The organism is Yoonia sp. SS1-5 (genome assembly GCF_038443705.2).
In the GTDB taxonomy this organism is placed as follows: domain Bacteria; phylum Pseudomonadota; class Alphaproteobacteria; order Rhodobacterales; family Rhodobacteraceae; genus Yoonia; species Yoonia rhodophyticola.
Genome location: NZ_CP151764.2, coordinates 57,672 through 115,342 on the forward strand (window position 1 = coordinate 57,672; position 57,671 = coordinate 115,342).

The window sequence follows — 57,671 nt, forward strand, 5'->3', positions numbered from 1 at the left end:
CGCGGCGCTTAATTCATGTCTTGTTTCAAACGTGCGCAGGAGGCGTTTGCGTATCAGTCTCACGGAACCGGTGTTTCTGTCGAAAATCACCTCAAGTCGCTCGAAATAGTAGAGAAAAGCGGCAAGGGCGATAAATGGCATGACTACAAAAGGCCATGGAAAGTCCTGGCCTGGAATGTCCCCTCTCCATATGGCGTAGCTAAACAGAGCACAGAGCAAACCTAATGCGACGAGGACGATCCAAGGTTGGTCTCGCAAGCACAGACGCTCATCGCTTTCAAATATGATCTTCATGGCAACCAACGAATGGCAGTCAAATGTGGGTACAAAATGGCGTGCCTGTTGAGGACACAATGTAGGCCGCCTTTGGCTTTTGCTAGACGCTCATGAAAAAAGGGCGATCCCCCAAGGACCGCCCGTCTTCGCTTCATGCTTGTTGCGCTGGCTTGAGATCAAAGGCCGCAACCTTGATCCCGCGCTTCTCGGCTTTCTGCCCAAGGTTCAGAGCAGCGCCATTCCCACCGAAGAGTATGACGCCTACCGGATTTGCGGCCAGAAGATCGTCGTTGGCTTTGAAGGGCGCGGCGCGCCCGTGGCCTTTCCAGTTCGGACGGAACAGGACCTGCGGCACCTTGCGATTGCGGGCCCATGTGGCCGCGATCCGCTCGACCCCGTTGGTGTTGCCCTTGTGGCAAAGGACCATATCGGGATGTTTTGCGTGCGCACGATCCAGCTTCGCATAGATCGTCTCATGATCGGTGGCGGCAGTGTCGCCTGTCACGGCGATCTTCGGCCCCGTGATCGTGTTGCGCTCGGCCATCTCGCGATCTGCCTTGTCCAGAAGCTGCTTGGCTTCAAACACCGCCCCGGTATCCAGAGCATCTTTTGTGGACCGGCTCCCCGTGACGGGTGTGTAGGCGCGCCCAGTCTCAGTCTCGTAACTGGTGGCGGCTTTCTCGGCCATCAATGCCATTGCGATGGCTTTCTCCCAGACGATTTCATAAGCACGGCTGGCATTCTCAAGCTCAATTTCTGCAATTTCAGACCCATCCTGGGCTTGAATGAGCCCGTTGATCTTGCGCTTGAGCTTGTCAGCCTGCGTATCAAGTTGTGTGGCCCGGCGTTGCAACAGCGTGGCCAACCCATGGGCCAGCGGCTCGATTTCAGATGCAAGCCCGGTCTTCTGCAAGCCGCCAATCAGCGTCTCGAAGGTCTCACCCACGATTTGATCTTGCAGCTCATCATCAGATGGGATGGGCAGATCATCAGTGCCATTTTCTGTCAGGCCGAACAGTTCAATTGCGTCATATGTATCTAACATCTCGTTTCTCCTTGGGATGTCTTGGGGTTCACCTGCTCCACGGGTTGCGAAGCATGTTCCCCTCGCCTCGACCAAAAGCGTTCGGGTCAAGGACGCCGCAGGCGCCAGCTTGCTGGACGGAGAATTTTCAGGGCGCGGAGAGACCAACAGTGAGCCGCCTGAGATCACTGGTGCAGCCGGTCCACAGAACCCACGTTGCCGAAAATTCGGACGGTCCTTGAGGCGGGCGGTTTTGGAAGCCATCCGGAGGATATGCTTCCGCATCCAGTAGGAGGAGATAAACGGTAGGCGGGAGCGCACTGACCGCGACCCATCTGCCGATGCCGTGCTGCGCCAATGACGGAGCGGGCGGCGTGTTCATCGGGACATCGACCCAGAGCTAAACATCTGAGACAGAACCGTCCCTCGCCTGTAGAACAAAGAACACGCCATGAGCGCAGTCCTTGGCCAAGCGGCAAGAGGGAGTGGCCGCGGGCCGCGCTCCTGCCGGGCCAACAGGTGCTACCGCCGCGCGACTGCGCGAGATCGCAGGCAGCGATCTTCAATCGGCCGACACGCACAGCCGAGGCCTATTGGTTTGCAGGACATCTCGCTTCCCGGTGCAAAATGTTGTGATAGGATGAGGAAATGTGCGGTCGATTTACACAATTTGCGCCTTGGGAAGAGGTCCATAGCTGGTTCAATTTCATCCCGGGCACCCCTTCGCCCGAGATGACACCGCGCTACAATATTGCGCCCACGTCACCAGTCGCATGCGTCATAGACATTGAGGGCGAGCGCAGATTGATTTCGGCGCGATGGTGGTTGATTCCGCCATGGCTGCAAGGAACCTTCGAAGACTGCTATGAGAAGAGCAAGAAGTTCGCGACATTCAATGCGCGGATTGAAACGGCCCATGAAAAGCGGTCCTTCGCCAAAGCTTGGAAACATGGGCGTTGCGTCATACCGTCAACGGGTTGGTATGAATGGACCGGCAAAACGGGGCAGAAACGGCCAAATTTTCTGGATGTGGACCGCGGCAACGCGCCGGTGTTTTCCTTCGCAGGGCTCTATTCGCAACTGTCAGATGGTACGTATAGCTGCACGATTGTGACCCGACCGGCGGAAGATGAGATTGCGCATGTGCATGCGCGCATGCCCTGCGTTTTGGACGCTGAGCAGCAAGAGGGCTGGCTGTCTGGTGAAGATGACGATGCGCATATTCTGGCGAGCTATGGCCTGAGCTGGACCGGCAAATTCCTCGTGCGGGAAGTGCGGCCATTTGGGCGTGATGACGGTCCGGAATTGATTGAGCCGATCGAGAACTCTCAGCTCATATAGCCATGCTACCGGTCCAGAATGTGTAACGTCAGATATCTGGATCATCACCAACTTGAATCAATGAGCGCGGATTGATTCAAAGAAATCATTGGCCGCGCGATGTCCATGCTGCGAGAATACAGCATGGGCACCACTGTTCTCGACACCACGCTTTACCGGATCGATCCCGAGCAGAACATGGCAAGGTACTATTCGATCACCATCCATCCGAACCTCTTTGGGGGGCAGTCCTTGATGCGGACCTGGGGCCGGATCGGATCAGAAGGTCAAACCCTGATAGATTATTTTGAAGATGAGGTGGCTGCGGCTCAAGCGCAGGCACAATTGCTGCTGGCAAAGACCAAGCGCGGCTACAATCAACAAGCCCACTGCTGACAAGAAAAAAGCGCCACCCTTTTCGGGCAGCGCCTTATCTGATGAGCGTGTCGCGGGAGGAGGTGCAACAAACTCTCATGTAAGGCCGGTCACTCGGGAGGAGGATGAGATCGTGGCCTTGTTGTGAATAGATATGGGGGATATTCTGCGGTGCGGCAAGACCTTATGCTGCAATGCAGCTATGCAAGATTGGCAAAGCGAAGATTGCCCCTTAAAAAGGCGCGCTACTGGGTGCTCGGCTGAGAAACTGAACGCAATCTGAATGCCATTTACTGATCCTGCGGCAGCATGACCGTCAGCACGCGGCGGGTTTGGGACAGATCGGTGGGGGCCTCGCTGCCCCACCGGTAGTCCTGATCATAGAGATCAATGCGCCAGCAGATCTTCTGGGGCGGGGCACAGAGATCGATGTCAAAGCTTCCGTAGTCGTGATGCCCATAGGGGTCGTTGTCGGGTGTGAAGTCCGCGTGCGCGCTGACCCGTCTCATAATGGCCAATATACCGTATGCCCCGAACACGCTGAGCGAAGCCGTGCGGACAACCCGGCCGGGCACGCTCTTGTCGCTGCCCAGGCTCATACGAAAAATGTCGTTCTGCCGGGCGATGAGTGCTGCTTGCTGGACATCGATGCTCATTGCACCGCTCCGCACCGTTTCGTGCCAAAGGCAGGCCAGGCACGGATGTTGGGGTAGAGCGATGTATCGACAAACTCGACCGGGCGCTGCAGTCGCTTCTCCCAAATGGCAAGGAAGGTGCGGGCGTCGCAGTCTTCTTCAAGCGCGATCAACTCACCCTCGGGATGCCGGTAGCTGTAGGGGGTGATGTCGCGTTCCGTAAGACCTGCTGCCATCAACTCACCCAAGGAGACGATGAGCCAGCCGTGCGATGGATCGGAGGCAAATTCAAAACGTGCGCGGTCATTTGCAATATGTGTCATGGGATGCCCTTTCTGCGTTGGTTGAGAGACACCCAAGACAAAGGGCGCCACGCTCTCGCGTGACGCCCCTGCTCGATTAGGCTTGATGTGATGGCGCGATTTACGCGAAGGCGTCTTCGCTCTCGCGGCGGTCTGCCAGTGGGATCAGGTTGAACTTGGGATCATCACCCGCATCGTCGTTGCGCACGCCATTTGCGCGGTGCTGCGACCCACGCGGCGACCAGAAGGCAACGCTGTAGTATTTGTTGCCGCGATTGGACTCTGCTTCCCAAACCGAGCCGACACGGATGATCGTGCCATTGGGCGAGCGGGCTTCGAGATGGAAGTCAGGGTGGTTGTTATCCGACTTGGTCTCGCTCTGCACGGCAACCACATCGAATGCGAAGTCGAAGCTTTCGATAGTACCAACCATGTTGCCATCGTCGAGCAGCTCAAGGTGGCCTGCCACCATGATGGGTTCTGGCTCGCCACCAGCCAGAGGAACAACCGCCCATTCACCGTCACGCAGGCTATCATTGCGGACAGCGTTCATACGCCAGGTCTTGTTGTTCTTGTCGGTCAGCGTGATCGAGAAGTATTCGGCCTGGCTGCGCTCACTGATGGCGCGCCACATAGCACCCACACGCATCATCGTGCCACGCGGCGTGCGGAACTCGACATGGTAGTCGGGATGGTTGTCTTTTTGCTTGTAGGGATTGGGCACGACCTGCAGACCTGCGATGTCGAAGGTCAGGGTTGAGAGTGTCAGGTTGAAACCAGTTGCGTTTTCGATGAGTTTGCCATTCAGCATGAGTTCAGTCCTTTGTCTGAGGGTTTCTGCTGCGCGCATTGCGCCAGCTCTTTCTGATCCCGTCTGGGATCACTCACTCATCACCCTTGGGGCGAAGCCCCATTTCTCTTTCACGCTGTCGCAGGCTCCCCTGCGCTGCGGGCGAAGGCCGTTTCCAACCCGTCGATCTGCACCTCTGATCCTTTGATCCGGATCGCGATGTCTGACGTGGTCTTGAGGATCCACCACAATTCGCGCCGGATCACCCGCTCCACCTGATGCAGGTGGACCTCTTCCAGCGTGGAGAGATACCGGATCACCTCATCTTCGGCTTCATCGGTGAACCACTGGAGCTGGGCGTCATACGAACCCGCGTCCGCATCGTAACAGGGTGCAAAAAGGGCGTTGGTGAAGAAGGTGACGAGATCATTGTGCGTTGCGGGCGACGTGGGCGTCAGGCACAGGACGGCCTCATCGATGAGGGTTGCGTCTGCCTCGGCAAAGAGGATGAGATCGGTTTCCGCCTCCCAAGGGGCGATATCGCGACCACTTTGGAGTTTGCCCGTGACCAGCAGACGATCTGGGCGTTCGATGATGGGCGGCGCGCCACCAACCGAATATACGGTCTGTGTCTCGCCAATTGCGAGGGCATAGCCCGTGACCTCGAGAACGGGCAAAGCATCATACCAATCGTATCCAACGAAGGCCGGTTGCGGATCAAAGACCGATGCGCCCTGCCCGGTCGCCGCAAGGGCGCGGGCGAAGTTCTGTTCGTCCACCGCCGCCTCGGCTCCCGCGAATACCATGGCGTCGTCAGACAAGGGCATCAGCTCGGTGTAGATGTTAGAATCCGGGTCAGCATGTGCCGGCGAAAACTGACGCAGGCGGGCCATGGCGGGCAGTAGCTCGATGCCAAGCGCTTTGGCCTTTTGGTGATCTTCGAACCGCAAAGAATGCTGGCCTTGGTCCTTCAGCATCCGAAAGTAGATGCGCATGATCTCCTGCTGGAGATCGACCAGGAATGCGTTGCGCACAACGTCTTTGCGTGCCGGCAGAACAAGCTGCAGGGCAGCGCAGCTCTGCACATCGATCACGGCGTGGAAGCTCACGTGATTGACTTGCGAGAGATGCGGCAGGGGCACGGTCAACGTCACGCCGTGGAAATTGGCATTAGAATGGTGGTGGTGGTACTTAGGGTCGCGGTCTCGATAGACGCCGATCCGAATGCCTTTCCACTCTTCGATATGCGCAGCGCCATCGAGGTAATCCTCACGGTCGACGGGATGCCCGTCGAGCAAAACAGGGATGAGGGCGTAGCGGGCGGCGGTGCGCGCAGCTGCTGCGACATTCTCAGATGGCAACTGGGCGAAGATGACGGTCACGCCGGTCTCATCACGGGCGATCTCTTTGCAGGTGATGGGCACGTCGCCAGAAAGCGCTGTGGGAGCGATGTCCAACACATAGGCAGTCTGCGTGCCGCGCTTTTGGGCGATGACACGGGCGTGTCGGCCCGCAAGGGCGAAGAAGCCCATGCCGGCCGGATCTTCATTGGCCTGCATGTCATGGGTCCAATCACTTGCGCCGAGGGTTAGCAGCGATTGAGGGTCAGCCAAACCGGGCCCGTTGTCGCGAAACTGGATAGCCGCCCCAAGATCAGGATCATCAATCGTATCAATTGCGACCTCGGTTGCGCCGGATCGCCGGGCATTTTGCAAAAGCTCGGCAATGATATCGTCGATGCTGGCGTTGAAGAGACGGGTGACTTTTTGAAGGGCGGTGTCAGAAACACGCGCCATCAGGGTTTGGGCGTCGGACATGGGGTTTCACTCCAGGGTCAGGTTAGGAACCCCTTCCGGGCCGGAAGGCCTTTTCCGCTCCCGCAGGGGTTTCCCCCTGCCCCGCTGCCGACTGTCTCTTTTGGCCCGCCGGTTGCGCCAATCACAAAGGGCAAACACCCGCGCGGGCGACCGGGCGATGTCATCTAGCCGGGGGCGCAATCAAGACGCTGGTGTTGGAATAAGGCGAAGCCGATGACCCAGCCAGCGAGCTGGGCGAGGTCGCGGCTGCCGTTCACCACCGCATGATGGACTAGGGCGATCGTCAGGAGATCGCCATCAAAGATGAAGCACCCCGTCAGGTATGCGCGTGCCTGCCAAACCTGACGTTTCAGGTGCGCACGGACAGCGATGAACATCAAAAATACTGCGAGCCAGCCCATGGCTTCACTGTAATGCTGAAGGCCACCGTTTGTCATCCATCACGGAGACAGCAGATTGAAGAAAGCAATCTGGTGATTGGGCAAGGTTTCAAAGCACTCTCGAAGCCAACCGCAGTCGCGAAAATCAAAAGAAAAATCTGCAATTCACATCAGAGCATATTTGCTAAATCCAGAAACCAGATACCCTTGTGACTCTATCGTTTTTCACGTGCTCCGAGACTTTCCTGGATGAGCGAGATTTCTTTTTCCAAGTGCGAGCCGGAATAGGCAATAGACGTCTCGTGACGAGCATAAGGTCCGTCGCGGTCAGCACTGAGCCAATTGTAGGAACCGATGCAAAGTTGATCGGCACCAACAATGAATATCTTGCTGTGAAGCTGGCGCACCTCATGAAGTGTGACACCGACACGGGTCAGTGTGTCTCTTGCGGCCTCTAACTGGGTCTGTCCATTTCCAGCATCTTTCTGGTTCAGGAGCGGATCAACAAAGACGTCGATATGTGCGCCGTGTGAAACTGCGTTCTGGAAAGCATCCAGCAAACCAACACGCTTTAACGTGCGGGCAACAATCCACGGGCTCACAATGGTGTACTCACGTGCAGGCGACGCCAGAGCTTCAAGCATGAACTGGTCATGGTTTTTGGCGTCGCGCAGTGTCGTGAAACTCTGAACAGAGACCTGTAGATCAGCGCGAGCCTGGGGTGCGAATTTGAGTTCCCTGCCCTCTGACGAAAAGAGGAGGTCTCCCAGAACTGCGCGCGGCGTTCCAAGGGCGGCTGAAGAAAGAACATCCATATCCCCAAAGACGAGAAAGCTGTCTTTGGCACGGGAAACGGTGACGTTGAGCATACTTGGGCTCATATCAATGAAGCCGCCGTCGGCATGTTTGGAATAGACGGGTGAGAACATGATGATGGGTCGCTCCGCACCCTGGAGGGAATGAACAGTGCCAATCGTTATGCGTCGATCGATCCCACGGTCCGCACAAGCACGTTTTAATTCCTGCACTTGCCTCCCAAAAGGCGTAACCAAGCCGACAATATCTTCAAGTTTTTCGCCGTAATGACTTTCCAGCTTGTCTCGGTTGGCGAACAGCCAATCTGCAATGGTCGCCGCCTCTGTCGCGTTAGCGCAGCTTCCACCATATCGAACCGCAAGCCCGTCAATATGGATGTATCCCATCGGTGGAAGCACGCCATCTTTGGGTGCCGCACCACGAACAGGTTGCAGCGACCCTTGGTAGCAAAGCGTGTTGCTGAAATTGATGATTTCATCGTAGCAGCGACGATGCTCGAACAGATAGAGACCCCGTTCCAGGTCAGGGAAGGGCGCATAGGCGCAAGCTTGCTGGGCCATCCGCATGACATTCCCGTCAAGGCTTCGCATTCCAGCTTCCGACAACATGGTAAGATCAGTCTCGGAATGATCCTCATCCAAAATCTGGTTCCTCTGTAGGTTGCCAATGTCGACTGCCTCAGAGAGGTCAGCCACGGGTTCTAGCTGTTGGGTGTCCCCAATAACGAGAGCACGTTTGGCAAGTGCGAAGGATGGGAGTGCGACTTCGGGTGAGACCTGACCCGCTTCGTCCACGATCAGCAGATCGATAGATCCATAAAGGTAACTCGACGTCCAATTCCCACCGGTCTTGAAACCATATTTCAACTTGCTCGGCAGACTGGCGAAAGTAGAGACAGCGCAAGGTGTCAACATCATCCGTCGTCGCCACCGTGGCTCGAGCCTCTTGCGACCGGATTTTTTGTGCGAGGTTGTGATGTCCTTCAGGTCTTCAGCCATCGAAAGCAACCAACGCGCCTCCCAATAATGGGTGGCCAACCGGAATAGACGAAAACGCGCGTTGCAGTCAGCAAAGGCATCTACATTTTTGGGCGTTGGCAATTGGTCTGCTGGGAAGTCCAGGTTCTCAACCGCGCTTTGCCAATCTCGCTTTGCTTTTTCGAGATCGGCTGTCGCAGTCTTTGCGTCTTTGAACGCTTGTTCAGCGGCTTTCTCTGCCTTGCCGGCTGTGTCCACAGCTTTTTGAATTGCGGTGCCGATGTCGAAAATTGACCTCGCATCACCGAGAGCAAGCGAACATCCTATAGCGTCGAGCGCGACCCGTGCTCTCGCCATCCGTTTGCGGGCGACAGGTGGCAGAAAGCCAAAGAGACCCAGGAATAGGGATTCATCTGCTTGATGCTTATGCCAGCTGGTTTCCCAATTCTTGTACTGTTCAGATGTCGCTTGGGCGGCCTGCGCCTCTTGCTCAAGCTCTGACAGTGCCACGACCGGGTTGTCACCGAGCAAACGCGACACTTTTGCAGTTGTCTGCTCAACAAAAGCGCGCGCGCGTTCGGCACGCGTGAGGTTTGAAACCTCTTTGACAATTTCCTGGTGGAGGAGCCGAACGATCTCTTCCAGATCTGCTTCATCATGTCCCGGAAAAGCGTCGCGCCCGGCTGCTAGAAAAGCCTCCTGCGCTTTTGCGAAACCTTCCTCGGTCTCGAGGTCCCTAAAAAATCGGTCAGTCTGGTACCGATGCGCGACCTTGGCTTCTAGCGTTTTTGAGGGAAGATAGAGCCCGTAGCTTTTGAGTTGTGGGATCCAACGTCCCGCAAAGGGTCCCTCCCCCGTCGAGAAATTCTCACCGAAGGCGTCGATGATGTTGGTCACCGCCTGATTATTTGTCGATGCAGCGACAATAACGGGCGGTTCGGTTTGGTCGTGTGCGGCGCGCACCCAAGCGTCAGCGATGACCGACAGCAGCAACGTTGTTTTGCCTGTGCCGGGAGGTCCATTTACGGCGAGAACATCACCCGTTTTGCTTCTCGATACGTAAGACAGGCTCTGCCGCTGACGTGCCGCCAATGGGAATTCGTTACTGGAATGACCAAGGCGATTGATGAAGTTTGCTTCCGTCTCGGTGGAAAGTGGCAGGTCTTCACCTGTCGGGAAAGCCAACTGATCGAGCAGCGGCATCTCCGGCTCTTCGCGCAGAACGGCATCGTATAGCCCTATGACGTGGCCGATGCTCGATGAGGCCGTTCCAGCGCGCTTTAGGAAGCCGACACCGGTTGAGATATAGCTGTTGTCGTTTGCAGGCCATTCAGGGGCGACGGCATCGAGGATCGCGCGGCAGTGCTTGAGATACTGCGCCCACAAAGGGGAGTTTTCGTCTGGAGAGAATGGCGACGCTGCATAGAAAGCATCAAAGTCATCCATGCTGCCAAGGGCGTATTCAACACCGGGCAGCGGTGTCAGTAGGTCTCGCGCAATCACGTTATTTGATGGGCGTATTGTCCCATCTCGGTCGATGGTTGCAGCTGTTACGACGGGCGCAACAAGATCCGGAAACCCGTCCGAGATCGTCGCTCCATGAGATGTCTTTCTGGCTGTGACCATTGGCCAGAGCTGAACCGCCGTGACTTTGACATCAGCCTCTTCGCGTCTGAAAACCTCCGCAACTTGGTTCTTGGGTAAGATGCCCGTTGCCAGTGTCTCTTTTGAGAGCTCGATGAAGTCCTTGCGATCGCTATTTCTAAAGCGGCCATTGCCCAATGCACTGTCCGCGAGGGATGAGCGCCAATAGCTCAATGCATTTTGAAGATTTTGTTTCATCGTGCTCAATCATTTTCGCCCAGCACAGCAAAGATGCCGGCCAAACTAAGTTTTTTTCAATACAACCATAGGCATAAACTGGTTTGCATCGGACGGATATAGGTAGTTCACAGATCGCTTTGGTCGGTGTTAGGCTTTGATCAGTATTTTAGTATTGATTGGGGACCACTATGAGAATTGCGACTTGCCTTATTGCACTGCTGTCGATTTCAGCACCCGCGAGTGCCGATGTTCTAACCATTGTTTCGTTCAACGTCGAAAATCTCTTCGACACTGAAAATGATCCCGGTAATCCGCGTGATGATACATACCTTCCGCTTACGGTGAAGCAAGTCAACCAGGCCGCCCATGATGCGGAGTGCGAGGTACATAACGGCCCGAGCGGTTTCTACTCGGATCAGTGCAAAACCCTTGATTGGAGCGATGCAGTTTATTCACAAAAGCTGGATCGTCTTGGTGAAACCATTCTTGCAATGGGCGCACTTCCGGAAGTTATCATCGTCCCAGAGACAGAAAACGCACGGGTGCTTGAAGATCTCGTTTCACAGACTTTGCCGGGATCAGGATACCGTGTTGTCCAACTTGACACGAGTGACGAACCTGAGAGCCGCGGCATCGATGTTGGTCTCCTGACGACGTTGCCTGCTGCGGGCGCACCAACGGCCCATGTCATCGACTTTGACCGCGACGAAGAGACTTGCGGCAAGACGCGCGACATTCTTCAAGTGCCGCTTGAGCTTCCTGATGGTGAAACCCTGCATGTTTTTGGTGTGCATTTCCCATCAGGAGGCAACCCCTACCGATGCCGCATTCGTGCGATGAACAACCTCAACACGCTTGTTGCCGGATTACCTGTGGGCTCTCTGTCAATTGCGGCCGGAGATTTCAATGTGAATTGCAATGAAGGCCCCACCGACAGCTTCTCAAGGTTGCTACGCATCGGAAACTGGTATGCATCACCTTTGGTGCGTTCGGGTTGCGAGGCGCCTGGATCCAGCAAGTTTGTCGACCGGTTTGTGAACAACTGGAACACTTGGTCGTTCCTTGACATGATACTTGTCTCTTCAACCCTGAGCCCGTCTCAGCCAAGCGACAAGAACTGGTTTGCTGATCTTGGCAGCTTTAGCTCAATGGTCGTGACTTCCGAACAAATCATGGTCGATGAAGATAACAGAGGATTTATTGAACCGAGGCGCTTTGACCCCACCACCGGGCGCGGGGTGAGTGATCATTTCCCTGTTGTCATGCGACTGATTTCTCGGCGCGATTGAAGCTATCTGGCATCCAGTAGCGATGCCGGGGATGAGTATCGATCTCAATTGAAGATCGATAGGCTCAATCATGCAAATTACTAACATATGCTTGCACACTAACCATGTTAGTGTTAGCGTGCAAAACCATGTTAGATAGCAACAATGCGAAATCCAAAGATCTGAGCAATCGGCTGAGGAATTACCTTCAAGCTGTGCTTCATATTCGCACCGATCTCGAACCATGGAAGAGCAAAGACAAGCTCCCCATGTTTCTAGCGAAGGCGTTTAATTTCTACGAAGCAGACCTGCTTTCCACACCTTGTCTTTTTGTCGTTGTGCCCAAAGGCAGCGAACTTACCCCCTCCGAGCTTGAGAAGCGGCATGCCAACCTCCGCAAATATATCGATGACGTCATCGTCTTTGTCTTCGAAGCCATGTCATCGCATGTGCGCGCCAGACTCATCGAAAAAGCCCTTCCCTTTGTTGTGCCTGACAACCAACTCTACATTCCAGCTCTTGGGATGGATCTGCGTGAGTATTTCAGGTCCAAAATGCCCACTTCGTCAGAAAGCCTGTCCCCGGCAGCGCAGGTCGTGCTGTTCCGACATTTGCTGATACCGAACCAAGACACCTGGACACCGAGCAATCTCGCAAAGAAACTTCGCTATTCTGCCATGACCGTTGGCAGGGCCTTTGACGAGTTAAGTGCCAACAAGCTTGCATCCGTCGAACCGCTTGGTCGGAGCAAGCTCCTTGTGTTTAGCCTGCCGCCGGACGAGATTTTTGAAACGGCCCGACCGTTGCTCCGGTCTCCTGTCAAATCGATCCACTTCTTTCGTCCCAAAGATATGCCCGTGGGATATTACGGAACGACTTTGCCGCAGACTTTTGCCGCCGGTGGCGAAAGTGCTCTCGCTGAGCGCTCTATGCTGAACCCTCCCAGCCGACCGCATTTCGCTGTCGGACCCAAAGACTGGAAGTCCTTTCAAGCGGGTGAGTTTGGTGAAGAGGTCGACGACTTCGAAGAGGCCGGTTACGGCGTCGATGTTTGGCGATATGATCCAGATATTGTCACAGGGAACAACCAAGCTGATCCGCTGTCGCTCTTCATGCAGTTCCAAGCCCATGAAGACGAGCGCGTCGCAGAGGCGGCAGCCCAACTGATGGAGAATGTGCGTTGGTACCGGGGATAGAGAAGTTTCGGGAGCATTTTGCTGGACATGAAGACAGCTACGCCTTGATCGGCGGTGCTGCCTGCGCCCTGATCTTTGAGGAAGTTGGTTTGGAATTTCGCGCCACGCGCGATGTTGACATGGTACTGTGCGTTGAAGTTGTCGATCCGTCCTTCGGAACCGCACTCAAAGGGTTCCTGGATGCAGGCCAATATGAAGCTCGGGAACGCGGAGCAGAAAGGCGGGAGTTCTACCGGTTCCACAAGCCAAAAGACACAAGCTATCCCGAAATGTTGGAGCTCTTCTCGAGCCCTGAGGCGGGCGTTGACCTCGAAGTCGGAGATGAGCTAGCGACTGTCGCCGTATCGGATGACATGCTCAGCCTATCGGCAATTTTGCTCGACAAAGACTACTATGACGCGCTCATCACCTCACGCCGTGCGGTCGATGGGATACATGTGCTTGATGAACGCCTGCTGATCCCGTTCAAAGCCCGGGCGTTCGTCGATCTCACACGCAGGCGCGCTGAAGGAGACACCAAGATAAAGTGTAAAACTTCAGACTTGATCTGACGGACATCTCAGCTTGCGACGCTGAGAACGGGTTGCGCACTGTCCGATTGGTCGTGCGTTTTGATCGTCTTCTCGACAGCGATGTGTAGCGTTTCGCGGAAGGTCTGCATAGGTGTTTTGCCATAGCAGTGACGTCCCGAATGTGGCCGCTGTTCGTTGTACTTTGCCAGCCACGCATCCAGATCGGCCTGCAACTCTTCGACTGACCGATACAGTTTCTTGCGGAATGCGATGTCGTAGAACTCATCCTTGATGGTGCGATGGAACCGCTCGCAGATGCCGTTTGTTTGCGGAGAATTGGCCTTGGTTCGGGTGTGGTCCACGTCCTCGACGGCCAGATAAAGCTGGTAGGCGTGGTTCTCGACCTTGCCACAGTATTCCGTGCCCCGGTCTGTCAGGACGCGCAGCAGGCTGATCTCATGCTCTGCAAAGAACGGGATCACGCGGTCGTTCAGCAAGTCGGCCGCGGTGATTGCCGTCTTTTCAGTGTAGAGCTTGCAGATCGCCACGCGGGCATAGGTATCGACAAAGGTCTGTTGATAAATGCGTCCGACGCCCTTCATTGTGCCCACATAATAGGTGTCCTGGCTGCCCAGATAGCCAGGGTGGTGGCTCTCGATCTCGCCATGGGCTTCTTTCTTGGCCTTGGCTTTTTCCAGCGCGGCCAACTGATCCTCGGTGAGCAAGATACCCTCTTGGGCGGCACGGGCCTCCAGGGCCTTGAGGCGCTTTTTCATGGTTTCCAGATCATTACGCAGCCAGATCGACCGGACGCCCGACGATGACACCATGATGCCTTTCTGCTGCAGCTCCCACGACGCCCGTTTCTGACCCAGAGCCGGGTTGTCGATGGCCAGTTCGATGACCGCCTTCTCGACATGTTCTGGCACGCGGTTTTTCATCACCGGCTTGCGGCGGCTGAGATCCATCAGGGCTTCTTCGCCACCCTGATCGTAAAGTTCTCTGAACCGGTAAAAGCTGTCCCGCGAATAACCCATCACTTTGCAGGCCTGCGACACGCTTCCGAGCTGTTTGGCCAGTTCCAACAGCCCCAGCTTCGGCTTGATGATCTTCTCTTGAATACTTGTCATTGATCGACACTCCTTGATTGCGCTCCAGAAGAGCAGAAATGTCAGATCAAGTCGTGTGTTTTACAGATAAAGGGTAGTGATATCGCGAAGCATCGCCGTGATGTCTTTCGACTGCTACAGCTTCTCAATCGCGAGGAAACGGTTGTCGTCAACGAAGCCTTGAAAGATGATCTGCGCGCTTATCGTGACATCTTGATGGATGATGAGACCTTTCATCCGCCGGATTTCGGTGTCGCAATTGAGCGCAGTGAAGGCTTTGAGCTTCTGTCTGCACTTTACGTCTTGTGAGGGAGACCCGTTTTCCTGGCGAGAATTGGTTCAAACTCGGGATCGCAACCTACCATCTTCATTGGCTGACAAAATCGTTCGCCGTGCCTTGGACACCGCGAATGCGCTCATTACGATCAACTTCTGCCGGGCTGATGGGATCAGTTCCATCCCACTCGTCCAGCAACGTGCGCAGTTCGTCGGGAAATTCAAGATCATAGGTTTCACCCATGTAGAAGTAAACGCGCGCAATATCGCCTCGAACGTCCTCCCGTGGTTCGGTGATGCGAAGATCGCTGTCGGTTTCGAAGTCACACGATCCAAAGAGGCGCTCCTCTCCAGGTACAATCGCATATGTCAGATTGCTCCGGACATTGTTGAGTTCTCCAATGGCAGGCGTAAGATTCACAAGGTCGTTGTGTGCGCGCTTGAAACGGTCGTCGTTTTTGAGACAGCATTCTCGCGCACTTCCACACGCCTCGTCCTTTTCCCAGCATGAGGGCCCCGGATGGAAATGGGCGATCCAGAATGCTGGCAGAATGTGCTCCGCTTCGGTGCGTTTCGCACGATCATTGTCGTTGACAGGAACATAGTCACACGCCGCCCGGTCAAAGGTCCGTTGTTCGAGATCAACCGGGCAGCCGCAATAGAAGGTCTCTGTTGTCACTGTACCCTAATTAATCAGAATCTGCAGATTGGACGCATTTTCGACGGTTTCTGTACCCCTAATTACAATATATCCACAGGGCTCTGCGTCAGTGGCTGACACAGCTTTGGCTTTTCCAGATTGTATCGGCTCGTACCAGAAGCGCCTGACGATCTGCATCGGGCCCAAGCTCAGAGATCGCCTGTCGAGCAGCCTGCAAGGCACCTTCGGACGCAACTGGTCGGTACGCTGCTTTCGTTTCTTTCTTTGGCGCAGGCTCTGCTTTCTGTAGGCGTGGAAGACGCCTCTCGATATCCTCTGAAAGCGTGAGCACCCGCGCGATCACCCGTCTGTGCAAAGGAAAGGCACGGCGTAGTTCCCAGAATGCCTTGTCGTTTCCGCAAAGTAGGATTGCCGCGCCCAACAACGGACGGGTTGTACACACATCGATTGCTGCGAGTGCCTCTGATCTTTGCAACTGACACCGAGACGCGAACGAGGCGGGATATTCCAAACCTAGTATCTTCAGAACAGCCAACGTGCGGCTGATCCGGCGCATGCGCTTGAGATCGTTGGCATCGACCGCGGTCTTCAGCACTGCCGCGCCACGAGCAGCGCGGAGGCGCAGCCTGTCTGATAGGCCATCTGACGGATGCCTCGCCACAAGTGGTCGACCACAGTTTTCGCAAGTCAACGACCAGGCAAAGCGCCAGTGCCGTAAGATCACTCCCGGCGTCTGATCTCTGCAGCTTTCGCAAATCTGGAAGTCGTCAGACGATACGCATTGAATGGGTAAATGCGTCGTGTCCGGAAGAGTCATTGCCTCAATCTCATCCCGGGTCTGTTGAACTGCTGAGCAAAAGCGAGCCCAGTTCACCTGTCTGAGATCTTTCATACGCTCCGGCACCCTACTCTGCCCCAATCCGAGATAGCCGCAGAAGTCCTCGACAGAACAATGATTGGCTTGGGCCAATCGTCTGATCCAGCTCGGGAGCAGTTCGTCGCGCACCTGCACCGGACGACGCGGCAAAGGTTTGAGGATCACCCGAACTCCGCCATGGGCTGACGCGGAATGCTCCAGGCGTGCTTTGCCCATATTGGCTGCCAGGACTGAACCGCCTCGTCAGTGATCCGTTCGTCACCCTTCTCGATTGCTTCAATGGCCAAAGACTTGACCATGATAAACACGCGCGAGGTGACACCCCCGGTCACTTTCAGGATTGTCCGAAGTGAAGCGACCGTCAGACCCGACCTTTGCTCGAGCGCCATCGCCGCAATCAGCGTCTGGATCAGCCGAGAGAACTCCACGTCATCCTCCCACAGCGGTAAGTAGTGCTCGTCCAACCGACGGGCCAGTTGGTCGTCTCCTCGAACTGCCTCCAGGGCTTCGTTGACACCGAAGACGACAAGCGAGGCACAGAGATCGTTGGTCAAAAAGCGCAGCATGTTCAGGAACCGGCGTTGCTCCCGGTAGCTCCCGGCAAGCAGGTTGTGCACTTCGTCGATCATCAGCATCTTCAGGTCCATGTCGCGAAGATGACTGAGCGCACGAACTTCGAGCTCGGAGACGGTGTGACGCCCCCACATCGGCGCTCCGATCGTCGATAGGATATGCTGATAGAACCGGCGCTCGTCCGGGGCTGGTGGCGCCTGAACCAGCAGGATGGGGGTCTTCGTGATGCCCAGATCTGCGTTGTACTGCGTCGGATACTTGCTGGCCATGCGCTTGGCGATCATGGTCTTACCGATACCGGAGCTTCCATAGACCATAAGGCCGGGCATCCGGCTCTGCTGAGGCATTTCCATCAGGGACGCCAATCGGTTGAGGACAATCGTGGCACGGTCGAATGCGATCCAGTGATCGCTGCGGATGCGGTCAACTCTTTCTTCTGGGGTCATCAAACTCTTCAATCGGATAAGTGGGGAGATCTGGGTTGCCAGTGTCGATGGCGAACATTTCTCGGGACGGATCGCGGCGCGGCTGGTGCTTGGGAAGCCGCGTTTCGCGTTCGCTCTCGAGACGGGCGGTCCTCGTCTTCTGCCGTGCCGCCTCGGCCAGACGTCTTTGCGCGTCGATCACCTGGAATAAGGCTTTCTCATTGATCCGACCGCCATGCTTTTCCTGCCATTCTTTCCGCGCCCGCCGACTTTCCCAAAGCGATATCCGTGGGTGGCTCAGATCCCGATACCGCGCCGGGATCATGCGGCCATCATCGACTAGGACCCAGACCTGCGACAGGTCCCTCGGGTCATACTTGACATGTACCTTGCCGCTGGCCCGTCCGACCAACGACGCAAAGGTATCACTCCAATAGTGCACACCAAAGAGCGTGATGCCTGTGCGCCCGAGTTGGCGCTGCTCGGAGGGCAAGAAGCTTGTCCGGAAGGCTTCGGCGTCGACGACCTGCCGTCCCGCGGTGTCTCCACCCAAGTCAGCCCAGGCAGCAAGCGGGGTCCGCCCGAGTGCCTCGTGACGCGTATTGTGATAGCGGCAAATTTCCAGATGAAGCCAGTCTTGGAACTCGGCCAGGGTCAGCGCGGCATGTTTCTCGCTGTCGTAATCGCCCTTCTCGGCCGCCGAAGATTGTGTGGTTCCGGGCAGCACATGAACAGCCCCCATGGCCGTTCCGATCAAACGTTCAATGTGACCACCGAAGTGTGTTGCGCCAGGCGGGCGGTATTCGACGGCGATGCCCCAATCTTCGCAGGCTGAGGAGAAAGCCTCGCTATGGAACTCCTGGGCGTTGTCGACATGGATCGCCTTCGGGATACCGGACGTCGGCCAAGTCAGCTCTTCCAGCGTCCCGGGAACGTGGATTGATTTCTGACGCACGCAGTGATCGAGGCACAAGGCGATCGACAAGACAGATGGTGCATCGTAGCTGACAAAGACCCCAAGAACGATCCGGGTCGCGACATCGATCGCCACCGTCAGATAGGGACGCGCAAGTGGCCGCCGATCCATGTGATCGACCAAAATGATGTCGGCCAAGGTGTGATCGATCTGAACGACATCCAGCGGCGTTCCGACCGCAAGTCGGCCCGGACGTGCCGCAAAGGTCTTGTTCGCCTCCTTTGTGCCACGGCGCTTGCGCGTAACCTCTTTCTCATCCATGGCATCAAGCCGGGCCTTTACCGTTTTACGTGTTGGGGGCCGAAAACCTTTAGCCTCGCACTCTGATCGGATCTCTCGCCAAATGCGCAGAAAGCTGGAGCGCTCGCGCACTAGATAGTAACGCCGCAGGCGCTCATCGATGAGCTCTTCAACTTCTTGCGCGATCCGTCTTGATCCCGGCTTCGGCCCGCGACTACCAAGCTCCAATGCCGCGGCCCGCCCATCGTTCTCGCGCAAACGGCGGTAAAGCGACCAGGTGTGACTTTTCGCCAAACCCAGTTCCCACGCAGCATCTCCGATTGCGGCGCTGATCGGCTCACCCCTCTTTTCGAACTCCAGGATCGGACGGAGGACCGAAGCTCGATGTTTTGCAAGACGCTCACTGACCACGCCAATCCCCTGCCCCAACTGGTCAGCACTTATCCACAGAACTGACTGTATGCTAATTAAGGGTGCAGTATGGTAATTAAAGGTACAATATGAAAAATAAGGATACAACGCGCCGCTGAAAACAAACGATAATTTCAAGCGTGATTCTGATTAATTAGGGTACAGTGACACCAGTGGTTCGCACCGAAATCCGCGGTGCCGTCACAAACAGCAAATGGCTGTGCTGCTAGAATCGTTTTTCTAAGTATCAGCATCGCATTGGGATTATTTGGCAAAACTCTTGATCAAACGCACGCCGACAATTCAGATATTGCCGCGATGCATCTGGCCAACAACATCACCCAACACCGAAACAAATAACAAAAATCAAACAACTCTATGCAGAATTGCAAACTGGCCCATAAAAGCGACGTTCAGCAAGTCTCTTCATCCAGCAGGGAAATCGTAGGATGAAGTTTTTGGGTGGCGCTTGGAGTGCAAGCGATGGCATAATCACTGATGAAAGTGTCACTGTCAGTGATGATCGTACAATAGGCCGCTTCTTCTTTTATTGGCTTGCTCGGGACTACCCGATCGTGGTTTTGTCTGGGTTCAGTCGCATCAGCCTTGGAAAAGTTGCACAGGTTCGTGCACCCTTCCCAAGGCCGGCCTTTAGATATTTCAATCGACTTGGGCTCTAGACGCCAAAGCTCCCCGTAACAGGGAACGGCTCCGTCTGGCCCTTAACAAACTTCAAGCCCCGGACCAGCCATTCAACGCCTGGTCGCAGGAACGGCACATTTGCGATGTCGATCATTTTCACATGACCGGTTTCGTTCACAACAAACATACCCGGTTCCGCAAAAGGCCGCTCAACCGGCATCCGGTCATTGGGTGGCGTTATATATAGCCCCAGCGCCTGCATATCTGGGATGCTCAGATCGTAGCCCACGTCGAAATCCGGGGCGACCTCACCTATTTGTTCCGCCGCCAGATCGTGCGCATCCGCAGACACAGCCACCAGATCAATCCCAATTTCATTCAGTTCAGGCAGGATAGCATTGAGGTCTTTCAGATAACCGGTACAAACTGGGCAATGCTTGCCACGATACACAATAACCAATTGCCAATCATGACCGTTTCTTCCCTTGCCAAGCCTGAGCATACCACCCCCCAATTGGGGAACTTCAACATCAGGGAACTTCGCCCCGGGGTGCATTTTTGGTGACATTCGTATTGCTCCTTGCTTTTTTATATCGAACGATATAAAAATATGAAGTGATCAGTCAAGAGGTATGGTATGAGCGATACAAAAAGAATGGGTCGCCCCCGCAGTTTTGACACGGACGAAGCCTTGATGGCGGCGATGAATGTCTTTTGGACAAAGGGGTATGATGGTGCCTCGATGAAGGATCTGACGCGGGCCATGGGGATCAGCGGGCCAAGCCTGTATTCGGCCTTTGGCGACAAACGTGAATTATACCTCAAAACCATAGATCGCTACGCTGATGTGGATGCCTGTGAGCCCATCGTCGCGTTTGAGACTGAGCCCGACATTACAAAGGCTGTGCGTGGTTTTCTGACCAGCGTGATCACTTATTCAACGGACACCGAACATGGCGCACGGGGGTGTTTTCTGGCATCAAGTGTATCCACCAGCGTCGGAGAAGTTGAAGGGGTCGCCGAACGGATGGAGGATGCAATCAACGCAACGGATCTGCGCCTTGCATCCCGGTTTGACATAGAGAAAGAAAAAGGCGTCTTGCCGCACGAATTTCCATCAAAGATACGCGGAAGGTTGATGTATGACATGCGACAGGGGTTTGTGTTTCGGGGTCGTGCTGGATGGTCCAGCGAGATCATGATGCAAGACGTCGAAGACCGCGTTCGACTTATTCTGATGTTCTAAAGTCAAGGTCTCAATCCCTTCCAAGTACCCACCGATATTCTCAGCTCTAAGCGCCGCTGGCACGAAACAGTTAGTAGTGCCTGACCAAGTGGTGTGTTATTCGCTAAGCTGGTATAAGAAATCCTAGTGGTCACAAGGTATTGGAGGGCTTTATGCCATGAGAACTGTCGACAAGGCGTTCACTGTTCTTAATCAGTTTTCCCTTTCCAACAAGGAAATCGGGCTGAGCGAAATGGCACGCATGACCGGCTTGGACAAAGCGGCGACGCGCCGGATTTTTGTCGCATTGATGAAGCACGGCTTTATCGAACAAGCTCCGGAAACCAAACGTTACATGCTCGGACACGGCTTCCTGCGCCTTGCACGGATCAGAGAGGCGACCGTGCCTGTTAGCCAGATCGCAAAGAACGTGGTCACTTGGCTGGTAGGCCAGACGAATGAAACCGTCCACGTCAGCGTCCCCGGCCCGCAGGGCATGACGACCATAGCGCATGAACTGCCCAATCGCGGTCGCGTGGTGAATATCATCCCCGCACAGATATTGAACTATCACGCGACAGCGTCAGGGCTCGTTTTTCTCGCCTTCGCGACCGAAGAGACAGCAGAGCGCATCCTGTCATTGAAGCGGGAGAAAATCACGCCAGAAACCATAACATCAAAGACGGACCTAAAACGGCAGGCAGAACAGTTTCGGAGCCAAGGGTATTCGCAGACACGGAACACATTCGAAGGTGATGTCGCCAGCATCGCGATGCCGTTTTTTAGTGAACCGGGTGATCCGACAGGGTCTATCGCCATTGCATTGCCAACATCAGAAATGACCCCGGCGCGTTGCGAGATCCTCATTCCACAACTCAAAGAAGCGGTCAGGCAGATCGAACTGGCATTGACCGGCCTTTGATGGTTGAACGCGTTACAGTTTGATCCACGCCGTTTTAAGATCGACATATTTGTCAAAGGCATGAAGCGACTTGTCATGCCCGTTCCCTGATTGTTTGACACCGCCCATTGGCACGGTCACATCGGGCCCGCCGTATGTGTTGACGTGCACAACACCGGTGCGCATCTCACGCACCATACGGTGCGCACGCGACAGATCTGCGGTCCAGACGCCGCCAGCCAAACCGAAATCAGTGCAATTGGCCTGACGGATCGCCTCCGCTTCATCCGCAAAGGCAGTGACTGCAAGAACCGGGCCAAACACTTCTTTCTGCACAACTGCATGTTCTGGCTTTGCATCCGTGATGATGGTGGGTTCCATGTAGAACCCGCCAGTGTCTTCCAGAATACGCTTGCCGCCGTGAACGACGTTCCCGCCTTCTCCTTGTGCCGCTTCGACAAAGGCAAGGTTCTGCGCCAACTGCGTGGCGTTGTTAATCGCGCCCGCATGGGTGGAAAGATCAAGCGGATCACCCACGTTCATCGCTGCCGCCGCTTTCGCCAAGGCGCTGACGAATTCGTCGTGAATGCTCTGTTCGACCAGCAGCCGTGAGCCTGCGACACAGACCTGCCCTGAATTGCGGAATATCCCGGCGGCGCTGACAGCGGCTGCTTCCTCAAGGTTTTTGGCATCTGCGAAGACGATGTTGGCAGACTTGCCGCCCAGTTCGAGGTAGCAGCGTTTCATGTTTGAGGCGGCAGAGGCTTGCAACAGCCGCCGACCCGTGGTGCCTGATCCGGTGAAGGCGATCACATCGACATCCATAGAGGTGGACAGCGCCTCACCAACGATCTTGCCTTCGCCCGTCACCACATTCAAAACGCCGGGCGGGATGCCCGCCTCCAATCCCAGTTCTGCCATGCGGATCAGGGACAAGGATGCAGTCTCGGACGGTTTCAGGACAACTGAATTCCCGGCGGCCAGGGCGGGGCCCAGCTTCCATGCGCCGATCATCAACGGGAAATTCCACGGGATGATGGCCGCGACGACGCCAATGGCTTCGCGGTGAATCAGACCCAGCGTATCATCAGACGTTGGTGCGATCTCACCATAGATTTTGTCGATAGCTTCGGCATAATAGCGGATGGTTCCAATGGCAGAGCCGGGTTCAGCGCGTAGGGCCATGCTGATCTCTGTCCCGTTGTTGCGCACCCCCAGAACGGCAAGCGCCAAGGCCTCTGCTTCCATCAGATCGGCCCATTTCAGCATGATCTTTTTGCGCGCAGCGGGGGGCATCCCGCGCCAGCGCTTGTCTTCAAAGGCGCGGCGTGCGGCGGCAATGGCGCGCTCGGTGTCTTCGACAGTTCCCGCTGCCGTTGTTGTCAGGACAGTGCCATCAAGCGGCGAGATTACGTCATCTGTCTTGCCCGAAACACTTGGCACACTTTGCCCGTCGATCAACAGCCCACGCGGGGTCAGTGCCGTGTTGCGCAATGCGTCGATCTTTGCTTGGTCTGCCATTGGATTACCTTTGCTGCGTATCGTGAAGTTCGTGATCGATATCTGCCTCGGCCAGACGCACCTTGTGCTCTTTTCGCAAGGTTCTGAAATGCGCAAGGATCACCAGAACGATCAAGACGGCTAAGATTGCTGCAATGGGCCGTTCCACAAAATCAAGGGGCGTTTTGACCCGGATCATGGCCGAGCGCAGTTTGACCTCCATGATCCCGCCCAAAACCATGCCAAGGACAATTGGAACCACTGGCAAATTCAGGCGTTTTAGGATCAGGCCCAACACACCAAAGCCCGACGCAATGGCGCAATCCACTACAGAGTTGCGCAATGAATACACGCCCACAAAACCCAGCGTCAAAATGACCATGCCCAGAAAGCGGGTCGGGATCTGGATCACTTTGGTCAGCAGGTTGGTGGAAAAGATCAGGAAGACGATCACGATCACATTCAATAGCAGCATTGCGATATAGAGCGCATAAACAAAATCAAGCTGGTTCTGGAACAGCTGCGGACCGGGGATGACGTTGTGAACATAAAACACCGAAAGCATCATCGCAGTCAGTGCTTCGCCGGGAATACCCAATGCCAAGAGCGGGATCATCGCAGCCGCAGGAACCGCATTGTTCGCAGCCTCCGAAGCTACCAATCCTTCGGGCGACCCTTTGCCAAACAACTCCGGCGATTTGGATGTCTTACGCGCATAGGTGTAGGAAAGGAATTGCGCGGTGAATTCCCCCACACCCGGGATCATACCCATCAGAACACCAAAACCACCCGCGGCTGTCGCAATGCGTTTGAACAGCCAGATTTCCTTGAGCGCGCCAAAGATGCTACCCAGGACAGGCTGCGGTTTGGGCGCTGAATCTTTGTCCGTCAGCAGCAGGAAGGCTTGGCTTAGCGCGAAAAGCCCCAGCACCACCACGATCAGATCAAAGCCACCCGTCAGCCAAGTCTGCTCAAACGTCATTCGCTGGTTGTACTTTACATCCAATCCAACGGTGTTGAGCAACAACCCGAAGGCGGCCAGCATACCAGCGGCAAAAACCTGACCCCGGTGGGCCAGAACAACCAGAACAATGCCTAACAGCGCTGCCAAGAAAATCTCGCGGCTTCCGAAATGAGGCGCAATCAACGCCAGCAGCGGCGACAGCAGGATCAGACACAAAATACCGAAAACACCGCCCCAGAAGGACGCGGAGTAGGCCAATGCCAAGGCGCGCTGTGCCTTTCCTTCTTGGGTCATTGGATAGCCATCATAGGTCGTCAGGGCGTTGACCGCTGTGCCTGGCGTATTGATCAAAATCGCAGGCAGCGCGCCGCCATACATTGATGATCCGTAAATGCCCAAGAGCATCGTCAGGCCGACAATGGGATCAAGCGAAAACGTGGCGGGCAGCAAGATGGCAATCGCGACGGCAGCACCAACGCCGGGAATCGCGCCAATCACAACCCCCCCGATTGAGCCAATGAACAGGGCGACCAACACATCCCATCGCATCAAGAGTTCCGCACCGGCGAATACAGTTTCCATAACCTGTGATCCTAAAAGTAAGTCAGCATGAAAGAACGTAACGCCGTCGGCAGCAGCTCATAGGCGGCACCGCCAGGCACTTTCACCTGAAGAAATGTCTTGAAAATCAGAACAACGACGCATCCGAACATTGCCGCAGACAAGAGCATCTTGGCGCTGCGATAACCAAGTCGGAACGTCAGAATGACGGCAAACAGAACAGTTGACGGCAAATAGCCAAGTTGCGGCACCGTCAAAACGTAGACCATGAACCAGCCTGCGTACTCGACCGATCTCAACCAGAACCACATCTCCTTCCAGCGGCCCTCCAAGGCCGGGGAAACCAATGCAGAAATAAGGTGAAGAACGGCAAAAAATGCCATCGCAATCACCGCCGCATAGGGCCAAAAGGCGGGTTGCGCGAACAGCTTGGTGTTGCTGGCCCAAGTGTTCTGGTTTGGTAGACTAAGCAGCAACAGAAGACTGAATATCAAGAAAGCGATACTGAAATAGAGATCGCCTGGCCGCCGATACCTCTTAAAAAGGTCCTGTAGCGTTTTCGCTTTGATCATCTGCACCTTCCAATACGCGATGACTTGCAAAAGGCGGGACTTTTTGCCCGCCTTTTGCCGAACTTATTGGTTCAAATTTGCAGGTTATTCGAGCATCGCGTTGATCTTGCCCAACGCAATTCCGTCAGCTTCGATCTGCTTTACCGTATCTGCGGCATCCTGCCAGTAAACCAATGCGCCTGTCTCTGCCATGTACGTCTTGGCACGCTCAGATGTCATGGTTTCTTTTGCCACGGCGATGATCTTCTCACGCACATCAGCAGGCGTATCCTTGTGCACGAACAAACCATTCCACAAAGACAGCGCCAGTGAAGGATCGATTTCACCAACAGTAGGCGTATCCGGGGTCAGGCCAATGCGCTCCCCGCCGATGGATGCCAGTACCTTAACATCACCCAGGCACGGCAGAATGGATTGGATGGTCGTGTTCATTACGTCAACGTCACCAGATGCCAGCGTGTTGCAATCCAGAAGGTCAAAAGCCGCGTCAGCAGCGAATGCAAACCCCTTTTGCTTTGCCAGTGCGAATGTCACCTTTGTTGGAATCAAAGGCGCGCCGTAGTGACCCAGAGCGACGTCGTTGCTTTTGGCGTATTCCGCCAGCTCATCAACAGAATCATAGGGCGCATTACCGCCCGCGACGATCACAAACGGATACGTAAGGAACGCACCGAGTGGCTCAAAAGGGTTCGGGTTCAGCTCTGGGATGCCGATATTTGGGCCGATCACAGGAACCGCAAGAATGAATGAACCGACCGTGTAGCCATCAGCGGGCGCTTTGGCGACTTCAACCGCGCCGGGGAATGGGCCACCGCCGCCACCGGGCTTGTTCACCACGGCCGCTGGAACGCCGTACTTGGCCTGAAAATCGTCCGCAATCATGCGCGTCAGCACATCTTCGGAATCACCAGGAGGCCAGGGAACAACAAACTCAACTGGTTTTTCCGGATATTCAGCCGCGGCAACGCCCGGCAAGACAGCCATCAGCGAAGCCACGCCGGCCAATAGTACTTTCTTCATTTTTTTCTCCCCTGCATATCGGTGCGTTATTCACACCGTTGGTGAAATTTAGTTTGACGTAAAATCCAACATCTGTCAACATTCTTGAAATCAACCTGTAGATGACATTCCCGAGAAAGGACCGCCCCATGAAAGACGACAACTTTCTGAAGGAAAACAATGCACGGCACATGTGGCACCCGATGACCCACCCTGCCGACAGTTTGACCAACCCGCCAAAGATCATCACCGGCGGCTCCGGGGTGCGCATTGTGGATGTTGACGGGAACGAAACCATCGATGCTGTAGGTGGGCTGTGGAACGTCAATCTGGGCTATTCATGCGCGCCAGTGAAAGAAGCCATCGCTGGTCAGCTTGAGCAGCTTCCATACTACTCAACCTTCCGCGGCACCTCCAATGATGCGGTGATTGAACTCAGCTTTATGCTGCGAGAGTTCTTTGCCCCTGACGGGCTGAGCCGTGCGTTCTTTACCTCTGGCGGCTCGGACGGGATAGAGATCGCGTTGCGCCTTGCGCGCCAGTACCACAAAGTGCGGGGAGAAGCGGGTCGGACGAAATACCTAAGCCTGAAAAAGGGATATCACGGCACCCATACCGGAGGTGCCTCGGTAAACGGCAACCCGAACTTCAGAACGCAATATGAACCGCTGTTGCCGGGCTGCTTTCATATTCCCGCACCATATACATACCGCAATCCGTTTAATGAGACAGACCCCGAAAAGTTAGCGCAGCTTTGTCTGGCTGCCCTTGAAGACGAGATTAACTTCCAAGGGGCCAGTACAATTGCCGCTTTCATTATGGAGCCCGTGTTGGGCGCGGGCGGTGTGATCCCGCCGCATGCCAGCTTTATGCCCGGCGTGCGTGATATTTGTGATCGCAACGGTATTTTGCTGATTGCCGACGAAGTGATCACCGCCTACGGCAGAACGGGATCTTGGTCCGGTTCGCGCCACTGGGGTGTTCAGCCCGACTTTTCCGTCACAGCCAAGGCCATCACCAATGGCTACTTCCCTTTTGGTGCGGTGATGATCGCCGATCATGTTGCGGAGACATTTGAGAACGACGAAACGGGCAAGGCAAATGTCGCCTCTGGCTACACCTATTCAGGGCACCCGGTCGGCGCAGCGGCGGCAATCGCCTGTCTGAAAGAAACCCAGCGGCTAAAGGTAAACGACAACGCAGCCGCGCGTGGTGCTGAAATGATGGCCGGACTGGAGGCATTGAAAGCCAAACACGACATTGTCGGCGACGTGCGCGGTGGCGAAGGCCTGATGAACGCCCTCGAGCTGGTTTCAGACCGCGCCACCAAAAAGCCCCTAGATGCGGCGCGCACCAAGACGGTGTTCGACACGGCCCATGCAAATGGCGTGATGGTGCGCGTTTCTGGCCCCAACCTGATCCTGTCGCCTCCGCTTGTTGTGACCCAGCAGGACGTGGCCGATATCCTCTCAGCGCTGGACAAAGGATTGGCAGCAGCATGACCAAACAACTCCCTTCCTCGGCTCCAGTTGTTATCATCGGGGGTGGCATCATCGGCATGTCGACGCTCTACCACCTAGCGCACCGCGGGGTGTCTGCTGTTTTGGTCGAACGACGCAAGATTGCCAGTGGAACCACCTGGCATGCGGCAGGTATTGTCGGGCAATTGCGTGACAGCACGGCGCAAACGGAATTAGGCAAATACACCGCCCGTCTGTTCCGTGATCTGGAAGAAGAAACCGGGCAAGGCACGGGGTACAAGCAAAACGGCACGATCAATATCTCGCTTAGCAATGTGCGTCATGAACAGCTGTTGCGCACACATGATCACGCCGCGCGCATGGGTATCCCCAGCAAGATGCTGTCACCCGAAGAGGTCAAAGAACAATGGCCCGCGCTGGTCATCGACGATGTACAGTCTGGCTTCTTTGTGCCGTCCAATGGGCAGGTGAACCCACTGGATGTCACGATAGCATTGTCCAAAGGCGCCCGCCAAAAAGGCGCGCAGGTGTTTGAAGAAACGCGAGTTGAACGCTTGGAAATTCGCGATGGCAAAGTTGTGGGTGTTGTCACCGATCAAGGCACCATTGCCACCGAACAAGTGCTGATCGCTGGTGGCATGTGGTCACATCTGTTCGCCAAATCCCATGGGATCACGGTGCCCCTTCATGCGGCAGAGCATTTTTACGTTGTCACAGAACCTGTGGAAGGTCTGCCTTCTACGCAACCCATACTCAACATCATGGAAGAGCGGAACTATTGGAAAGAGGACGCAGGTAAAATCCTGATTGGCGGGTTTGAGGCGCAGGGCAAGGCCTGGGCACAGGACGGCATTCCCGAGGATTTCGAATTTGATGAACTGCCTTTTGACATGGACCATGTCGAGGAAGACCTGATGCGCATGTTCGCGCGCATGCCCTCGCTTGAAACCATGGGCATTCAGACGTTTTTCAACGGTCCCGAAAGTTTCACACCTGATGGCCGCCCATATTTGGGCCCCGCCGCCGAGGTGAAGGGCGTGTTTCTCGCCACCGGCATGAACTCCAACGGTATTCTAAATTCTGGCGGAACGGGCCTGACGATGGCCGAATGGCTCATAGAGGGTATGCCCTCACGTTCCATGGCCCCGCTGCTGGCTGTGCGCGCGCATCCATTTCAGGCCAACACGCGGTACAATCAGGACCGAGCTGCGGAAAGCGTGGGCTTTCACTACGGCATTTCATGGGCCGGGCGGCAGGTTCATTCCGGGCGCGGCGTGCGGCGCGTGCCCTTGCACCGCGCGTTCAAAGATGCAGGTGCCGTGATGGCAGAACGCATTGGCTGGGAAGTGCCAATGTACTTTGATGCAGACAATCCGCAGTGGTCCGATACGCCGTCATTACGCTGGAAACCCTGGTCCGAGCAGGTCAAGGCCGAGTGTCTGGCAGCACGGGATGCAGCTGTGTTGCTGGATCAATCCATGTATGCGAAAATCCTTGTGCAGGGGCCCGATGCCGCTCGTGCGCTGAACCATGTGTGCGGCGCACAGATGGATGTCGATGTGGGCATTTCTGTCTATTCGCAGTTCTTGAACGTGAACGGCGGGATTGAAGCGGATGTCACAGTGACCCGCATCGCACCGCAGTCCTTTATGGTGGTCACGGGCCATCCTAGCCAGATGCGCGACCAATTCTGGTTGAAATCCAACGCCGATCCGTCGTGGAACTTTGAGGTTTTCGATGCAACTTCGGCCTATTGCCTATTGACGTTGCACGGTCCCAAATCACGCGAAATTCTCCAATCTCTCAGCAATGACGACCTATCCAACGAGGCGTTTGCGTTCGGGGCCGCCCGCGAAATTGACGTCGCTCATGCGCGTGGTTGGGTGATCCGGCGCTCCTTTCTTGGAGAGTTGGGTTACGAGATGATGTTCCCGACGGAATTCACCGAAGGTGTATACGAGGCGCTGCTCGACGCAGGCGCGCCTCACGGCCTGCGCCACATGGGCATGTTCGCGATGAACGCCTGTCGCATCGAAAAGGGCTTTCGTCATTTCGGCCATGACATTGCCGAAGATGACACGCCGTATGAGACAGGTCTGGGCTTTGCGGTCAAGCTGGACAAAGACGACGACTTTCTTGGCAAAGCACGGCTGGCCCAGCAAAAAGCCGAGGAAGGTCCCGCGTACAAACACCGCATGGTGTCGATCAAAGTGCCGGGCCTGACTGCCGAAGAAGGCCCCTATCTGATCCACAACGAACCCATCTGGAAAGACGGGGAGATCGTGGGCCATGTGACGTCAGGCGATTGGGGTTTCCGTCTGGAAGCGATGGTCGGACTTGCAACAATCGAAAAACAGGGCGGCGCGGCTAAGGCCTGGATCGACGAAGGCGGGTTCGAGGTGCAGATCGCGGGCAAGATGTACGCAATCGAAGCACAGCTTGGCCCGTTCTATGACCCCAAAGGCCAGATTATGCGCAGCTAAAGCGCTTCGGGAGGAAAGACATGACTGACAAAACCATTTTGGTCGTTGGCACATACGACACCAAGAATGATGAGCTAGAATACATGGCCGACCGCATCCGCGCTATGGGCGGTGGTGTGATGAGCATGGACATCTCTGTGTTGGGTGACCCTGAACGGGCAACTGACATCTCCAAACATCAGGTGGCCGACGCAGGCGGGCAGACCATTCAGGCCTTGATTGATCAAGGCGAAGAAAGTGTCGCTATGCAAGCCATGGCTGATGGCGCAAGTGCGTTGGCCCGATCTTTGCAAGCAACAGGCAAATTCGACGGCGTGGTAATCCTTGGTGGGTCGATGGGCACGGATGCGGCGCTGGATATCTGTCAGGCCTTGCCCTTGGGCGTGCCGAAATACGTAGTCTCTACCGTGGCTTTTTCACCGATCATCCCGGCTGACCGCTTGTCGGCGGACATCCAGATGATCCTTTGGGCGGGCGGGCTTTATGGCTTGAACCCGGTGTGCAAAGCGTCCTTGTCCCAAGCCGCAGGTGCCGTGTTGGGTGCCGCGCGTGCGGTGGAAATACCAAGCAACGAACGCCCTTTGGTTGGCATGACTTCACTCGGCTCGTCCTGCCTAAAATACATGAAACTGTTGAAAGGCCCTTTGGAGGAACGCGGCTTTGATGTTGCTATCTTCCATGCAACCGGCATGGGCGGCATGGCTTATGAAAGCATCGCGCGCAGTGGTGGGTTCGCCTGTGTGATGGACTTTGCCTTGCCCGAGTTGGGCAACTTATTGGCTGGATCGGTGATCAACGGTGGCGAAGACCGCATGTTGAACGCAGGTGCCGCAGGCATCCCGCAAATCGTGGCTCCGGGCTGTCTCGACCTGATTGATTTTGCCGGATGGCAGGATATCCCCGACCGCTACAAAGACCGCCCGTTCCACCCCCACAACCGCCTGATCGTGTCGTCCGGTCTGAATGCCGAAGAACGCAGGGAAACCGCGCGCGAAGTGGCGAAACGTTTGAAAGCATCCGCCACGCCCGCCCATGTGATCCTGACGAACAAGGGCATTGAAGAATGGGACAAGGAAGGTGGTCCTGCCCATGACCCCGACGCCTTTGCCGAATTCTGCGACGAGATGCGCCGCGTCATGACTGACCCCATCACGTTCACTGAACTGGACTGCCACATCAACAATCAGGCCTTCGCCGACAAGGCGCTGGAGATTTTCGATGCGTGGATCGCGGATGGCACAATCAAGACGGAGACCTGAGACATGAGAGACCCGCGCTACGATATCCTGTTTGAACCGGTAAAAATCGGGCCAATCACGGCCCCGAACCGTTTTTTCTCAGTCCCCCATGCGACGGGTCATAACCCGCTGATGCCAAACGGCTCTATCGGGATGCGCGAGATGAAGGCCGAAGGTGGCTGGGGCGTTGTGTCGATGCAATTGGCCGAGATTGATCCGACCTCCGACATCTCGAACCTCCCGATTGAGAAATTCTGGGACGATACGGATGTGAAATCCCATGCGCTACTTGTAGAGCGGATCAAGAAACACGGGAGCCTGACTGCAATTGAGCTGGCCCATACCGGCATTCGCGCGCGCAACATGGATACGGGCACGCCCGTGCTTGGGCCTTCGTCCATGCGTATCTTAAAGCCGCAAAACCCGATCCAGTCCAAGGCGATGGACAAGCAAGACATCAAGGATTTCCGCGAAAGCCACAAACGTGCCGTGCACCGCGCCAAACAGGCGGGCTATGACATGGTCTATGTATATGCCGCCCATGATGCTGCACTTGTCTGGCACTTCCTCAACCCGATGTACAACCACCGCACAGATGAATACGGCGGATCGTTTGAGAACCGCCTGCGCCTGCTGCGCGAGGTTCTGCACGACACGATGGAAGCCGCCGCAGGGGATGTGGCCGTTGCCGTGCGCATCCCAGCACATGATTTTAAGGAAGGCAGCCCGCTGACCTATGACAACGAAGCACGCGCCGTGATCGAAAGCCTCGCCGACGTGCCGGACCTGTGGGACGTGAACGTCGCAGGCTGGCCCCGTGATAGTGGCACCTCGCGGTTTGACGACGAGGGACATCAGGAAAAATACACTGGCTACGTCAAGCAAATCACGTCAAAGCCCGTGGTGGGCGTGGGGCGCTATACCTCTGTCGATGCGATGGTCGGGCTGGTCAAGAAAGGTGTGTTCGATCTGATCGGGGCATCTCGTCCTTCGATTGCCGATCCGTTTCTACCAAACAAGGTCAAAGAAGGCCGCATCGACGATATCCGTGAATGCATCGGCTGCAATGTCTGCGTGTCCTCGGATGCTTACTCCGTGCCGTTGATGTGTACGCAAAACCCGACGATTTCGCAGGAATGGCGGCGCGGCTGGCACCCCGAGAATATCCCTGCAGCACCAAGGGCCGAAAACACATTGATCATCGGCTCCGGCCCTGCGGGTCTGGAATGTGCGTTGACGCTTGCGAAAGCAGGGCACACCGTCACCATTGCGGAAAAAGACGCAGAGTTTGGTGGACGGGTGCGCCATGAAAGCGCGCTGAAAGGGCTGGCGGCCTGGGGCCGTGTCAAAGACTACCGGCTCTATCAATTGCAGCAGATGGGCAATGTTTCTCTCTACGCCGAAAGTGAAATCGCGCCGGGCGATGTGGCGGATTTTGAGGCGGACAACATCATCGTCGCAACCGGGTCCAAGTGGTGCAACAGCGGTGCGGGTGCCACGACGTTCAGCGCGATTGATGGCTTTGCAGAGCATGCGATCACGCCAGACGACGTCATGGCAGGTGCAGAAATCAACGGGCCGGTCGTGATCTATGATGATGATCATTACTACATGGGCAATGTATTGGCCGCGCATCTGGCCTCACTTGGACATGAGGTGCATTTGGTTTGCCCCCTGCCCTCAATTGCGGAATGGATGGGGTATACGTTAGAAAGCCCGCGTGTTCTGGACCAGATGGTTGAGCTTGGCGTGCACATGCATCCCAACACCACCGTGAAGTCATGGACCGGATCAGCATTGAAAGTCACCCGCAGTGACAGCGGTACTGACATGTCGGATATTGCTGGCGGTACGTTGATCAGCGTCGGTGTCCGCAACCCCTCAGACGGACTGTTGACTGCGCTCAAGGATATGTCGGAACTGGCGGACAAAGTCAGCGGCATCGGTGATTGTCTGGCCCCCGGCATCATTCAGGCGGCAGTGTTCTCGGGTCATGCCGAAGCGCGCAAACGGATCGGTGACGAGCCGAAAAACGGCATCTACAAACGCGAAACGCCGGTGCTGTTTCCTCGGTAAGGCCGTCTCAGGCTTTCCGTCGCGCGATGGCATCCGCCAAAACACAAAGCAGCTCCCAAAGCATGGTTGATGCGACGAGGGCTGTATTTCCGGTCTGATCAAACGGCGGTGATACTTCAACCACGTCACCGCCAGCAAGGTTCAATCCTTGAAGGCCACGCAACAGCTTTTGAACATCGCGCGGTTGCAGCCCGCCGACTTCCGGCGTGCCTGTTCCCGGCGCAAACGCGGGATCGATGCTGTCGATGTCAAAAGACACATAAGTGGGGCCATCGCCGACGATCCTGCGCGCCTCAGCCAGAACCGCATCAAGGCCCATTTCATAGACTTCTTCGATGTGGATCACGCGCATCCCGCTGTCATAGGAAAAATCCCAATGCGGCTCTGCGCGGCCACGGATCCCAATCTGCACTGTACGCTCGGGGTCCAGCACCCCCGCAAGGGCTGCGTTGCGAAATGGGCCACCGTGATGAAAACGTGAGCCGTTGAAAGGACCGCCGGTGTCGGCATGGGCATCGATATGGATCATGCCAACCGGCGCGTCACGCCCCACCGCTTTCAAGATCGGATAGCTGATTGAATGATCGCCCCCTATAGAGAGCGGCATCACTCCGGCATCAATGACTGTGTGAAAGAAAGCCTCAATCTCTTGCGTGGCTTTGTCCAAATCATAGGTACTGGCGATGGGTACATCCCCGCAATCGGCAAAGCGTGCAATTGCAGCCGGGATGATACCACTGACATGGTGCTTGGGTCCGGCAGCCAAGACAGACAATTCGCGCACTTGCTGGGGACCAAAGCGCGTCCCCGGCCGGTTGGTCACGGCCAGATCGAAGGGCACGCCAATAAGCGCGATATCCAACCACTCAAACCCGGCCTGCAAGGGCGCGCGCAGGAAGGATGAAATGCCGGCATAGGGGGCAACGTGTTCGCGCTTGTCCCCACCATGCGCGCCGCCGCTGTCCAGAAATGCCTGCAAGGCCTTGTCGTTCAGATCGGTTTTTGCTGCCAACGCCCGCAGATGTTCAAGTTTGCTATTGGCCATTGTTCACCCTTGAGACGGAACCACCATCTTGGCGCAATCATGCCCAAAGTTCCGTCTTGGGTAAATTCAAATCAGCCCGCGCTGCTCAAGATACCATTTCCCGAACTCTGCGATCCACACCTCGCGGTCGGACAACACGCCGGGCCGATATCCTCGAGAGGCCACGCCAAGCTGATTGTTTTCTGTAATGGTTTTATCTTCCTTCAGCGTCGTATCCCAAAGATGCATCAAGGTTTGCGGATCATAATCCGTCCCTTCCTCCGCATCGGGGGCCACCAACCAGATCGCCTCGACCGTTGTTTCCTGCGTATCTTTGGGGATGAACAGGAAAATGACCGCATGGTCGTTGTTGACCAGGACAGTGGAAAGCGGAGAGAATACGCAGCCCGTTTGCCCGCCGTCGAATTCAGCTAAGTCGCCCATCAAAGGTGCAATCGGCTGGCCATCCATGCTTTCGGTAAGCGCGCCCTTGGCGATAGGCAACCTGTTGGCGGCCTGAAAATACGCCGATGTGGCATCATCATGGAACATCCCAGTCGGATAGCCTTTTGCCTCAGCTTCCGCCTCCCACTCAGCAAGCCACTTGCGATGATCCGCCATTTCAGGATCATCCGAGCGGTCGACCGCACCAAAGGCAAGCAGCTTCATTTTGTCATGTACCTGACAATAGCTGGGATGCGCGGTTGAACAGTGGTAGCATTCGAAAAAGTTATCAACGACCAGCTTCCAGTTTGCATTGGTCGGATAGGTTTTGCGGGCGGCAACCTTGGTCTGGGCAAGCCCCTGCCCGTGCATCAGAGGGGCAAATCGCTGCGTAAAGGTGGTGAAATCTGGCGCGTCCATCTCAGCCGCGAAGTTGACAAAAATCAGACCCTCAAAAACACCCACGTTGATTGGCAGCAGGCCATTTGCGCTTTTGTCAAAGCCTTCTGGCATGGAGGCGGCGGCGCGCAGCTGACCATCAAGATCATAGCTCCACGAATGGTAGGGACATGTGAACAGACGTTTGTAGCCCTCGTTTTCAAGACAAACCCGCGATCCACGATGACGACAGGCATTGTGAAACGCCTTGACCTCACCTTCTTTGTTTCGGGTCACAATGACGCTTTCGTTCCCGATCGCGTACAGAAAGAAGTCACCGGCATTGGGAATTTGTGAAATATGTCCGGTCAAAAACCATTGAGATTTGAGAAGCCAATCCAAATCGTCCCGAAAAACCTCTTCAGAGACATAAAGCTCTGCCGGAAGCGACGTGCCGTAGGCCCAGGTTGAAACTGTATCTTTCATCGCAAGCTCCTTCTCAATATGTTCATTCCGTGATACATACCGCGAGGTCGGTATGTCAATAGATACATACCACGTGGTATGTAGGGGCACATCATGGCGAAGCAAAAATACAACCGTGCCGACATGTTGCAAACGGCGCGTGACATTATTCGTGAAAAGGGTGCCGCAAAGTTGACCATACAGGAGGTCGCCACACGCATCGGCGCGACAAAGGGTGCGATCCTGCATTGGTATCCCAGCAAACTGGCGTTGATAGATGCGGTGGTAAGCTCACAAATTGATGACTGGGACGCCAGATATGATGAAAACGCGTCCCGGGACCCCTCACCAAACGCGGCGCTGTTGACGTACCTCAAGACCTGGGAAGAACATTATGAAGAGCAAGCATCATATGCTGAAGCGGTTCTTTTGTTACTGGCCGAGGAACCCGACAGATTGGCGTCAGTGCGCGAAGCCTACTCTCGTTATTCCCGGCCCTACCTTAAGCAAGCCGATCATAACTTTGACCCGCTTCTTCTTTGGTTGGCATGCGAGGGTCTGGAAGCCCTGAGGCTACTGAAACTCCTTGAGGTTTCTCCCAAATTGCGCACCAAGATCTACGCAGAGATCAGATCAAGGGCAACATCGCTCTGAAGGTCCGTCGCTATTTTCACCAACATGATCCTCCCCCACTGAATTGGTCCGAACCCAGAAACTCGTCGGCTGACGAGTCGGCGCTCACACCCGTCGAAGGCAGTATTATCAGGATTGGAGAACCCATTCGATCCAATGCGACTTCGTAGTTCGTTCCGCTACCTGCCGCACTTGTCTCCGAATAGATTTCAAAACCCAGTAACTCGTCTATATTCGCCGAATCTAGGAACTTCCGTGTCAATCCGTTTTGCAAAAATGAAATGGGGACAATGTTGCCAGGACGGTGGCAGGGGGCGGATTGAGCTATGGGTGTATTTCAATTTCGAACAAGCAGGAGAATCAATGCCATCCCCATAACCTATTCAACGTTGGATTCAGGCTTGGCCCGCTGGAACATGCCGAACAAGTCGCGCGGATCGTCCGGGTCGGCGATCATGTCGAGCCGGGTGAAAAAGGGCGTGCCCTTGATAGCCTTGGCAACATAGCGCAGGGCGCTGAAATCCTCGATCGCAAAGCCTACGCTGTCGAACAGGGTGATCTGCCGATCATCGCTGCGGCCCATGGCCTCGCCCGTGATGACCTGCCAGAGTTCGGTCACAGCATGATCCGGATCAAGCTGCTGAATCTCGCCTTCGATCCGCGTCTGGGGCGGGTATTCGACAAAGATCGACGACCGCAGCAGGATGTCGCGGTGCAGTTCCGTCTTACCTGGGCAATCCCCACCAATGGCGTTGATGTGCACGCCTGCGCCCACCATGTTGTCAGTCAGGATCGTGACGTTTTGCTTGTCTGCGGTGCAGGTGGTGACGATTTGCGCGCCCTCGATGGCTTCCTCGCTCGATCGGCATTGCACGACCGCCAGCCCGCTTTGTGTCAGGTTCGCGGCGCAGCGGGCGGTGGCCGAGGCGTCAATGTCGTAAAGCCGCACGGTATCGATGCCACACACCGCCTTGAAGGCAAGGCACTGGAATTCTGACTGCGCGCCATTGCCGATCATCGCCATGGTTCGCGCGACCTTTGGCATCAGGTGTTTCGCCGCCATGGCGCTTGTCGCTGCCGTGCGCAGCGCTGTCAGCAAAGTCATTTCACTCAGCAAATTCGGATAACCAGAATCCACATCCGCCAGCAGACCGAAGGCAGTGACCGTCTGCAGCCCCTCGGCGGTGTTTTTGGGGTGGCCGTTGACATATTTGAACCCATAGGTCTGCCCGTCCGACGTCGGCATAAGCTCGATCACACCTACATCAGAATGCGAGGCGACGCGGGGTGTCTTATCGAACAGCGGCCAGCGGCGGAAATCAGCTTCGATCTCGGCGGCGAGGTCGGTCAGCACCTTTTCGATGCCAATGTGATGGACAAGACCCATCATGTGTTCGACCGACACGAAGGGAACGTAGGCACGTTTTGACGGCAGGGGGGACATGACGAAATCCTCAGGCGGTTTGGGGTTAGCGGGCGCTCAGATGCAACCCGGCGATCATGCAGCGGACAGAGCCGCCGGCGTGTTCGATGGTGGGAATGTCCAGGGGCAGCAGCGTTACATGACGTTCCAGCGTAGCGCGTTGACCGACATCCAGGGACTGCAGCCCGCGCGACGACAGCGCAAGCAAGAGCCCATCGAGGCCCTGCAATTCGATGGCGTTGCCAGCGAAATCGGCGATTTGGTCGTGGCTCAGCTCAACAATGTCACGCTCGCCCTGGCGAAGGCGTTCGCCCACCTCATGGCGGCGCGATGCGTCTGGAATGCAGTCCAGCCCGATCAGTGCGAAATCAGTGCCGATGCACATCAGCACGTTGGTATGGTAGATGGGCGCACCGCGCATATCGACCGCGTCAAAGACCACCGGTTCATAGTTGAAATGCGTGCAGAAGCGTTCCAACAAGATTTCGCTGGTGCGTTTCGACCGCGCGGCGTATGCGACGCGTTCCAAATGGTCGATGACCATGGCGCCTGTGCCTTCGAGGTACAAGTTGTCCTGTTCCAATCCTGAATAGTCAATGATGTCCTGCACGCGGTAATCGCGTTTTAGCATCTCCAGCACATCGTGCCGCCGTTCGGCCCGACGGTTCAGGGAATGCATCGGGTAGACAGCGACATGCCCGCCGGAATGCGTGGAAAACCAGTTGTTTGGAAAAACGGAATCGGGCGTGGCGGTGCCTTCGTCCTCGAACATATGGACGCGGACACCGGCAGCTTGCAGCGAATTTGCGGCGCGGGTTACTTCGACATGGGCGGCACTGGCCATAGCTGCGGCATCGCCGTTGGCACTGGTCTGGAAATGGTTGTCCTGGGCGGTTTGCGCGTTTGGAGTGAAGTGATGTGGCCGGATCATGACCACCGAGGTTGGTGCCTGAAGCGAGGATCGGGGCATATGGCAAGGGCTTCCTGTGCGTAACTTTGCCCAAGGACTATGGCAACGCCCTGACGAACTGCAGTGCCAACTTGTACTATTTGTAATGTATAATTGCGCATACTGCTTAGTTCAATTATAAGATATGTCATGCTCGTTTATGATGATCTCGACCGGAAGCTGATTGCGCTGCTTCGCGAAGACGGGCGTGCGCCGGTCTCTAAGTTGGCAGCTATACTGGGCGTGTCTCGGGCGACCGTGCAAGCGCGGATCGACCGGCTGTTGGACAGCGGCGCGGTGCTGGGCTTCACGATCCGCGCGCGCGAAGACAGTGGGCCGGAGGCTGTCCGGGCGATCATGATGATTGAGGTCTCAGGCCAGTCGACCACGCAGGTGATCCGCAGCCTGCGCGGGATCCCTGCGCTGCGACAGTTGCATTCCACCAACGGCAACTGGGATCTAGTTGCTCAGCTTAGTGCCGAAAGCTTGACAGACTTTGACCGCGTCCTGCGCGAGGTGCGTGGCATTCCTGGCATCACTAATAGCGAAACCTCGATTCTGCTGAGCTCGGTCTAGGCGGCCCACGATGTGTTCGAGAGGCACAAGAGGCATACGAGCAAGATCAGACAGCAGCGGGGGCATTTGAATTTTCTCTGTGGTTCAAGGCCATCAGGATGCCGGAGGTCAGGATCACCGCGATCCCTGCCCAGGCAAGAGGATTGGTTGGCGTACCCCAGAGTAGAAACGCCCAGAGGCTTGCGAAGATCAGGAACGAATACTCAAAAACAGCGACTACAGCCGGGTTTCCGATCCTGTAGGCTTGGGCGATTAGCGTGACGGCAACAACAGCGCCGACAGCCTGAAACAGGGTCAGCCAAAGAAAGCGCGGGCTCGGTTGAGACCAGGGTGCCGTGATGAAGGTATCGCCAGGCCAAAACGTGACCACGATCAGCATGACCAGACCGGCCGCGCCGATGGTCGCGAAGATCCCGATCGCCAGCGCAATTGCGCTTTCGTCGCTGCACCAGTGACGGGTGAGCATCATGCCCAAGCCGTAGAAAAGCCCGGCTGCCAGCGGCATCAGGGACAATGCTGTCAGGTTGCCGAAGTCAGGCTGCAACAACATCAGCGCCCCTGCAAAGCCGATCACCACCGCAAAGGTCCCCATCCCGCCGATCTTTTGACGGAACAAGACAACCGATAGCAGCACTACCCATAGCGGCGCACTGAAGAGGCCAGCGCCCGCCTGTGATACGGGCAAGGCGCCAAGCGAGGCGAAATAGATCAACAACCCAACTGACACCGCGAGGCTGCGAACCGCCAGCCGAGGCACATTGACCGGGCGGATCACACGCCCCGACATCCGTGCGGCTATGAGCAGCAGCGGGATGGCAAACACGGTACGAAACACCTGAAATTGCCATAGTCCAGCCTCTTGGCTAACCACGCCGACGAAATTGTCGATGAAGCTGAGGATGGCGGAGGCTGCCAGCGCCAGCCCAACTGCCATCATTGTCTTGTCAGGCAGCATGGTTCGCAGCTTGGTTCTGCATCGCGTCCAGAACCTCATCGAGTGCGCGCACGGCGCCGTGTTGGAGATACTCTACCGCATTGAGCGAAGCCTGATGCGCCGCGAGACTGGATCCGGCGACGCAATCCTCTATCACCCGGCAGAAATAATCGCCTTGGTGGGCGTCGACGAAGGTGTAATGCACACAGACATCCGTCAACCCGCCAACCAGGATCAGGGTTTCAGCTTTCAGCCCCTTCAGCAGGATTTCCAGGTCGGTGCCGTAAAAAGCCGAATAGCGGCGTTTGGAAATGCGGTAGTCATCCGGACGCATGCCCAGCTCTTCTTCAGCGAAGTCCGTCAGCGGGTTGCTGTCGAGGCAATGCACATCCTCGTCGCCGTCGGTTTCGCGTCCCATGTCGATCAGGTTGGCGCGGTGGATTTCCTGTATGAAGATCACGGGTATGCCGACTTCGCGCGCCTTGTCGATGGCAACCTTTGAGCGCGCCATCCGCTCGGCATAGTCTGGCATGTGGGCGATGGCGCGTTTTTCATCGGGGATGGGCGCAAAGGTCGATTTCTGGATGTCGATGACGATCAAGGCTGCGCGACCTTCGATCAAATCGCGTTTTTTGGAGGTGGCCATGGGAATACCTTTCGATTTGTGTGAGTTCATGTGAATGTTTCGCTGTGCGCCAGGTCAGGCTGGCGCCGCGACTTTTGACGGCTTGGTCTCAATGCGCGGGCGCAAGTGGCCGAGAAATCGCTTTTCGGCCAGCTTGAACAGGATAGAGATCAGGAAGACGATGGCCATATAGAAGACCATCGCAGTCAGGAAGCCCTCGTATGCCAAGTAATAGCGCCCGTTCAACCATCGCCCGACACCCAAGAGATCCTGAAGGGTCACCGTACTTGCGATGACCGACCCGTGCAGGGTGAAGATGACCTCATTCGAATAGGCCGGGAGCGCACGGCGGAAGGCATTTGGCAGGACCACCAGCCGCATCCGCGTAAAGGACGACATGCCGCAGGCTTTGGCAGCCTCGATTTCGCCGCGGGGCGTGGTTTCGATGGCACCACGTAGAAATTCCGTCGTATAGGCGGCGGTATTGAGCGTGAAGGCGATCATCACGCACCACCAGGGGCTGGACAGGATCGGGTCCCATAGGAAACTGGTACGGACGGCCTCAAACTGACCTAGGCCGAAATAGAACAGGTAGACCTGCACCAGAAGAGGTGTTCCGCAAAATATGTAGGTGTAGATCCGGATCGCCGGGCTGAAGAATGGTTTACGATTGGCTCGCGCGATGGCCAGTGGCACAGCGATCAATCCGCCCACCAGAAGCGCCAGGAACGTCAGTTGCAGCGTCACCAGCGCACCTTCAAAAAACCGGCCGATATTGTCGTAGATCAGCAGGAAGTTGATCGGCGAGACGTTTTCGCTGATATGTGTTAGGTATTCGAGGAAGGTCCGTTCGGGCTCCATGGCTCAGGCCCTTCTCACGCCAGCGGAGTATCTGCGGTCTATCCAGCGCAGGATCAGGTCCGACACTCCGGTGATGATCAGATAGATCACCAGCACCGCAATCATGAAGGTGAAAAGCTGATGGGTGGACCGGCCCGCCGAAAACGCGTTCCACACCAGATCATGCAGTCCGATGACCGACACCAGCGCGGTGGATTTGACCAAAACCAGCCAGTTGTTTGTAAAACTTGGCAACGCAAAGCGCACCATCTGCGGCCAAGTCACGATACGGAAGATCTGCCCCGGCGACATGCCAATGGCTTTGCCTGCCTCGATCTGGCCGGTTGGAATGGCGAGGATCGCGCCGCGGAAGGTCTCGGTCATGTAGGCGCCGAAAATAAAGCCCAACGTCAGCGTCCCGGCAACGAACTGGTTGATCTCGACATAGCCCCAAAGTCCGGTCAAGCCACCGAGTTGGCTCACCAAGGTCTGACCGCCAAAGAAGATCAGCATCATCAACACCAGATCGGGCACGCTGCGCACAAAGGTCGTGTAGATATTGCCGGCACGCCGGATACCGCGCAGGTGGGACAGCTTTGCAAAGGCACCCATCAGCCCAAGGACGACCGAAAGAAGCAAAGACAGAACGGCCAGCGAAATTGTGACAATCGTGCCTTCGATCAAGATCTGTCGGTATTCGATTATCACGTCCATGGGTTCAGTCCGTCATCCGGCGAAAAGAGAGTGGCAGGGACCGGAACGGCCCCTGCCCTTATGCGATGTTATTTGCCGTAGATGTCGACGTCGAAATACTTGTCGTTGATCGCGGCGTAGGTGCCGTCGGCGCGGATCGCCTCGATGGCCGCGGTCAGCTCGCCTGCAAGTGGGTCGCCTTTGCGCACGGCAATACCGGTGCCTTCGCCAAGGCATTCAGGATCATCGACGTTCTCACCGAGGAAAGCAAAGCCCTCGCCCTGAGGCGTATTCAAAAAGCCATCAATGGCCTGCAGCGTATTGTTGAGCTGCATGTCCAAGCGACCTGCCACGAGATCAGCAAAAACGTCCTCTTGTGTGTTGTAAAGTCGCAGGTCAGCGTCCGGAAAAGCCTTCTCGACATGACATTGCAGGGTGGTGCCGCGCAGGACGCCGATCTTGACCCCATTGGTGCCTTCGACGGTCATATCAAATTCTGCGCCTTCACGGGCAATGAAGCGAGACGGCGTGTCATAATACTTCGCGGTGAAATCCACCTGCTTCTTACGGTCTTCGGTGATCGACATGGAGGCGACGATGGCATCATATTTGCGCGCCTGCAGGGCCGGGATCATCCCGTCCCATTCCTGTTCAACCAGTTCGCATTCACGCTCGAGCTGCGCGCAAAGCGCCAGCGCTATATCGATGTCGAATCCCGAAAGCGTACCATCGGCTTCCTTCATCGAAAATGGGGGATAGGCACCTTCGACACCGATGCGAAGCGTGTCTGCCGCCGCAGCGCCCCCGATGAATGTCATCGCGCAGGCGACTGTTGCGAGGAGTGTTTTCTTGAAGCTCATTTTTTGATTTCCCTTATTTGGACTGAGTTGAAAGGACCTCCCGGTTAGTGCCGGGTGTTCGAGAGGAACTCTTTGAAACGTGTCGATTTCGGGTCAGTGAACATCTGGTCCGGGTGACCCTGTTCTTCGATCAAACCCTGGTGAAGGAAGATCACCTCTGACGAGACATCTCGTGCAAAGGCCATCTCGTGCGTCACCACAACCATGGTGCGTCCCTCTTCGGCCAGCGACCGGATGACTTTCAGCACTTCACCCACCAGCTCCGGATCCAGCGCCGAGGTCGGTTCGTCAAACAGCATCACATCCGGTTCCATTGCCAGAGCGCGGGCAATTGCCGCGCGTTGCTGCTGACCGCCGGAAATATGTGCCGGGAAGTAATCGCGTCGCTCGTACATGCCGACGCGTTCGAGCACTTTGTGGGCTTTTTCAGTGGCCTCGGAGCGGGACTTTTTCAAGACATGCATTGGCCCGGCAATGACGTTTTCCAGCACTGTCATGTGTGACCAGAGATTGAACGACTGAAAAACCATCGCGAGCCGGGCGCGAATGCGCTCGACCTGGCGGGCATCTGACGGCTTGAACACGCCATGACGGTCCGTCGTCATCTTGATCTCTTCGCCATGCACTCTGATTACCCCGGAATTCGGCGTCTCAAGCAGGTTGATGCAGCGCAGAAACGTGCTTTTTCCTGATCCCGAAGATCCCAAGAGAGAGATCACATCTCCCTGACAAGCGCGGAGCGATACACCCTTAAGTACTTCCAACGCGCCAAAGGACTTGTGCAGATCGGTGACCACAAGCGAGGCATCGGCGGAAGAAGGAGTGGTGATATCAAGCATATGGCGTCCGTCTGGTGTTGGTGTTTTCTGAGGGATGGTAGCCGTCCGCCGAGGTTTCGAAAAACGCATATAACTTGCCCTCAGCGAAGCTTTTTGCTACGCTGAGGGAATGGGAAACACGCTCCGACATATGAATGCACTGCCTGTCTTCGAGGCAGCTGCACGGCATTCGAGCTTTGCCAAAGCCGGGGCCGAGCTGAACGTCAGCCACAGCGTCATCAGTCAGCACATCCGTAATCTTGAACACTGGCTCGGCACTGAGTTGTTCGTTCGCCGCGGCAATCGCGTGGAGTTGAGCGATGACGGGCGTGCCTTGCTGCCGCAGATTGCAAGCGGGCTGCAGATCCTCACTGACGCTTGCGAAACCGTGTTGCGAAAAACCCAAGCGGGCACGGTGGTTGTCAGCGCAGAGCCGGCGTTTGCCTCACTCTGGCTGCGGAAGCGGATCACGGAGTTCTGCGAACTTTTCCCGAGGGTTGAAATCGACCTGCGTCCGGCGTGGACACCCGCCCAGATCGGCGAAGGTCATGCAGATATGATCATTCACTTCGAAACCCGGATTCCCAAACGCGGAGTGGAACGGGACAACCTATTCCCGATTGACGGCTATCCCGCGGCAACACCGGACATACGCGATGCGCTGCCATTGGCGGGGTCCGCCATCGACTGGCAGCGCGCCGTGCTGGTGCACGACAATGGCAAGGAGACCTGGCACAAGTGGTATGCGGCGCACGAACCCGCAAGCGAGGGCTGGCGCAAGGGGCGCATTCATTCGGACCTGTCACTCGCAATCGATGCGGCGGTGGACGGCGAAGGCGTCATCCTTGCCGATGACATACTATGCCATCGCGAGATTTCTTCGGGTCAGTTGGTGCGTCTGGATGATCGCTCGGTTCGGTGCATCTGGTATCAGATCGCAATACCTAGAGGCACTTCAAAGTCTAGTGCGTCAGCGCTTTTTAGAGACTGGTTAGTAGACCAGACCCAGAACCTTCGCGATTGAAACTGTGACGCGGGTAGAATCGGTGCCGTTATCGCAAACTGAACGTCTACACGTCAAACGTGGCCTGAGTGATTTCCGGCTGAGCGAACGCGTCAGGGCAATTTTCCGGCTACGATAACATGAAATAGTCGTTGCCGCGAATTAGGATAAGAAAGGACATCCGTGATGCCAGCGGCCAAGGTCTCGAATGCGCACAACCTTGATCAATCGCGACGTTCCGTGTTTTGGTTGCTCGTCCGACAGAAAACAGAAGTCCAGAGTGCGGAGAGGCTGGGTGGAAATTGGCTGTGATTGCACATCAGCATGGGGTTTTGGTATTGGACGCGTGTTTTGCTGATTGATCATTTTTAATCGTTCAGATTTGGAACGAATGGCGTTCCTGACCAAATCTGCCGGCGTTGAGACGCTGTTATTTGGCCAAGCTACAGCCGTTCAGACCCTCATCGCGGCGATCTTTTCTGTTCGTGCATTTATCCTTGAGCCCGCAGCCGTTGCAGTTGCTCGACTGGTACGACCCGTTCGTTTTGCCGTCTTGCTGGTCCATGAACCGATAGATCAGCAGTTGGCCCCCCGAGAAGATGTAAGCCTCAGCCTCTGCATACTGTCCTCCTTCGACGATTCTGTCGGCACATTTCTTGTCTTTCGTTGATGTAGGTTCTTTTGACCTGTGTGGGCAAATGGTTGGCAATGATAACTGACCCTTATCGCAACTTCCAGTTTGCGAACTTTGCTGCCATTGACATAACCTACACGAACGACGGCTTTGGGCGCATTGCAACACCAGTGAAAGACAGCAATTGTGGGGAGCGCTCGTTCGCAGCGGGCGCAATTTGCGGACCTTGCGAATTGGGCCGCTGTATCATCTCTCTACCTTCGCTCAAGGAAGTACCCTGCAAGGTCGTCATTTAGGAGAGCTCTTTTGAGCGATGCTTTGCTGCGTCAAGGGCTTTGGTGACGAGCTGGTCGAGTGCTTGTTTGCGGCCAAACTCGGCTAAACCCGCAGCGGTGGTCCCGTTTGGGCTGGTGACCGCCTCTCGAAGACGGCCGGGATCGGCGCAGTCTTCCAGCAATCGGCCTGCTGCTGACACTGTACCAACCGCAAGAGTTTGGGCGGTTTCTGCTTCGATGCCTAACTCGACCCCCGCCGCTATCATCGCTTCACACATAGCAAAGATATAGGCGGGCCCACTTCCCGACAGGGCAGTCACCGCATGCATTTGATCTTCATCTGTCAGCCAGCAAAAACTGCCGATGGAGTTAAAGAGCTGTTCGACAAGAGTTTTGCCGGACTGTGGGGCATCCTCGTGTGCATAGCCCGCGCTGACGCAAAATCCGACTTGTGCGCCGATGTTTGGCATCACCCGCATCACCGATGCCGGACCGCTTAGGTGGCGTTCGATATCGACAATTTGGATGCCCGCAGCAACCGACACAACAACCGTATCGCTTGCACATCCGTCTGGCAGTGCTTCAAGCGCCGAAGGAATGATATGCGGTTTGGTTGCCAGGACGATCACGTCGGCTTCCAAGCCAGGTGGTAGGTCTTCGGCAGTTGTATATCGAGTAAGTTGGTTCTTGCCTGAGGATTGCTTCGAAATCGCTCCTGCGTCATGTGGGTCCACAACATGAAACTCGTGGCTTTCGCCCAAATTGCGCAGCCATCCGTTCAGCATCGCTTGCCCCATTCGGCCGGCGCCGACCAAGACGACTTTGGTTGTTTGATGAACCATCAAAGTACCCCTTTTGAGCTATCACGGAGCTTTTGCATCAACGTCGGATTTTGATACCGTTCCAGCGAGAAATCATCGCTGTACGCAGGCTTGCTGGCACCTGCGACCCAAGCAGCGGCCAGTTCTCCGCCCGCGCACGCTGCCATTGTTCCAAAGCCTGAATGCCCACAATTCATGAAGGCTCCCTCGATGCCCAACGGGCCGATGAGGGGCCAGTTCTCTTCAGTCATCGTGTACCAGCCGCCGTAGTGGCGCAAATTGCGCGGGAGTTGCCCGCAATAGGCCTTCAGCGACGGGTTCAGCTGTGCCGCGCCGCGCAATACGATCTCAGGGAAGTTATCGTCCAACGGTGGTTCCCACGTGGCCTCGGCTGGACTTTCGTTATACGCCCAACCCAGCTTGACCCAGGTCCCGTTATCACCTCCGTCCGGCCTGCAGTGAATTGCGCCGGGCATATCACCCGCCAACCAACGGAAGTCAGGATCTGCCTGAAGCAGATCACGTTCTTCCTGTGACCAGTCAATTCTCTGACCGTCAAGATCGATTGAAAATGGCAACGCGCGCGGGACGGCCTTCTCACGGTCTTCAAAAGCGATTTTCTGCTGGAAGGTATTATAGATCGGCAATGCAATCCCAAGCATGTTGGCAATACGTCCAGCGAACGGACCCGCCGCATTGACGATCTTGTCTGCTTGAAGGATTTGTGTGCCATCGCTCGTCGCAACCTCAAGGGTAAAACCATCTTTTTGGGTTATGTCTTCGACCGATCCTGTGACGCGCTTCATCCGCGCATTTTTGAGGTCTTCAAGCATGTGCATGCCAAGTTGCTGCCCACTGATGTCCCCGCCGCGCCTGATGTGAATGACTGTTTCGATGTCGCCACTATAAGACGGAAACATCGACTGAATGAGAGCCTGATTCTGCAAGATGTCCACGCCAATGGGGGCGGTTTCCCAATTCGGCACGTGGGGCGGCTGATAAAGGCTGTTACGGGCTGAATTGTGGTAGCGGATCAGTTGATCTGCGCTTTCGCCCAAACCGTCATGCAACTGTTGCACAAGGTCGCCAATCTCTTTGCGCCGCGTCGCCAGTGCATATCCGCGCCTGTTCATATTGATCCGATTGCCGCTTGAGCTGGCGATACCTTCCAGAAGGTCAATGCTACGGTTTGTAAAGGCAACCATTGATGGGTGCGGCCACCAGTTGCGGTAGTTCTCGCCCGATTGCGCTGACGTGAACGCCATCGGTTGACTGCTGTCGATCAGCACAATCTCGGAAAAATTGTGGTTCTTGGCCAGGTAGTAAGCAGTCGAAATGCCGATGATCCCTGCACCGATGACGGCAATTTTCGTCGCTTCATGTGATGTAGTTTTTGTCATGGCTTCAGCTTTTTGCATACTTGTTGTCGACAAAAGTAAATATTGCATGCAATATGTCGACAGTATCGAAAGGACGCAACTGCGAATGCCAACCAAATTCCAACGTGGTACTGCAACAGCCGAAATCTGCGAGGTCATTCGGCGCGAAATCCTGACGCTCGATATGGAGCCGGGTGCACCGCTCGACGAAACGACCCTATCCAATCGGTTCAACGTCTCGCGCTCTCCGATCCGCGAAGTTCTGAGCCGTCTGGCCGCTGAGGGACTTGTTGAAACCGTGCCAAACCGAGGCGCTATTGTTGCTCCGATTGACCTGCAAAACTTCTCAAGCTTCATCGAAGCCCTTGATTTGCAGCAGCGCTATGCCACCCGTTTGGCCGCGCGTTACAGAACAGCGGCTGACCTTGTTCGGCTCAATGAACTTGCGGACGTTTACAGTGCGGCAGTAAGAGATCTCGATCATTTTGCGATTTTGCAGTCAAACTATGATTTTCACAAAGCCATCGGGGAAATCGGGCGTAACCCATACGTGTCGCGTCACTATAGCCAGCTGTTGTCGGAAGCCCGCAGACTTTTGCATATCCACATTCGCTTTCTCGAAGCCACCCAACGAGAAGACAAGCTGGCCGACCAGCACGACGATTTCATCGACGCCATTGAGACACAGGATGTCGCTGCCGCCGACAAGGTCGCCCATGAACACACCTTCCAGTTTCATGATCGTTTCCTCAAAGCGATGCGTTACGAGGCTGATGACGCGTTCTCAATTGACGTAGCGGCGGGTCTGGCTTCCCGGAAATCCTTGAAAATCGTCGGATGAGCGTGATCACAGACATACGCATCCACACTCATTGCAACGATCTGAGCGGTAAATTCTGGAACCCGGCGATCCGTTGGACGTATAAATACGCGGTCTTTGTCGAGATCGAAGATGATCAGGGCCGTGTGGGGCTTGGTGAATGCTGGTGCTTTGATGCGGCCCCCGACACCTTGTGTGCTTTTCTGCGGACCGAAGTCATACCTGCCTTCTTGGGGCAGGAAGTTGCCGCAGTTGAAGAGATATCCGCCAGCCTGACCCGTCGCGCGACTTTGACTGCGCGGCATGGCATTTTGGCCTCTGCCTTGTCCGGGATCGATATCGCCGCCCATGACGTGCAGGCACAGGCGCAAAACCAGCCAATCTGGAAGATGCTTGATATTGCGGGGTCAGGCGTTGTTTCGCTTTACGCCAGCGGCGGGCTTTACGGCAGGAACAAGGGGATGGCTGATCTTGGATCAGAGCTCGCGGACATGGCGCGGTCCGGGTTTTCCATCGTCAAGATGAAGATCGGCGGCCTGACCGTCGAAGACGATCTTGCGCGGGTTCATCATGTGCTTGATGTCCTCCCCGTCGAAACGCGGCTGGTGATTGATGCCGTGTACAGCCTGACCCCGGACGACGCCCTCAGGGTCTACGACGCCCTTCCCCATGACCGGGTCGAAGCGTTTCAATCGCCGACGCCTGCAGACGACATCACCGGCATGGCGCGCTTGGTCCGCGCAGGCGTGCCTGTCATGGCGACCGAGGCAGAGTACCGACACGAACTGCACGCCAAGCTAATTGAAGACCGTGCCGTCACGTTGCTGCAAACCGCGCCTGTGGCCTGCGGCGGCTTTACCCGGCTTCATGAGATGGCCGACATGGTGCGCGGCACAGATGTTCGCCTGTCGCTTGAGGTGTCCTCAACAGCCGTCGCCTTGATGGCTGCATGCCAGTTTGCCGCCGCTTGTGACGTCGTGGCCCACGTCGAATACCACCACTTGCATCAGGTCTTTTTTGACCAATTGCCGTGGCTGAACTCAAAGTTCGCACCACAGATGCCGCTCCCGGTTACTCCGGGTCTTGGTATCACCCTCCCGGAAAATGAGGTCGAGCTCGTTTTCAACACCTCTAACCCACCCAAAGAAGGTGCGGTTGCCTAGCAAATCATCAAACCAACGGAGAAAGACATGACTTCAACACTCAAAACACTGATCGCATCCTCTGCGATTGCCCTCATGGGCGCGTCTGGCGCAATAGCGCAGGATGAAGGCGTGCTCGGCGCCATCAAAGAGCGCGACAGTCTGCTTTGCACAGGCCACAATGGTTCCTACCTCGGCTTTGCTGAAGTAGACGCGCAAGGCGCATGGCAGGGCTTTGACATCGAAATGTGCCGCGCACTGGCTACTGCCATCACCGGCAGCCCCGACAAGCTGCAAATCATCCCCGTCAGCTGGGCGCAGCGTTTCCCGTCCCTGCAATCAGGCGACATCGACGTGATCATCAAGGTCACAGGCTGGACCATGACCCGCGACACTGAACTGGGCCTGACCTATTCGCGGCCCTATTTCGTCGGTCCGTTCTACACGATGACGCGCAAGGATCTGGGTGCGACCTCCATCGAGGATCTGGCAGGCGGCGTGTTCTGCGCACAGGCCGGCACAACAGTTGAGCGTATTCTGGTCGACTATATGGACACACGCGGGCTGGAATATGAAATCCTCGCCTTCGAGAAGCCCGAAGAGCTGCGCGGCGCGATCTATAACGAGCGTTGCGATGCGGTGCCGGGCTTTGGCCCCTTCTTGTCTGCGACACGTGTCGAAGCGCCTGACCCGGATGCCTTCGTCATCCTTGAGGATGTGATGGCGCTTGAACCTGAAGGCATCGTCGTCCGCGAAGGCGAAGATGCCTTGATGGACGTGATCAACTGGATGGTCACAGTGCTGCTGCTGGCCGAGCAGGAAGGCATCACGATGGCCAACGTCGATGAGATGAAAGCCAACCCGCCATCCGCCACGGTTGAGCGGATGCTGGGTGCCACGCCCGGTGTCGGCGCGCGTCTGGGTCTGTCGGATGACTGGGCCTACAACGTGATCAAGACTGTTGGCAACTATGGCGAGATTTATGACCGCACCATCGGCAAGGACTCTCGCTATCAGCTGCCGCGCGGCTTGAACAACCTGTGGAGCAATGGCGGCGTGATGTACCCGCTCGTGCTTGACTAAATCATACCAAAGCAGGGCGCGCTTGAGTGCGCCCTGCAACTTTCACGGGGGACACGTCATGTCGGCACTTCTTCGGTCGCGCGCATTCAAGCGCGGTGCGATACAAATTGGTTTTCTGGTTTTACTTGTCGGCTTGATCATCGCAGCCGCTGTTGTGGGCCGGACGAACATACTCTCACAGGGCATGGCCACGGGGTTCGGGTTTCTGGAGCAGACAACCGGCTGGACGCTCAGCTTTTCCGTCATTGAGATTGGCCCCCGCTCGACCTACACGCGGATGCTGTTGGCAGGTATTCTCAACACGCTTGCGGTGGGGTTGCTGACACTGGTGTTGGCTAGCCTGCTCGGCCTGATCATCGCGCTGATGCGGGTGTCCACGAACACTCCCATGAAGATCGTCGGCGGCACCTATATCGAACTTTTCCGCAACGTGCCTGTCATCTTGCAGGTGCTGTTCTGGTACGCGCTACTTACCCACACACCCAGCCCACGCAATGCGATCAACTTTGGCGACATCGCCTTTTTCTCCAACCGGGGACTGACATTGCCCGTGCCCGCGCTCAGCGGCTGGGACGTCATTCTGCTCGCGCTTGGCGTCGTGGCTCTGAGCGTTGCCTTCCGCAAGCTGGCTTACCGATTTGATTTCCGCCAGCGCGTGTTTGGCTGCATCGCCGCCTTTGTGGCGCTCTTCTCTATCCTGATCCTGACGGGCCGCGCGCCGGATATGCCGCTGATCTCGGTGCCGGAACTCAAAGGCCTTCGCTTTGTCGGTGGCTTTACCCTCAAGCCGGAATTTACCGCGCTGCTGATCGGTCTGGTCCTGTTTGGCGCCTCCTACATCGGGGAAATCATCCGCGGCGGTTTGCTGTCAGTGGATAAAGGCAAGCTGGAGGCGGGTGCCGCCCTTGGCCTGTCCCATTCCCAGGTGAACCGCTTTATCCGCATCCCGCTTGCCTTCCGCGCGATGCTGCCTGCGCTGTCTAACCAGTACGTCTGGCTGATGAAGGGCACAACCGTGGGCATCGTGATCGGCTATCCCGATTACTTCGCCGTGGTGTCGACCTCGATTAACCAGAGCGGTCAGACGCTTGAGCTGCTTGCGTTGCTGATGATCGGCTTTGTCATCATCAACTATTCGCTTGGTTTTGCCATGAACGTGCTGAACGAGCGCCTGAAACTTAAGGGGAGGAACTGATCATGGCTATTGAGGCGTCTCTCCCGCCAGCCGCGCAGACTGGCATTGCCGCGTGGCTGCGCAAGCACTTCTTTTCCACATGGTACGATGCGATCCTGTCGCTGGTTTTTCTGGCCCTGATTTTCTGGGTGGTCAGCGGCATCTGGTCTTGGGGCCTGCGCGATGCGATCTGGTCTGTCGAAGATCGCGAGGCCTGTGGCCATGGCGCAGGTGCCTGCTGGGCCGTGATCCAGGACCGCCATCGGCTGATCCTGTTTGGCCTTTATCCTTACGAGGAACACTGGCGTTCCACTCTGGCGTGCCTGGCAGTCATCATGACAATGATCCTGTCCTGTGTGCCGCTGTTCTGGACCGTCTGGCGCTTACCGATCCTGTGGATCGTGGGCTTTGGCACTTTCGTTCTGCTGATGCGCGGCGGGTTCGCGGGGCTGCCGCTGGTCACAACCGAGCAATGGGGCGGGCTGTCGCTGACGATCTTCATTTTCTCGGCGGTCTTTGTTCTTGGCATGCCGCTGGCGGTGACTCTCGCCTTTGCGCGCCGCTCCTCCCTGCCGGTGATAGCCAAAGCGACAGGCATCTTCATTGATGTCTTCCGCTCCCTGCCATTGCTGACGATCCTGTTTGCTGCTGCCGTCGTGGTGCCGCTGGTGCTGCCCGACTGGTTGCAGGGTGACAAGCTGGGTCGCGTCATCATCGGCTTTGCACTTTTCTTTGCCGCCTATCAGGCAGAGATCATCCGCGCTGGACTGCAATCCATTCCTGATGGACAGGTGGAAGCGGCGGTATCGCTCAACATGCCGTTCTGGTCACAGGTCGTTGATATCCAACTGCCGCAGGCGTTTCGCAACACCCTGCCTTCCACGATCAACCAGGCGGTGATCACGTTCAAGGAAACCTCGATCGTGACCATCATCGGCTTTTTTGAGGTCATGGCATCGGGCAACGCGGTTGTCGGCACCGGCGAATGGGGCCAGCAATATGTCGAGGTATATCTGTTCCTCGCCTTCATCTATTTCATCTTTGTCTTTGGCCTGTCGCGCTACGGTGCTTGGCTTGAAACCCGCATGAGGCTTGGTCATGGCTGAACACGCAATCTCGTTTGGAAAGCTGAACAAATACTACGGGGACCACCACGCGTTACGCGATGTGTCGCTGGATGTTGAATACGGCGAAACGCTGGTAATCTGCGGCCCGTCTGGCAGCGGCAAATCCACCCTGATTCGCTGTGTAAACGGGTTGGAGACCTACGCAGACGGGTCGCTCTCAGTGCTTGGACACGCAGTTGGTGATGATGAGCGCGAGCTTGAAGCGGTACGCAAGCGCGTCGGCATGGTGTTTCAGAATTTCAATCTGTTCCCGCATCTGACGATCCTTGAAAACTGCGTCCTGCCGCAAATTCGCGGCATCGGGCGCGCCCGCGCCGAGGCAAGCGAGGTGGCGATGGCGCAGCTAAGCCGCATGCAAGTGGGCGAGCATGCCGAGAAGTTTCCTGATCAGATATCGGGCGGGCAGAAACAGCGTGTGGCGCTTGCGCGTTCGTTGTCGTTGAACCCGGACATCATGCTTTTTGACGAACCCACCTCGGCGCTTGATCCTGAAATGATCGCCGAAGTGCTGGACGTGATGCAGGAACTCACACGCGGCAACATGACCATCATCTGTGTCACCCATGAAATGGGGTTCGCGCGCGCGGTGGCGGACAAGGTGATCTTGATGGCGGACGGTGCGATTGTGGAACAAGGCGATCCCGAACAGATGTTCACCGCCCCCAAACACCCGATCACGCAAGACTTCATGAAAGCCGTCAAAGCGTGACACCCCCACCGTATCTGACGAAGGCTGACCTGCCCTCGGCACCGGACTGGCCCATGCTGGTTACCGCCCTTGAGGCGGGTCACAAGGCGCCGCGCGCCGAAGTCACGGACGTGTTTCTGGGCCCGCCCGAACGCACATTGCTAAGCCGCGCAGCGCGCATCCCCGGCATGGGGTCTGGCGTCAAATCTGTGACCGTCTTGCCCGAAAACGCGGACCGCAACCTGCCGACGATTCAAGGCGCGATGCTGGTCTTTGACGATGAAACCGGGCGTCATATGGCGACGCTCGACAGCGCGCTGGTGACAAACCTCAAGACGGTGGCGGACTCGCTGCTAGGGGCGAAACTGCTGGCACGTCCCGACAGCCGCCGCTTGCTGATCGTGGGTGCAGGCAGCGTGGCGAAAACACTGGCCGGGGCATATCCGATCCTGTTCCCTGGGCTTGAGCGCATCGAGGTATGGAACCGCTCGACGGACAAGGCCGAAGCACTTGCGCAAAAGCTATCGGGCAATCCCGTTCCCGTCACCGCCGTTTCTGATCTGCAAACCGCCGTGCAACATGCCGACATCATCTCCACAGCCACCTTGGCCCGCGCGCCTGTGGTGCTGGGCGATTGGCTACAACCGGGCGCGCATCTGGACCTGATCGGCGCCTTCAGCGCGGACATGCGCGAAGTGGACGACACCGCGCTCAAACGCGCCCGCCTGTTCGTAGACAGCCGCGACACAACGCTCCATCATATTGGAGAACTGAAAATCCCGCTCGCAGAAGGCGTGATCAAGTCCAAAGACATCCTTGCCGATCTCTACGATCTGGCGGGCGGCACACCGGGGCGCATCGCCCCTTCAGACATCACCTTATTCAAAAACGGTGGGGGCGCGCATCTGGATCTGATGACCGCCTTTGCCCTCGTGGAAAGCGCAGGAACACCATGACAACAGACAGCCACAGCACGCACACCGCAAGCGAAGATGCGCGCAACCGCGACATCAAGATCTACGTGAACGGCGACATCGTGCACCGGGACGATGCCAAAGTGTCGGTATATGACAGCGGCTTTATGCTGGGCGATGGCATGTGGGAGGGCATGCGGCTTTACAACGGGACATGGGCGTTCTTCGACGAACACATGGACCGGTTTTTCAACTCCTGCAAAGCGGTGGCGATTGATGTTGGCATGGACAAGGCAGGCATTGCCGAGGCGATGCGCAAAACAGCCCAAGCCAACGATATGACAACAGACGTCCATTGCCGGCTGATGCTGACACGCGGGGTCAAGATTAAGCCGTTCCAACACCCTGGCCTATCCCAAAGCGGCTCGACGCTGGTCATCATCATGGAACATTCCAAGCCCGCCCCCGCCCTGCAATCCAAAGGTATCCGACTGGCCACCGTGCCGCAAGTGCGCGGTCTGCCAATGACGCAGGACGCCAAGTACAACAGCCATTCGAAACTCAACTGCGTTATTGCCTGCCTTCAGGCCGAACAGGCTGGTGCCGATGAGGCGCTGATGCTCGACCCGCTTGGTTTCGTGAACACGACCAACGCCTGCAACTTTTTCATCGTGCGCCGGGGCGAGGTCTGGACCTCCACCGGGGACTACTGCATGAACGGTGTGACCCGTCAAAAGGTGATTGATTTGTGCCAGGCCAATGACATCCCGGTGTTTGAAAAGAACTATTCGCTTTACGAAGCCTATGGCGCAGATGAAGCGTTCTTGACCGGCACTTTCGGGGCACAAACACCGGTGGCCGAGATCGATGGCAAGGCCATCGGCACCGGTGAGCGCCCAATGACCGAACGTATTCGCGCACTCTACAAAGATCTCATTGATGAAGAGGTTTCGCGCTGAGATGACGCAGCCCAACATCCTGCTGTTCATGATCGATCAACGGACGCCCTGCGTCCTGAACGCAAAAAGCGGCACGGTTTGGACAGCGCCCAATATTGATGCCCTCGCGGCGGGCGCCTCGAACTTGCGGGCAATCCCCGCGAATTTGCGCTGTTCAACGTCGCAATTGATAGCAAGCTGCGACACTGTGGTCTGGTAAGACTTTTGGTGACCGATAACAGATCAATGGGCAGGTCGTCGACAAAGGGCGAATTCGCTGGGTTTACGCTTCTGCTTGTTTTGGCCTATTTTTTATAGAGGTGATGAATCAATGGTCTCTCAGGCATTTCCCTAAACTGCGACTCGACCCAATTGCTGAACATACATGCGCGGGCGTGATCGGGACGTTGGTACAAATAGTAATAATCTCGTTGTAGCGGGGTAATTGTCGCTAACGATTTCAACGATCCATCTGCAAGAAAGGTGTCGACCAAGGGGCGGCCAGCCAATGCGATGCCCTGTCCTTCGATCGCGGCCTGTAGCATGTTGATATAAGTATTCACTGACACGCCTGATCGTTCTTCCGGCGAGCTGAGTCCGCGCTGGGAAAACCAATACTCCCAACGGGCTTCGCGGCGATACCGGCCAGACAGAAACAGCAGCCTTTCTCGGCGCAGGTCTTGTGCGCTTTTTAATTGAGTACGTGCCGCATAGCGGGGACTGTAGACAGGAAAGATCGTCTCTAGAAAAAGGGGGCTCCATCCCGCCCCGGTTTGCGCAGCAGGGCTGTAGCGCACCGCAACATCGATGTTTTCGGCTTCAATATCAATGTAACGGTCCGAAACAACGAGATTGATCTCTATGTCAGGATGGAGTGCACCAAAATCGATCAAGCGCGGCATAAGCCAGTATGTCGCGAACGCGGAAGTGACTGTGACGGAAATCCTTGGGTCCGATACGTCGGCCCTCTGTCGCGCCAAGGCTGCGGCAACCGCAGCCAGAGCAGGGTTCACATTTTTGGCGAAGGCATCCCCCGTCTGAGTAAGCGTAACTGTACGGTGATTGCGCGCAAACAGCTTTTGGCCAAGAGCCTCTTCCAGCTCCGCGATCTGGCGGCTCACCGCAACGCGGGAAATGCCAAGTTCCAACGCGGCTTGCGTAAAGTTTGCCGTACGTGAAGCGGATTGAAAAGTCACAAGGTGCCGCAGTAAATGAACGTCTTTTCGTAGGTTTGCCATATAGCATTGGTTAACATAGGCGTACGATATCAGCAACTATACGCCACCTGTGAAACGGGTAGGGTTTGCTA

54 protein-coding genes (1 of these 54 only partly in view) are annotated in these 57,671 nt (G+C 56.2%); 23 read left to right on the top strand and 31 right to left on the bottom strand.

From position 1 onward, the window contains the following. Positions 1-294: the 5' portion of a hypothetical protein gene (locus AABB31_RS00310; protein ID WP_342075123.1), read on the bottom strand. Its footprint begins 174 nt before the window's first position; only the first 294 of its 468 coding nucleotides appear in the window; it begins with the start codon at positions 292-294; its stop codon lies off the left edge, out of view. Positions 295-427: 133 nt separating this feature from the next. Then, on the bottom strand, positions 428-1,321 hold the full coding sequence (locus tag AABB31_RS00315) for a DUF2493 domain-containing protein (RefSeq protein ID WP_342075122.1): 894 nt from the start codon (positions 1,319-1,321) through the stop codon (positions 428-430). 627 nt (positions 1,322-1,948) lie between these two features. Between AABB31_RS00315 and AABB31_RS00320 the strand changes: the two genes are divergently transcribed. Next, positions 1,949-2,641, top strand: coding sequence for an SOS response-associated peptidase (locus AABB31_RS00320; RefSeq protein WP_342075121.1), 693 nt, complete (start codon positions 1,949-1,951; stop codon positions 2,639-2,641). A gap of 123 nt (positions 2,642-2,764) precedes the next feature. Further along, positions 2,765-3,016 (top strand): WGR domain-containing protein, encoded by a 252-nt coding sequence (locus tag AABB31_RS00325; RefSeq protein WP_342075120.1) that lies wholly within the window; start codon positions 2,765-2,767, stop codon positions 3,014-3,016. Between the two features lie 269 nt (positions 3,017-3,285). Here AABB31_RS00325 and AABB31_RS00330 read toward each other — a convergent pair whose 3' ends face one another. The 6 genes from AABB31_RS00330 to AABB31_RS00355 all read right to left on the bottom strand — a co-directional run bounded on the left by AABB31_RS00330 (position 3,286) and on the right by AABB31_RS00355 (position 10,554). Continuing rightward, positions 3,286-3,651 carry a DUF3768 domain-containing protein gene (locus AABB31_RS00330; protein ID WP_342075119.1) on the bottom strand — a complete coding sequence of 122 codons (366 nt, stop codon included), beginning with the start codon at positions 3,649-3,651 and terminating at the stop codon, positions 3,286-3,288. Then, positions 3,648-3,953 carry a hypothetical protein gene (locus AABB31_RS00335; RefSeq protein WP_342075118.1) on the bottom strand — a complete coding sequence of 102 codons (306 nt, stop codon included), beginning with the start codon at positions 3,951-3,953 and terminating at the stop codon, positions 3,648-3,650. The genes AABB31_RS00330 and AABB31_RS00335 overlap by 4 nt, the downstream gene beginning before the upstream one ends. A 100-nt stretch (positions 3,954-4,053) precedes the next feature. Next, the gene (locus AABB31_RS00340; protein WP_342075117.1) at positions 4,054-4,743 is read right to left on the bottom strand and encodes a DUF736 family protein; all 690 of its coding nucleotides are present in this window, start codon (positions 4,741-4,743) and stop codon (positions 4,054-4,056) included. 110 nt (positions 4,744-4,853) lie between these two features. Next, entirely contained in the window at positions 4,854-6,539 is a 1,686-nt protein-coding gene (locus AABB31_RS00345; RefSeq protein WP_342075116.1) for a hypothetical protein, read from the bottom strand. Between the two features lie 164 nt (positions 6,540-6,703). Continuing rightward, entirely contained in the window at positions 6,704-6,940 is a 237-nt protein-coding gene (locus AABB31_RS00350) for a hypothetical protein (RefSeq protein ID WP_342075115.1), read from the bottom strand. Between the two features lie 194 nt (positions 6,941-7,134). After that, on the bottom strand, positions 7,135-10,554 hold the full coding sequence (locus AABB31_RS00355) for an AAA domain-containing protein (protein WP_342075178.1): 3,420 nt from the start codon (positions 10,552-10,554) through the stop codon (positions 7,135-7,137). A 170-nt stretch (positions 10,555-10,724) separates the two neighbouring features. Here AABB31_RS00355 and AABB31_RS00360 point away from each other — a divergent pair, with 170 nt between their 5' ends. The 3 genes from AABB31_RS00360 to AABB31_RS00370 all read left to right on the top strand — a co-directional run bounded on the left by AABB31_RS00360 (position 10,725) and on the right by AABB31_RS00370 (position 13,551). After that, positions 10,725-11,825, top strand: a complete 1,101-nt coding sequence (locus AABB31_RS00360) for an endonuclease/exonuclease/phosphatase family protein (RefSeq protein WP_342075114.1) — start codon at positions 10,725-10,727, stop codon at positions 11,823-11,825. A 128-nt stretch (positions 11,826-11,953) separates the two neighbouring features. Then, the gene (locus tag AABB31_RS00365) at positions 11,954-13,000 is read left to right on the top strand and encodes a hypothetical protein (RefSeq protein WP_342075113.1); all 1,047 of its coding nucleotides are present in this window, start codon (positions 11,954-11,956) and stop codon (positions 12,998-13,000) included. Continuing rightward, positions 12,985-13,551, top strand: a complete 567-nt coding sequence (locus tag AABB31_RS00370) for a hypothetical protein (RefSeq protein WP_342075112.1) — start codon at positions 12,985-12,987, stop codon at positions 13,549-13,551. Before AABB31_RS00365 ends, AABB31_RS00370 begins: the two co-directional genes overlap by 16 nt. Before the next feature lie 8 nt (positions 13,552-13,559). Here the strand turns inward: AABB31_RS00370 and AABB31_RS00375 are convergent, their stop codons facing one another. The 6 genes from AABB31_RS00375 to AABB31_RS00400 all read right to left on the bottom strand — a co-directional run bounded on the left by AABB31_RS00375 (position 13,560) and on the right by AABB31_RS00400 (position 20,270). After that, complete coding sequence (locus AABB31_RS00375; RefSeq protein ID WP_342074941.1) at positions 13,560-14,642, bottom strand: IS481 family transposase; 1,083 nt, start codon at positions 14,640-14,642, stop codon at positions 13,560-13,562. Between the two features lie 346 nt (positions 14,643-14,988). Then, positions 14,989-15,576, bottom strand: coding sequence for an endonuclease (locus AABB31_RS00380; RefSeq protein WP_342075110.1), 588 nt, complete (start codon positions 15,574-15,576; stop codon positions 14,989-14,991). An 88-nt stretch (positions 15,577-15,664) separates the two neighbouring features. Next, positions 15,665-16,651, bottom strand: coding sequence for a TniQ family protein (locus AABB31_RS00385; RefSeq protein WP_342075109.1), 987 nt, complete (start codon positions 16,649-16,651; stop codon positions 15,665-15,667). After that, positions 16,597-17,454 (bottom strand): TniB family NTP-binding protein, encoded by an 858-nt coding sequence (locus AABB31_RS00390; RefSeq protein WP_373634749.1) that lies wholly within the window; start codon positions 17,452-17,454, stop codon positions 16,597-16,599. The genes AABB31_RS00385 and AABB31_RS00390 overlap by 55 nt, the downstream gene beginning before the upstream one ends. Then, positions 17,432-19,198: a Mu transposase C-terminal domain-containing protein gene (locus AABB31_RS00395; RefSeq protein WP_342075107.1), complete on the bottom strand. Its 1,767-nt coding sequence runs from the start codon at positions 19,196-19,198 to the stop codon at positions 17,432-17,434. Before AABB31_RS00395 ends, AABB31_RS00390 begins: the two co-directional genes overlap by 23 nt. A 538-nt stretch (positions 19,199-19,736) precedes the next feature. Next, entirely contained in the window at positions 19,737-20,270 is a 534-nt protein-coding gene (locus tag AABB31_RS00400) for a redoxin domain-containing protein (protein WP_342075106.1), read from the bottom strand. 69 nt (positions 20,271-20,339) lie between these two features. Between AABB31_RS00400 and AABB31_RS00405 the strand changes: the two genes are divergently transcribed. Further along, the gene (locus AABB31_RS00405; protein ID WP_342075105.1) at positions 20,340-20,948 is read left to right on the top strand and encodes a TetR/AcrR family transcriptional regulator; all 609 of its coding nucleotides are present in this window, start codon (positions 20,340-20,342) and stop codon (positions 20,946-20,948) included. Positions 20,949-21,105: 157 nt separating this feature from the next. Beyond that, a complete protein-coding gene (locus AABB31_RS00410; RefSeq protein ID WP_342075104.1) occupies positions 21,106-21,849 on the top strand; it encodes an IclR family transcriptional regulator in 744 nt (247 codons plus the stop codon). A 12-nt stretch (positions 21,850-21,861) separates the two neighbouring features. On the opposite strand, the gene AABB31_RS00415 is transcribed toward AABB31_RS00410, so the two are convergent. The 4 genes from AABB31_RS00415 to AABB31_RS00430 all read right to left on the bottom strand — a co-directional run bounded on the left by AABB31_RS00415 (position 21,862) and on the right by AABB31_RS00430 (position 26,445). Next, positions 21,862-23,349, bottom strand: coding sequence for an aldehyde dehydrogenase family protein (locus AABB31_RS00415; RefSeq protein ID WP_373634750.1), 1,488 nt, complete (start codon positions 23,347-23,349; stop codon positions 21,862-21,864). A 4-nt stretch (positions 23,350-23,353) separates the two neighbouring features. Continuing rightward, positions 23,354-24,874, bottom strand: coding sequence for a tripartite tricarboxylate transporter permease (locus AABB31_RS00420; RefSeq protein WP_342075103.1), 1,521 nt, complete (start codon positions 24,872-24,874; stop codon positions 23,354-23,356). An 11-nt stretch (positions 24,875-24,885) separates the two neighbouring features. After that, positions 24,886-25,425: a tripartite tricarboxylate transporter TctB family protein gene (locus AABB31_RS00425; RefSeq protein WP_342075102.1), complete on the bottom strand. Its 540-nt coding sequence runs from the start codon at positions 25,423-25,425 to the stop codon at positions 24,886-24,888. An 84-nt stretch (positions 25,426-25,509) separates the two neighbouring features. Then, positions 25,510-26,445: a tripartite tricarboxylate transporter substrate-binding protein gene (locus AABB31_RS00430; RefSeq protein WP_373634751.1), complete on the bottom strand. Its 936-nt coding sequence runs from the start codon at positions 26,443-26,445 to the stop codon at positions 25,510-25,512. 128 nt (positions 26,446-26,573) lie between these two features. Here AABB31_RS00430 and AABB31_RS00435 point away from each other — a divergent pair, with 128 nt between their 5' ends. Genes AABB31_RS00435 through AABB31_RS00450 form a run of 4 tightly spaced genes read left to right on the top strand, consistent with a single transcriptional unit; the run spans position 26,574 to position 33,702 of the window. Beyond that, positions 26,574-27,926 (top strand): aspartate aminotransferase family protein, encoded by a 1,353-nt coding sequence (locus tag AABB31_RS00435; RefSeq protein ID WP_342075101.1) that lies wholly within the window; start codon positions 26,574-26,576, stop codon positions 27,924-27,926. Continuing rightward, positions 27,923-30,388, top strand: a complete 2,466-nt coding sequence (locus AABB31_RS00440) for an FAD-dependent oxidoreductase (protein WP_342075100.1) — start codon at positions 27,923-27,925, stop codon at positions 30,386-30,388. The genes AABB31_RS00435 and AABB31_RS00440 overlap by 4 nt, the downstream gene beginning before the upstream one ends. 20 nt (positions 30,389-30,408) lie before the next feature. Next, positions 30,409-31,647 carry a Tm-1-like ATP-binding domain-containing protein gene (locus AABB31_RS00445; RefSeq protein WP_342075099.1) on the top strand — a complete coding sequence of 413 codons (1,239 nt, stop codon included), beginning with the start codon at positions 30,409-30,411 and terminating at the stop codon, positions 31,645-31,647. Positions 31,648-31,650: 3 nt separating this feature from the next. Continuing rightward, entirely contained in the window at positions 31,651-33,702 is a 2,052-nt protein-coding gene (locus AABB31_RS00450) for an FAD-dependent oxidoreductase (RefSeq protein ID WP_342075098.1), read from the top strand. Between the two features lie 7 nt (positions 33,703-33,709). Here the strand turns inward: AABB31_RS00450 and speB are convergent, their stop codons facing one another. Both speB and AABB31_RS00460 read right to left on the bottom strand, forming a co-directional pair. Further along, on the bottom strand, positions 33,710-34,747 hold the full coding sequence (speB, locus tag AABB31_RS00455) for an agmatinase (RefSeq protein ID WP_342075097.1): 1,038 nt from the start codon (positions 34,745-34,747) through the stop codon (positions 33,710-33,712). Positions 34,748-34,813: 66 nt separating this feature from the next. Further along, the gene (locus AABB31_RS00460; RefSeq protein ID WP_373634752.1) at positions 34,814-36,034 is read right to left on the bottom strand and encodes an aromatic ring-hydroxylating dioxygenase subunit alpha; all 1,221 of its coding nucleotides are present in this window, start codon (positions 36,032-36,034) and stop codon (positions 34,814-34,816) included. Positions 36,035-36,127: 93 nt separating this feature from the next. On the opposite strand from AABB31_RS00460, the gene AABB31_RS00465 reads away from it, so the two are divergent. Further along, entirely contained in the window at positions 36,128-36,667 is a 540-nt protein-coding gene (locus AABB31_RS00465) for a TetR/AcrR family transcriptional regulator (protein WP_342075095.1), read from the top strand. A 358-nt stretch (positions 36,668-37,025) separates the two neighbouring features. Here AABB31_RS00465 and AABB31_RS00470 read toward each other — a convergent pair whose 3' ends face one another. Beyond that, complete coding sequence (locus AABB31_RS00470; RefSeq protein ID WP_373634753.1) at positions 37,026-38,090, bottom strand: ornithine cyclodeaminase; 1,065 nt, start codon at positions 38,088-38,090, stop codon at positions 37,026-37,028. A 25-nt stretch (positions 38,091-38,115) separates the two neighbouring features. Next, entirely contained in the window at positions 38,116-39,039 is a 924-nt protein-coding gene (gene ctlX, locus AABB31_RS00475; protein WP_342075093.1) for a citrulline utilization hydrolase CtlX, read from the bottom strand. A 129-nt stretch (positions 39,040-39,168) separates the two neighbouring features. Between ctlX and AABB31_RS00480 the strand changes: the two genes are divergently transcribed. Then, positions 39,169-39,594 carry an Lrp/AsnC family transcriptional regulator gene (locus AABB31_RS00480; RefSeq protein WP_342075092.1) on the top strand — a complete coding sequence of 142 codons (426 nt, stop codon included), beginning with the start codon at positions 39,169-39,171 and terminating at the stop codon, positions 39,592-39,594. Positions 39,595-39,640: 46 nt separating this feature from the next. Here AABB31_RS00480 and AABB31_RS00485 read toward each other — a convergent pair whose 3' ends face one another. From AABB31_RS00485 to AABB31_RS00510, 6 genes are all read right to left on the bottom strand, one after another. Beyond that, a complete protein-coding gene (locus tag AABB31_RS00485; protein WP_373634754.1) occupies positions 39,641-40,531 on the bottom strand; it encodes a DMT family transporter in 891 nt (296 codons plus the stop codon). A 7-nt stretch (positions 40,532-40,538) separates the two neighbouring features. Continuing rightward, a complete protein-coding gene (locus AABB31_RS00490; protein WP_342075090.1) occupies positions 40,539-41,174 on the bottom strand; it encodes a cysteine hydrolase in 636 nt (211 codons plus the stop codon). A gap of 54 nt (positions 41,175-41,228) precedes the next feature. Next, the gene (locus AABB31_RS00495) at positions 41,229-42,014 is read right to left on the bottom strand and encodes an ABC transporter permease (RefSeq protein WP_342075089.1); all 786 of its coding nucleotides are present in this window, start codon (positions 42,012-42,014) and stop codon (positions 41,229-41,231) included. 3 nt (positions 42,015-42,017) lie between these two features. Continuing rightward, the gene (locus AABB31_RS00500) at positions 42,018-42,701 is read right to left on the bottom strand and encodes an ABC transporter permease (protein ID WP_373634764.1); all 684 of its coding nucleotides are present in this window, start codon (positions 42,699-42,701) and stop codon (positions 42,018-42,020) included. 74 nt (positions 42,702-42,775) lie between these two features. Further along, positions 42,776-43,546: a transporter substrate-binding domain-containing protein gene (locus AABB31_RS00505; protein ID WP_373634755.1), complete on the bottom strand. Its 771-nt coding sequence runs from the start codon at positions 43,544-43,546 to the stop codon at positions 42,776-42,778. 44 nt (positions 43,547-43,590) lie between these two features. Beyond that, positions 43,591-44,385: an ABC transporter ATP-binding protein gene (locus tag AABB31_RS00510; RefSeq protein WP_342075087.1), complete on the bottom strand. Its 795-nt coding sequence runs from the start codon at positions 44,383-44,385 to the stop codon at positions 43,591-43,593. A 130-nt stretch (positions 44,386-44,515) separates the two neighbouring features. Here AABB31_RS00510 and AABB31_RS00515 point away from each other — a divergent pair, with 130 nt between their 5' ends. After that, the gene (locus AABB31_RS00515) at positions 44,516-45,388 is read left to right on the top strand and encodes a LysR family transcriptional regulator (RefSeq protein ID WP_342075086.1); all 873 of its coding nucleotides are present in this window, start codon (positions 44,516-44,518) and stop codon (positions 45,386-45,388) included. 337 nt (positions 45,389-45,725) lie between these two features. Further along, positions 45,726-46,037 carry a hypothetical protein gene (locus AABB31_RS00520; RefSeq protein ID WP_342075085.1) on the top strand — a complete coding sequence of 104 codons (312 nt, stop codon included), beginning with the start codon at positions 45,726-45,728 and terminating at the stop codon, positions 46,035-46,037. 256 nt (positions 46,038-46,293) lie between these two features. Here AABB31_RS00520 and proC read toward each other — a convergent pair whose 3' ends face one another. Then, positions 46,294-47,118, bottom strand: coding sequence for a pyrroline-5-carboxylate reductase (gene proC, locus AABB31_RS00525; protein ID WP_342075084.1), 825 nt, complete (start codon positions 47,116-47,118; stop codon positions 46,294-46,296). Beyond that, complete coding sequence (locus AABB31_RS00530; RefSeq protein ID WP_342075083.1) at positions 47,118-48,515, bottom strand: FAD-binding oxidoreductase; 1,398 nt, start codon at positions 48,513-48,515, stop codon at positions 47,118-47,120. The genes proC and AABB31_RS00530 overlap by 1 nt, the downstream gene beginning before the upstream one ends. Before the next feature lie 28 nt (positions 48,516-48,543). Between AABB31_RS00530 and AABB31_RS00535 the strand changes: the two genes are divergently transcribed. The 8 genes from AABB31_RS00535 to AABB31_RS00570 are packed head-to-tail and all read left to right on the top strand — an operon-like array spanning position 48,544 to position 56,383. Next, a complete protein-coding gene (locus AABB31_RS00535) occupies positions 48,544-49,317 on the top strand; it encodes a GntR family transcriptional regulator (protein ID WP_342075082.1) in 774 nt (257 codons plus the stop codon). Beyond that, a complete protein-coding gene (locus tag AABB31_RS00540; RefSeq protein WP_342075081.1) occupies positions 49,314-50,459 on the top strand; it encodes a mandelate racemase/muconate lactonizing enzyme family protein in 1,146 nt (381 codons plus the stop codon). The genes AABB31_RS00535 and AABB31_RS00540 overlap by 4 nt, the downstream gene beginning before the upstream one ends. A gap of 27 nt (positions 50,460-50,486) precedes the next feature. After that, positions 50,487-51,521 (top strand): transporter substrate-binding domain-containing protein, encoded by a 1,035-nt coding sequence (locus AABB31_RS00545; RefSeq protein ID WP_342075080.1) that lies wholly within the window; start codon positions 50,487-50,489, stop codon positions 51,519-51,521. Positions 51,522-51,579: 58 nt separating this feature from the next. Then, positions 51,580-52,716 carry an ABC transporter permease subunit gene (locus tag AABB31_RS00550; protein WP_373634756.1) on the top strand — a complete coding sequence of 379 codons (1,137 nt, stop codon included), beginning with the start codon at positions 51,580-51,582 and terminating at the stop codon, positions 52,714-52,716. 2 nt (positions 52,717-52,718) lie between these two features. Then, positions 52,719-53,801, top strand: coding sequence for an amino acid ABC transporter permease (locus AABB31_RS00555; RefSeq protein WP_342075078.1), 1,083 nt, complete (start codon positions 52,719-52,721; stop codon positions 53,799-53,801). Next, the gene (locus AABB31_RS00560; protein ID WP_342075077.1) at positions 53,794-54,531 is read left to right on the top strand and encodes an amino acid ABC transporter ATP-binding protein; all 738 of its coding nucleotides are present in this window, start codon (positions 53,794-53,796) and stop codon (positions 54,529-54,531) included. Before AABB31_RS00555 ends, AABB31_RS00560 begins: the two co-directional genes overlap by 8 nt. Next, positions 54,528-55,466, top strand: coding sequence for an ornithine cyclodeaminase family protein (locus AABB31_RS00565; protein ID WP_373634757.1), 939 nt, complete (start codon positions 54,528-54,530; stop codon positions 55,464-55,466). The genes AABB31_RS00560 and AABB31_RS00565 overlap by 4 nt, the downstream gene beginning before the upstream one ends. Then, entirely contained in the window at positions 55,463-56,383 is a 921-nt protein-coding gene (locus AABB31_RS00570; protein ID WP_342075075.1) for an aminotransferase class IV, read from the top strand. The genes AABB31_RS00565 and AABB31_RS00570 overlap by 4 nt, the downstream gene beginning before the upstream one ends. 284 nt (positions 56,384-56,667) lie before the next feature. Here AABB31_RS00570 and AABB31_RS00575 read toward each other — a convergent pair whose 3' ends face one another. Beyond that, on the bottom strand, positions 56,668-57,600 hold the full coding sequence (locus AABB31_RS00575; protein ID WP_373634758.1) for a LysR substrate-binding domain-containing protein: 933 nt from the start codon (positions 57,598-57,600) through the stop codon (positions 56,668-56,670). Positions 57,601-57,671 lie beyond the last annotated feature (71 nt).

Coding starts and splice junctions, on each gene's coding strand:
- AABB31_RS00340 (WP_342075117.1), bottom strand. CDS start 4,743: ATGCTGAATGGCAAACTCATCGAAAACGCAACTGGTTTCAACCTGACA.
- speB (WP_342075097.1), bottom strand. CDS start 34,747: ATGGCCAATAGCAAACTTGAACATCTGCGGGCGTTGGCAGCAAAAACC.
- AABB31_RS00555 (WP_342075078.1), top strand. CDS start 52,719: ATGGCTATTGAGGCGTCTCTCCCGCCAGCCGCGCAGACTGGCATTGCC.
- AABB31_RS00330 (WP_342075119.1), bottom strand. CDS start 3,651: ATGAGCATCGATGTCCAGCAAGCAGCACTCATCGCCCGGCAGAACGAC.
- AABB31_RS00510 (WP_342075087.1), bottom strand. CDS start 44,385: ATGCTTGATATCACCACTCCTTCTTCCGCCGATGCCTCGCTTGTGGTC.
- AABB31_RS00345 (WP_342075116.1), bottom strand. CDS start 6,539: ATGTCCGACGCCCAAACCCTGATGGCGCGTGTTTCTGACACCGCCCTT.
- AABB31_RS00355 (WP_342075178.1), bottom strand. CDS start 10,554: ATGAAACAAAATCTTCAAAATGCATTGAGCTATTGGCGCTCATCCCTC.
- AABB31_RS00495 (WP_342075089.1), bottom strand. CDS start 42,014: ATGGAGCCCGAACGGACCTTCCTCGAATACCTAACACATATCAGCGAA.
- AABB31_RS00335 (WP_342075118.1), bottom strand. CDS start 3,953: ATGACACATATTGCAAATGACCGCGCACGTTTTGAATTTGCCTCCGAT.
- AABB31_RS00570 (WP_342075075.1), top strand. CDS start 55,463: ATGACAACAGACAGCCACAGCACGCACACCGCAAGCGAAGATGCGCGC.
- AABB31_RS00410 (WP_342075104.1), top strand. CDS start 21,106: ATGAGAACTGTCGACAAGGCGTTCACTGTTCTTAATCAGTTTTCCCTT.
- AABB31_RS00480 (WP_342075092.1), top strand. CDS start 39,169: ATGCTCGTTTATGATGATCTCGACCGGAAGCTGATTGCGCTGCTTCGC.
- AABB31_RS00315 (WP_342075122.1), bottom strand. CDS start 1,321: ATGTTAGATACATATGACGCAATTGAACTGTTCGGCCTGACAGAAAAT.
- AABB31_RS00365 (WP_342075113.1), top strand. CDS start 11,954: ATGTTAGATAGCAACAATGCGAAATCCAAAGATCTGAGCAATCGGCTG.
- AABB31_RS00530 (WP_342075083.1), bottom strand. CDS start 48,515: ATGCAAAAAGCTGAAGCCATGACAAAAACTACATCACATGAAGCGACG.
- AABB31_RS00375 (WP_342074941.1), bottom strand. CDS start 14,642: ATGACAAGTATTCAAGAGAAGATCATCAAGCCGAAGCTGGGGCTGTTG.
- AABB31_RS00440 (WP_342075100.1), top strand. CDS start 27,923: ATGACCAAACAACTCCCTTCCTCGGCTCCAGTTGTTATCATCGGGGGT.
- AABB31_RS00320 (WP_342075121.1), top strand. CDS start 1,949: ATGTGCGGTCGATTTACACAATTTGCGCCTTGGGAAGAGGTCCATAGC.
- AABB31_RS00390 (WP_373634749.1), bottom strand. CDS start 17,454: ATGACCCCAGAAGAAAGAGTTGACCGCATCCGCAGCGATCACTGGATC.
- AABB31_RS00490 (WP_342075090.1), bottom strand. CDS start 41,174: ATGGCCACCTCCAAAAAACGCGATTTGATCGAAGGTCGCGCAGCCTTG.
- AABB31_RS00325 (WP_342075120.1), top strand. CDS start 2,765: ATGGGCACCACTGTTCTCGACACCACGCTTTACCGGATCGATCCCGAG.
- AABB31_RS00405 (WP_342075105.1), top strand. CDS start 20,340: ATGAGCGATACAAAAAGAATGGGTCGCCCCCGCAGTTTTGACACGGAC.
- AABB31_RS00545 (WP_342075080.1), top strand. CDS start 50,487: ATGACTTCAACACTCAAAACACTGATCGCATCCTCTGCGATTGCCCTC.
- AABB31_RS00485 (WP_373634754.1), bottom strand. CDS start 40,531: ATGATGGCAGTTGGGCTGGCGCTGGCAGCCTCCGCCATCCTCAGCTTC.
- AABB31_RS00460 (WP_373634752.1), bottom strand. CDS start 36,034: ATGAAAGATACAGTTTCAACCTGGGCCTACGGCACGTCGCTTCCGGCA.
- AABB31_RS00385 (WP_342075109.1), bottom strand. CDS start 16,651: ATGGGCAAAGCACGCCTGGAGCATTCCGCGTCAGCCCATGGCGGAGTT.
- proC (WP_342075084.1), bottom strand. CDS start 47,118: ATGGTTCATCAAACAACCAAAGTCGTCTTGGTCGGCGCCGGCCGAATG.
- AABB31_RS00505 (WP_373634755.1), bottom strand. CDS start 43,546: ATGAGCTTCAAGAAAACACTCCTCGCAACAGTCGCCTGCGCGATGACA.
- AABB31_RS00450 (WP_342075098.1), top strand. CDS start 31,651: ATGAGAGACCCGCGCTACGATATCCTGTTTGAACCGGTAAAAATCGGG.
- AABB31_RS00430 (WP_373634751.1), bottom strand. CDS start 26,445: ATGAAGAAAGTACTATTGGCCGGCGTGGCTTCGCTGATGGCTGTCTTG.
- AABB31_RS00350 (WP_342075115.1), bottom strand. CDS start 6,940: ATGGGCTGGCTCGCAGTATTTTTGATGTTCATCGCTGTCCGTGCGCAC.
- AABB31_RS00360 (WP_342075114.1), top strand. CDS start 10,725: ATGAGAATTGCGACTTGCCTTATTGCACTGCTGTCGATTTCAGCACCC.
- ctlX (WP_342075093.1), bottom strand. CDS start 39,039: ATGCCCCGATCCTCGCTTCAGGCACCAACCTCGGTGGTCATGATCCGG.
- AABB31_RS00540 (WP_342075081.1), top strand. CDS start 49,314: ATGAGCGTGATCACAGACATACGCATCCACACTCATTGCAACGATCTG.
- AABB31_RS00470 (WP_373634753.1), bottom strand. CDS start 38,090: ATGTCCCCCCTGCCGTCAAAACGTGCCTACGTTCCCTTCGTGTCGGTC.
- AABB31_RS00515 (WP_342075086.1), top strand. CDS start 44,516: ATGAATGCACTGCCTGTCTTCGAGGCAGCTGCACGGCATTCGAGCTTT.
- AABB31_RS00575 (WP_373634758.1), bottom strand. CDS start 57,600: ATGGCAAACCTACGAAAAGACGTTCATTTACTGCGGCACCTTGTGACT.
- AABB31_RS00560 (WP_342075077.1), top strand. CDS start 53,794: ATGGCTGAACACGCAATCTCGTTTGGAAAGCTGAACAAATACTACGGG.
- AABB31_RS00550 (WP_373634756.1), top strand. CDS start 51,580: ATGTCGGCACTTCTTCGGTCGCGCGCATTCAAGCGCGGTGCGATACAA.
- AABB31_RS00420 (WP_342075103.1), bottom strand. CDS start 24,874: ATGGAAACTGTATTCGCCGGTGCGGAACTCTTGATGCGATGGGATGTG.
- AABB31_RS00435 (WP_342075101.1), top strand. CDS start 26,574: ATGAAAGACGACAACTTTCTGAAGGAAAACAATGCACGGCACATGTGG.
- AABB31_RS00465 (WP_342075095.1), top strand. CDS start 36,128: ATGGCGAAGCAAAAATACAACCGTGCCGACATGTTGCAAACGGCGCGT.
- AABB31_RS00425 (WP_342075102.1), bottom strand. CDS start 25,425: ATGATCAAAGCGAAAACGCTACAGGACCTTTTTAAGAGGTATCGGCGG.
- AABB31_RS00400 (WP_342075106.1), bottom strand. CDS start 20,270: ATGTCACCAAAAATGCACCCCGGGGCGAAGTTCCCTGATGTTGAAGTT.
- AABB31_RS00535 (WP_342075082.1), top strand. CDS start 48,544: ATGCAATATGTCGACAGTATCGAAAGGACGCAACTGCGAATGCCAACC.
- AABB31_RS00445 (WP_342075099.1), top strand. CDS start 30,409: ATGACTGACAAAACCATTTTGGTCGTTGGCACATACGACACCAAGAAT.
- AABB31_RS00415 (WP_373634750.1), bottom strand. CDS start 23,349: ATGGCAGACCAAGCAAAGATCGACGCATTGCGCAACACGGCACTGACC.